General features: G+C 54.7%; 55 protein-coding genes and 4 tRNA genes (1 of these 59 cut by a window edge). 36 read left to right on the top strand and 23 right to left on the bottom strand.

The genetic code is table 11. The annotated features are described in order from the left end of the window. On the top strand, positions 1-191 hold a 191-nt coding region (locus WC184_08745; protein ID MFA7477970.1), incomplete at its 5' end, for a hypothetical protein. On the opposite strand, the gene WC184_08750 is transcribed toward WC184_08745, so the two are convergent. Then, positions 184-1,113, bottom strand: a complete 930-nt coding sequence (locus WC184_08750) for an FCD domain-containing protein (GenBank protein MFA7477971.1) — start codon at positions 1,111-1,113, stop codon at positions 184-186. The two genes, WC184_08745 and WC184_08750, sit on opposite strands and share 8 nt — an antisense overlap. A 309-nt stretch (positions 1,114-1,422) precedes the next feature. Between WC184_08750 and WC184_08755 the strand changes: the two genes are divergently transcribed. The 4 genes from WC184_08755 to WC184_08770 are packed head-to-tail and all read left to right on the top strand — an operon-like array spanning position 1,423 to position 4,952. Continuing rightward, a complete protein-coding gene (locus WC184_08755; GenBank protein ID MFA7477972.1) occupies positions 1,423-2,469 on the top strand; it encodes a phosphotransferase in 1,047 nt (348 codons plus the stop codon). Then, positions 2,466-3,683, top strand: a complete 1,218-nt coding sequence (locus WC184_08760; GenBank protein MFA7477973.1) for a hypothetical protein — start codon at positions 2,466-2,468, stop codon at positions 3,681-3,683. The genes WC184_08755 and WC184_08760 overlap by 4 nt, the downstream gene beginning before the upstream one ends. A gap of 37 nt (positions 3,684-3,720) precedes the next feature. Continuing rightward, complete coding sequence (locus WC184_08765; GenBank protein MFA7477974.1) at positions 3,721-4,701, top strand: SGNH/GDSL hydrolase family protein; 981 nt, start codon at positions 3,721-3,723, stop codon at positions 4,699-4,701. A gap of 50 nt (positions 4,702-4,751) precedes the next feature. Further along, a complete protein-coding gene (locus WC184_08770) occupies positions 4,752-4,952 on the top strand; it encodes a DUF4236 domain-containing protein (GenBank protein MFA7477975.1) in 201 nt (66 codons plus the stop codon). A 6-nt stretch (positions 4,953-4,958) separates the two neighbouring features. On the opposite strand, the gene WC184_08775 is transcribed toward WC184_08770, so the two are convergent. Next, positions 4,959-6,122 (bottom strand): ROK family protein, encoded by a 1,164-nt coding sequence (locus tag WC184_08775; protein ID MFA7477976.1) that lies wholly within the window; start codon positions 6,120-6,122, stop codon positions 4,959-4,961. A 261-nt stretch (positions 6,123-6,383) separates the two neighbouring features. On the opposite strand from WC184_08775, the gene WC184_08780 reads away from it, so the two are divergent. From WC184_08780 to WC184_08805, 6 genes are all read left to right on the top strand, one after another. Beyond that, positions 6,384-8,030 carry an ABC transporter substrate-binding protein gene (locus WC184_08780; GenBank protein MFA7477977.1) on the top strand — a complete coding sequence of 549 codons (1,647 nt, stop codon included), beginning with the start codon at positions 6,384-6,386 and terminating at the stop codon, positions 8,028-8,030. A 107-nt stretch (positions 8,031-8,137) separates the two neighbouring features. Next, the gene (locus WC184_08785) at positions 8,138-9,082 is read left to right on the top strand and encodes an ABC transporter permease (protein MFA7477978.1); all 945 of its coding nucleotides are present in this window, start codon (positions 8,138-8,140) and stop codon (positions 9,080-9,082) included. Beyond that, positions 9,079-11,109: a dipeptide/oligopeptide/nickel ABC transporter permease/ATP-binding protein gene (locus tag WC184_08790; protein ID MFA7477979.1), complete on the top strand. Its 2,031-nt coding sequence runs from the start codon at positions 9,079-9,081 to the stop codon at positions 11,107-11,109. The genes WC184_08785 and WC184_08790 overlap by 4 nt, the downstream gene beginning before the upstream one ends. Next, a complete protein-coding gene (locus WC184_08795) occupies positions 11,106-11,897 on the top strand; it encodes an ATP-binding cassette domain-containing protein (protein MFA7477980.1) in 792 nt (263 codons plus the stop codon). The genes WC184_08790 and WC184_08795 overlap by 4 nt, the downstream gene beginning before the upstream one ends. 57 nt (positions 11,898-11,954) lie before the next feature. Further along, positions 11,955-13,127, top strand: a complete 1,173-nt coding sequence (locus WC184_08800) for a CaiB/BaiF CoA-transferase family protein (GenBank protein ID MFA7477981.1) — start codon at positions 11,955-11,957, stop codon at positions 13,125-13,127. Positions 13,128-13,280: 153 nt separating this feature from the next. Next, positions 13,281-14,108: a hypothetical protein gene (locus WC184_08805; GenBank protein ID MFA7477982.1), complete on the top strand. Its 828-nt coding sequence runs from the start codon at positions 13,281-13,283 to the stop codon at positions 14,106-14,108. 48 nt (positions 14,109-14,156) lie between these two features. On the opposite strand, the gene WC184_08810 is transcribed toward WC184_08805, so the two are convergent. Beyond that, the gene (locus tag WC184_08810; protein MFA7477983.1) at positions 14,157-14,969 is read right to left on the bottom strand and encodes a neutral zinc metallopeptidase; all 813 of its coding nucleotides are present in this window, start codon (positions 14,967-14,969) and stop codon (positions 14,157-14,159) included. A 143-nt stretch (positions 14,970-15,112) separates the two neighbouring features. Here WC184_08810 and WC184_08815 point away from each other — a divergent pair, with 143 nt between their 5' ends. Then, entirely contained in the window at positions 15,113-16,480 is a 1,368-nt protein-coding gene (locus WC184_08815) for an FAD-binding oxidoreductase (GenBank protein MFA7477984.1), read from the top strand. 106 nt (positions 16,481-16,586) lie between these two features. Beyond that, positions 16,587-17,906: an MFS transporter gene (locus WC184_08820; protein MFA7477985.1), complete on the top strand. Its 1,320-nt coding sequence runs from the start codon at positions 16,587-16,589 to the stop codon at positions 17,904-17,906. 62 nt (positions 17,907-17,968) lie between these two features. Here the strand turns inward: WC184_08820 and WC184_08825 are convergent, their stop codons facing one another. From WC184_08825 to WC184_08840, 4 genes are all read right to left on the bottom strand, one after another. Then, complete coding sequence (locus tag WC184_08825; protein ID MFA7477986.1) at positions 17,969-18,793, bottom strand: ABC transporter permease; 825 nt, start codon at positions 18,791-18,793, stop codon at positions 17,969-17,971. Then, positions 18,790-19,770 carry an ATP-binding cassette domain-containing protein gene (locus WC184_08830; protein ID MFA7477987.1) on the bottom strand — a complete coding sequence of 327 codons (981 nt, stop codon included), beginning with the start codon at positions 19,768-19,770 and terminating at the stop codon, positions 18,790-18,792. Before WC184_08830 ends, WC184_08825 begins: the two co-directional genes overlap by 4 nt. Positions 19,771-19,921: 151 nt before the next feature. Then, positions 19,922-19,995, bottom strand: a tRNA-Arg gene (locus tag WC184_08835). A gap of 105 nt (positions 19,996-20,100) precedes the next feature. Next, positions 20,101-20,502 carry a PilZ domain-containing protein gene (locus tag WC184_08840; protein MFA7477988.1) on the bottom strand — a complete coding sequence of 134 codons (402 nt, stop codon included), beginning with the start codon at positions 20,500-20,502 and terminating at the stop codon, positions 20,101-20,103. Between the two features lie 229 nt (positions 20,503-20,731). On the opposite strand from WC184_08840, the gene WC184_08845 reads away from it, so the two are divergent. After that, positions 20,732-22,030 (top strand): PAS domain S-box protein, encoded by a 1,299-nt coding sequence (locus WC184_08845; GenBank protein ID MFA7477989.1) that lies wholly within the window; start codon positions 20,732-20,734, stop codon positions 22,028-22,030. A gap of 74 nt (positions 22,031-22,104) precedes the next feature. On the opposite strand, the gene WC184_08850 is transcribed toward WC184_08845, so the two are convergent. From WC184_08850 to pheA, 3 genes are all read right to left on the bottom strand, one after another. Beyond that, a tRNA-Ser gene (locus tag WC184_08850) sits at positions 22,105-22,195 on the bottom strand. Positions 22,196-22,271: 76 nt separating this feature from the next. Beyond that, a tRNA-Ser gene (locus WC184_08855) sits at positions 22,272-22,358 on the bottom strand. Between the two features lie 21 nt (positions 22,359-22,379). Next, entirely contained in the window at positions 22,380-23,345 is a 966-nt protein-coding gene (gene pheA / locus WC184_08860; protein ID MFA7477990.1) for a prephenate dehydratase, read from the bottom strand. Positions 23,346-23,364: 19 nt separating this feature from the next. Here pheA and larB point away from each other — a divergent pair, with 19 nt between their 5' ends. From larB to WC184_08885, 5 genes are all read left to right on the top strand, one after another. Beyond that, entirely contained in the window at positions 23,365-24,120 is a 756-nt protein-coding gene (gene larB / locus WC184_08865; GenBank protein MFA7477991.1) for a nickel pincer cofactor biosynthesis protein LarB, read from the top strand. 16 nt (positions 24,121-24,136) lie between these two features. Further along, entirely contained in the window at positions 24,137-25,507 is a 1,371-nt protein-coding gene (larC, locus tag WC184_08870; GenBank protein ID MFA7477992.1) for a nickel pincer cofactor biosynthesis protein LarC, read from the top strand. Between the two features lie 18 nt (positions 25,508-25,525). Further along, entirely contained in the window at positions 25,526-26,239 is a 714-nt protein-coding gene (locus WC184_08875) for an MBL fold metallo-hydrolase (GenBank protein MFA7477993.1), read from the top strand. A gap of 75 nt (positions 26,240-26,314) precedes the next feature. Then, entirely contained in the window at positions 26,315-26,989 is a 675-nt protein-coding gene (locus WC184_08880) for a hypothetical protein (GenBank protein MFA7477994.1), read from the top strand. 241 nt (positions 26,990-27,230) lie between these two features. Beyond that, positions 27,231-27,599, top strand: coding sequence for a transglycosylase SLT domain-containing protein (locus tag WC184_08885; protein MFA7477995.1), 369 nt, complete (start codon positions 27,231-27,233; stop codon positions 27,597-27,599). Here the strand turns inward: WC184_08885 and WC184_08890 are convergent. Further along, positions 27,596-29,323, bottom strand: a complete 1,728-nt coding sequence (locus WC184_08890) for a DUF885 domain-containing protein (GenBank protein ID MFA7477996.1) — start codon at positions 29,321-29,323, stop codon at positions 27,596-27,598. The genes WC184_08885 and WC184_08890 overlap by 4 nt on opposite strands. A 122-nt stretch (positions 29,324-29,445) precedes the next feature. On the opposite strand from WC184_08890, the gene WC184_08895 reads away from it, so the two are divergent. Next, positions 29,446-30,744, top strand: a complete 1,299-nt coding sequence (locus tag WC184_08895) for an acyl-CoA dehydrogenase family protein (protein MFA7477997.1) — start codon at positions 29,446-29,448, stop codon at positions 30,742-30,744. A gap of 65 nt (positions 30,745-30,809) precedes the next feature. Here the strand turns inward: WC184_08895 and WC184_08900 are convergent, their stop codons facing one another. From WC184_08900 to WC184_08920, 5 genes are all read right to left on the bottom strand, one after another. Next, positions 30,810-31,544 (bottom strand): TetR/AcrR family transcriptional regulator, encoded by a 735-nt coding sequence (locus WC184_08900; protein MFA7477998.1) that lies wholly within the window; start codon positions 31,542-31,544, stop codon positions 30,810-30,812. A gap of 34 nt (positions 31,545-31,578) precedes the next feature. Next, the gene (locus WC184_08905) at positions 31,579-32,781 is read right to left on the bottom strand and encodes an acetyl-CoA C-acyltransferase (GenBank protein ID MFA7477999.1); all 1,203 of its coding nucleotides are present in this window, start codon (positions 32,779-32,781) and stop codon (positions 31,579-31,581) included. A gap of 121 nt (positions 32,782-32,902) precedes the next feature. Beyond that, on the bottom strand, positions 32,903-33,235 hold the full coding sequence (locus WC184_08910) for a type II toxin-antitoxin system PemK/MazF family toxin (GenBank protein ID MFA7478000.1): 333 nt from the start codon (positions 33,233-33,235) through the stop codon (positions 32,903-32,905). Continuing rightward, a complete protein-coding gene (locus WC184_08915) occupies positions 33,232-33,486 on the bottom strand; it encodes a hypothetical protein (protein MFA7478001.1) in 255 nt (84 codons plus the stop codon). Before WC184_08915 ends, WC184_08910 begins: the two co-directional genes overlap by 4 nt. 172 nt (positions 33,487-33,658) lie before the next feature. After that, positions 33,659-33,742: transfer RNA gene (locus tag WC184_08920), tRNA-Leu, on the bottom strand. 94 nt (positions 33,743-33,836) lie between these two features. Here WC184_08920 and WC184_08925 point away from each other — a divergent pair. The 7 genes from WC184_08925 to WC184_08955 all read left to right on the top strand — a co-directional run bounded on the left by WC184_08925 (position 33,837) and on the right by WC184_08955 (position 41,656). Continuing rightward, on the top strand, positions 33,837-34,496 hold the full coding sequence (locus tag WC184_08925) for a DUF3662 and FHA domain-containing protein (GenBank protein ID MFA7478002.1): 660 nt from the start codon (positions 33,837-33,839) through the stop codon (positions 34,494-34,496). A 94-nt stretch (positions 34,497-34,590) separates the two neighbouring features. After that, positions 34,591-35,061 (top strand): FHA domain-containing protein, encoded by a 471-nt coding sequence (locus WC184_08930; protein MFA7478003.1) that lies wholly within the window; start codon positions 34,591-34,593, stop codon positions 35,059-35,061. After that, complete coding sequence (locus tag WC184_08935; protein ID MFA7478004.1) at positions 35,058-36,359, top strand: PP2C family serine/threonine-protein phosphatase; 1,302 nt, start codon at positions 35,058-35,060, stop codon at positions 36,357-36,359. The genes WC184_08930 and WC184_08935 overlap by 4 nt, the downstream gene beginning before the upstream one ends. Then, complete coding sequence (locus WC184_08940) at positions 36,356-37,684, top strand: FtsW/RodA/SpoVE family cell cycle protein (protein ID MFA7478005.1); 1,329 nt, start codon at positions 36,356-36,358, stop codon at positions 37,682-37,684. Before WC184_08935 ends, WC184_08940 begins: the two co-directional genes overlap by 4 nt. Beyond that, positions 37,681-39,219, top strand: coding sequence for a penicillin-binding transpeptidase domain-containing protein (locus WC184_08945; GenBank protein ID MFA7478006.1), 1,539 nt, complete (start codon positions 37,681-37,683; stop codon positions 39,217-39,219). The genes WC184_08940 and WC184_08945 overlap by 4 nt, the downstream gene beginning before the upstream one ends. Positions 39,220-39,281: 62 nt before the next feature. After that, entirely contained in the window at positions 39,282-41,243 is a 1,962-nt protein-coding gene (pknB, locus tag WC184_08950) for a Stk1 family PASTA domain-containing Ser/Thr kinase (GenBank protein ID MFA7478007.1), read from the top strand. A gap of 74 nt (positions 41,244-41,317) precedes the next feature. After that, a complete protein-coding gene (locus WC184_08955; GenBank protein MFA7478008.1) occupies positions 41,318-41,656 on the top strand; it encodes a cell division protein CrgA in 339 nt (112 codons plus the stop codon). 82 nt (positions 41,657-41,738) lie between these two features. Here the strand turns inward: WC184_08955 and WC184_08960 are convergent, their stop codons facing one another. Both WC184_08960 and WC184_08965 read right to left on the bottom strand, forming a co-directional pair. Continuing rightward, a complete protein-coding gene (locus tag WC184_08960; protein MFA7478009.1) occupies positions 41,739-42,002 on the bottom strand; it encodes a hypothetical protein in 264 nt (87 codons plus the stop codon). Positions 42,003-42,080: 78 nt separating this feature from the next. Then, complete coding sequence (locus WC184_08965; protein MFA7478010.1) at positions 42,081-43,274, bottom strand: thiolase family protein; 1,194 nt, start codon at positions 43,272-43,274, stop codon at positions 42,081-42,083. Between the two features lie 143 nt (positions 43,275-43,417). Here WC184_08965 and WC184_08970 point away from each other — a divergent pair, with 143 nt between their 5' ends. Further along, complete coding sequence (locus WC184_08970; GenBank protein MFA7478011.1) at positions 43,418-46,135, top strand: EAL domain-containing protein; 2,718 nt, start codon at positions 43,418-43,420, stop codon at positions 46,133-46,135. Here WC184_08970 and WC184_08975 read toward each other — a convergent pair. The 3 genes from WC184_08975 to WC184_08985 all read right to left on the bottom strand — a co-directional run bounded on the left by WC184_08975 (position 46,089) and on the right by WC184_08985 (position 48,900). Then, positions 46,089-46,754, bottom strand: coding sequence for an RDD family protein (locus WC184_08975; GenBank protein MFA7478012.1), 666 nt, complete (start codon positions 46,752-46,754; stop codon positions 46,089-46,091). The two genes, WC184_08970 and WC184_08975, sit on opposite strands and share 47 nt — an antisense overlap. Before the next feature lie 4 nt (positions 46,755-46,758). Beyond that, positions 46,759-48,342 carry a serine/threonine-protein kinase gene (locus tag WC184_08980; GenBank protein MFA7478013.1) on the bottom strand — a complete coding sequence of 528 codons (1,584 nt, stop codon included), beginning with the start codon at positions 48,340-48,342 and terminating at the stop codon, positions 46,759-46,761. Positions 48,343-48,426: 84 nt separating this feature from the next. Further along, entirely contained in the window at positions 48,427-48,900 is a 474-nt protein-coding gene (locus tag WC184_08985) for a YbaK/EbsC family protein (protein MFA7478014.1), read from the bottom strand. Between the two features lie 47 nt (positions 48,901-48,947). On the opposite strand from WC184_08985, the gene WC184_08990 reads away from it, so the two are divergent. The 5 genes from WC184_08990 to WC184_09010 all read left to right on the top strand — a co-directional run bounded on the left by WC184_08990 (position 48,948) and on the right by WC184_09010 (position 52,516). Continuing rightward, positions 48,948-50,174, top strand: a complete 1,227-nt coding sequence (locus WC184_08990; GenBank protein MFA7478015.1) for an alpha-hydroxy acid oxidase — start codon at positions 48,948-48,950, stop codon at positions 50,172-50,174. 82 nt (positions 50,175-50,256) lie between these two features. Then, a complete protein-coding gene (locus tag WC184_08995) occupies positions 50,257-50,751 on the top strand; it encodes a carbonic anhydrase (protein MFA7478016.1) in 495 nt (164 codons plus the stop codon). A gap of 71 nt (positions 50,752-50,822) precedes the next feature. Beyond that, the gene (locus WC184_09000; GenBank protein MFA7478017.1) at positions 50,823-51,767 is read left to right on the top strand and encodes an NAD(P)-dependent oxidoreductase; all 945 of its coding nucleotides are present in this window, start codon (positions 50,823-50,825) and stop codon (positions 51,765-51,767) included. A 42-nt stretch (positions 51,768-51,809) separates the two neighbouring features. Beyond that, on the top strand, positions 51,810-52,205 hold the full coding sequence (locus WC184_09005) for an SMR family transporter (GenBank protein MFA7478018.1): 396 nt from the start codon (positions 51,810-51,812) through the stop codon (positions 52,203-52,205). Then, the gene (locus tag WC184_09010) at positions 52,202-52,516 is read left to right on the top strand and encodes a multidrug efflux SMR transporter (protein ID MFA7478019.1); all 315 of its coding nucleotides are present in this window, start codon (positions 52,202-52,204) and stop codon (positions 52,514-52,516) included. The genes WC184_09005 and WC184_09010 overlap by 4 nt, the downstream gene beginning before the upstream one ends. Before the next feature lie 92 nt (positions 52,517-52,608). On the opposite strand, the gene WC184_09015 is transcribed toward WC184_09010, so the two are convergent. Both WC184_09015 and WC184_09020 read right to left on the bottom strand, forming a co-directional pair. After that, on the bottom strand, positions 52,609-53,334 hold the full coding sequence (locus WC184_09015) for a hypothetical protein (protein ID MFA7478020.1): 726 nt from the start codon (positions 53,332-53,334) through the stop codon (positions 52,609-52,611). Between the two features lie 96 nt (positions 53,335-53,430). Beyond that, on the bottom strand, positions 53,431-54,444 hold the full coding sequence (locus WC184_09020; protein ID MFA7478021.1) for a hypothetical protein: 1,014 nt from the start codon (positions 54,442-54,444) through the stop codon (positions 53,431-53,433). 158 nt (positions 54,445-54,602) lie between these two features. Here WC184_09020 and WC184_09025 point away from each other — a divergent pair, with 158 nt between their 5' ends. The 3 genes in view from WC184_09025 to WC184_09035 are tightly spaced (each overlapping or abutting the next) and all read left to right on the top strand, a layout consistent with a single transcriptional unit that may run on beyond the window. After that, positions 54,603-55,277: a response regulator gene (locus WC184_09025; protein ID MFA7478022.1), complete on the top strand. Its 675-nt coding sequence runs from the start codon at positions 54,603-54,605 to the stop codon at positions 55,275-55,277. Beyond that, positions 55,267-56,973 carry a HAMP domain-containing sensor histidine kinase gene (locus WC184_09030; protein MFA7478023.1) on the top strand — a complete coding sequence of 569 codons (1,707 nt, stop codon included), beginning with the start codon at positions 55,267-55,269 and terminating at the stop codon, positions 56,971-56,973. Before WC184_09025 ends, WC184_09030 begins: the two co-directional genes overlap by 11 nt. Further along, positions 56,970-57,391: the 5' portion of a TadE/TadG family type IV pilus assembly protein gene (locus WC184_09035; GenBank protein MFA7478024.1), read on the top strand. It continues 31 nt past the right edge of the window; only the first 422 of its 453 coding nucleotides appear in the window; it begins with the start codon at positions 56,970-56,972; its stop codon lies beyond the right edge, outside the window. Before WC184_09030 ends, WC184_09035 begins: the two co-directional genes overlap by 4 nt.

The raw sequence follows: 57,391 nt of genomic DNA on the forward strand, positions 1-57,391 counted from the left end.
CCCTCCACAGGGTCCTCGACACGATCTTTATTCATAGCCACAGCAGTGATCCTTTCAAGCCCGCAGCACTCAGCCGCGGACCATCAAGCCACCACCGTTTACACACACCATCGGACAGTCCCAACTACGCCGAGAAGCCAGCTAAGTGGTTAGGCAGCGTGATTTCGAGTCGTCGGAGCGCCATTAAGTAATAGCGCTGACGCGACTGGTAATGGCGTGTTGTTCGGTGGCTGCACGAACAAGCTCGGGTTCACCGGTGGCAATAGCGGCAACAAGCTCACGTTCTATAGAAAGTCGGGCTGAAAGGTAATCCGCCAAGCCTTTACTGGAAACTACCGATTGAAAATGCTCTTCAAGGATTGCCAATAAGCCGCTGTAGAGCTCCTTCAATAACTCATTTTCGCCGAGCTCCAAGATATGCCTCAGTAGACGCCAATTCGCCAAGAAAAACTTCTTCGGCTCTGTCAGGCGTAATTCCATTTCATCCAAAATTGCTTGCAGCGATTCAACGTCTTCCTCAGTCGCGTTAGCGGCCGCATCCAACATAATCTGGTGCTCAAGAGCTTCTCTTACCGCCATTGTGCTCACTACAAATGAAGAATCTTGATCAAGAGAAAGAATCGCTTCGCCAACTTTTAACAAACCTTCGGTGGGTGGTTCATCGGCGTCAGCGGTGGCTTCTGGCAGCAGCAATGAGGCAGCGCCACTAGCACTAAATGGTAAAAGACTTTTAGCAAACTCATGAATTTGGACTCGAAAGACCGGAATAAACTCTTTTAGGTCACTTTGTATTGCATTAAGTCCAGCCGGGGTAAGTTCAATCAACCACGCGCGACCATCTTGTTTAGAAAGTGCTCTGCGAACCAACCCAATAGATTCGAGCCGCGAAAGCATACGGCTGGTGGCCGACTGGGAGAGTCCTAAACCGAACTGAATGTCACTCTGCGGCAAAGTGTGATCAGGTGTCTCGGCCAAGTAAGCCAAGGCTTCGAAGTGCGCCAAGCTGCCGCTACGGCCCCTCTTCAGAGCGCGGTCTAACACGTCGGCGGCGACGTTCAAATTCTTGCGTAGCTCACGCCATGAAGTTAGTGGAGAAGAGTCCGTGTTAGCCATGGAACTCTACAGAGTAAAGATCAAAATAATAAATATCTAGACCTGGGCATCAATATGATCTGAACGGCTTATATGCTCCCGCATGCAACTATCTATGGCCTAAAAGAACTATCTCTAGTCTTAATGACCTACTCAAATAGTCGAAAAGACCTACCTCATTTCTGTCAATAGTTTAGCCGCGTGGGCCAGATGATCTAGGGGCCTGGTTCGCGAGGCCTAACAGCACTGTTTCTTCCACGAAGAAAGTTTTCTCTCGCGGTCCATACCAGAAATCGCTTGCAAAGTGGTTGATGGTGGTAGCTAATATGTATGCGCATGCAAGTATCTTCGGATTTACGGGCGGCTGAGAAGCCCTCGAGTGGAACAGAAAAGATTGGTGGCGAGCTTTCTACGAGCTCGGCCGTCAACCTGCCTGTCCCTCCAAACCCGGGATCCGAAAATGAGTTGGATGGTTGGGCCACATATCTACAAGCGCTCAACTTGCTCGATGATAATCCAACTCAAGGCATGTTTTTAAGCGTTGGTGATTCAGGCCGAGTAATTGCAATAGACGACGTGGTGATTAAAAGAGCTTGCCGTCTACTTGATACCGGTAGTGATTGGTTGGCTAACCCATACCGCACGGCGGCTGAAGGTAAAGCTTTGCTTCGCGTAGCAACTACCTATCCCAAACTTGTTCCGAAGGTTCTCATCATCGACGAAGCCAACGCCGTATTGGTTTTGGAAAAAGCTTCAGGCGTTACCTTAAAGTCACAAATATTCGCCGGTGCATTCGAATCTTCGAGCATTGCCGCCACCGTTTCTGCCCTTGAAGCGGTTCATTCATTGCCCGCCGAACGCTTAGATGGCGTTGAGCGGTTCATGACACTGCGCCTCTCCCCGTACTATCTGCGTACCACAACGGTTAAACCCGAATATGCAGACCAAATTCATCAAGTCGTAGACCGCCTCCGTGAAACGCAAACTCATTTTGTGCACGGAGATTTTTGTCCGAAAAATATTTTGATCGATGCCGAATCACCAGAACAGGTCACTCTCCTCGATTGGGAAGTGGCACATCTCGGTGACCCAGCATTCGATTACGCATTTTTCTTAACGCACCTCATCGCCAAGCTTCATATCAAAGAAGAGCTTGAAACTGAGATCTCAGCAGCCATTACGTTGTTGCTTGGTTCATACATGCGAACCTTGCGTGGCGACGTAGATTGGTTGACTCAGCTAACTGGGGCCACGATTTTAGCCCGCTGCTGGGGTGCATCACGCCTGGAGTACTTAGACCAAGTCACCCATGGGGCGCTCTCAGATTTGGGCGCTGGCTTGCTCCTAGGTACGGCGAGTTTGGGCGAAATTCTATGAGTACCACCTTGTATGAAAACATTCCCGCGGCACAGTTGGGAATCAAGCGCATCGAAGCCTGGGAGGCCATAGACTCCCGCACAAATCCCACGCTTGGTTGCCGTGTCACGTTGGAAGACGGCTCACTTGGTCGCGCCTTTGTGCCTAGCCACCCGTCAATGGCGTCGCTGACCATGATCGACCTGCGTGACGAACTTGGCCATGAAATGCGAAAGTGTGGCAACCCGGGCATCAGCTGGGCGGTCGAAAGAATCCGTGAGTTCAACGCCAACGTACGCGGGGTAGGTGCTTACGACATCGAACAGCAGCTCGGTGGCCCTTCAAATGTCAGCTTGGCGGTGTCAATGGCAATGGCACAAGCAGTGGCAGTGGCCGCAAACAAGCCGCTTTGGCAAATACTAGATACCTCAAATTCCGCTAGTTTGCCATGCCCCATGGTCACAATCTTTGAGGGTGTAAATGACCTTTCGGCGGCTAAGGCCGTAGACGATTTTCTGGTTGTCCCACTAAAAGCAGCGTCATTTGCTGAAGCCGTCGAAATTATCTGGGAAGTCCGCCGTGTGGCGGCCGAATTGGTGGAAGGGCGTTACGGACGCTTTCCACAAGATTTCACATCGGCTGATGGCAATCTCATCGCATTGAGTGGTGACAGCGAAGAAGCCTTAGAGCTACTGAGCGAAGCCATTGAGATGGTGGATGCCGAAATCGGTATTGCCATCCACATGTCTTCCGACCGCAAACGTCGTGTCGACGAGGTACTACCGGCGCTCGACGCGTGGTGCGCTAAGTATCCGATTGTCGCCGTTGAGGATCCACTCGATGCTAACGACTGGGAAGGTTGGGCCGAATTGTCGCACGGCCTCGGCAAACTACAGCTCATCGGCAACGAAATTTTCGCTACGAACGCCGATCGTGTGAAACGTGCCGCTGATAGCGGCATCGCCAACTCGGTTCTCGTAAAGCCCAAGCGAATCGGCACACTGAGTGGTGCCTACGAAACGCTTTGGTACTCGAAGAGTGTTGGATATCGCACGATCGTGTCGGCCCAGTCAGCCGATTCAGAAGACTCGACAATTGCTGATTTAGCAGTTGGCTGGAACGCTGGACAGATCAAGATTGGGTCGATCATGCGCTCCGAACGTGTGGCCAAATACAATCGGCTGCTTGAAATCGAAGACACCTACGACCTGCCTTATGCAGGTTGGCGCCCATAAAAATCTGTTTGGCCCAACAAGCTATGCTTGAGGCCACATGTGGCTAAACAAACGGCACTGGCCTTGGCAGCGCTTTGGCGTGCTAATCGTTGCTCTACTGGCTGTCTTCGTTAGTGCTTCCTTTGCCTCAACGGCCACCGCTCAAAGCCAAGACAAAATTCCAAATCGGTGGGCGATCCTGGGTGATTCTTATCTTTCGGGCCAAGGGTTTACGCCGCCCGCCATCGACGCTTTTGGACAGCTGGTTCTGGGCTATGAGCCAGACACCAACTCAGCGAACAACAGCTGCTTTCGCGTTTCCACCTCCTGGGGGTTGACGCTGGCACAGCATTTTCAAGCCCAGAGCAAGGATGTGCTTTTCGTGGCCTGTTCCGGTGCTACCACCGCACATGTCACCACTAATCCACAGTTCCCGGCCAGCCCGCCCAATGTCCCCGGCGGACTGCCACAAATTGAAGAGCTCATACGATTTAACGAGCTGAAACCGGTGGATGTTGTTCTGCTCACAATTGGTGGCAACGACGCTGGATTCGTAAATCAAATCACTAGCTGTCTAATGCAAACCACCTGTTCTCCTGCCGATCACCCGGTGTTGTCGCAGGATGTTGACAGTGGTCGAACGGTTTTAGAAGAGCGCCTGGTGGAGGTAGTGCGGCAGATACGCGACGTCGCCCCACAGGCCACGATTCTGGTGGCGGGATACCCGAATATTCTGCCCTTAAGCGGTGTGAGCTGCGACGACGTGGGAAACATGAGCGTCGACAATATTGCTGCACTGCAACAATATTTGAGGGCGATCAACCAAAGTGTGCGTGCTGGGGCTACAAGCGGCGGAGCGCATTATCTCGACGTGTCGAAAGCTCTGAAAGGAATACATCTGTGTTCGCCCACCAGTGCCGGGGTCAACCCGATCGGGGTGCGGGTGTTCTCGGCCATGCACCCCACGGTGATGGGCCACAACGCAATTGCTCGTTATATAGCCCCGGCGGCGGAGGGTGTATTACAAGACGCTTGGTGATCTCGTCGGAAGTAATATGGCAATATCGACCAGTCCGTAGGAGCAAACGAATGGGCTTTTATTTCCGAAAGAGTAAGAAACTCGGTCCGCTTCGGATCAATTTGTCGAAATCCGGAGTTGGAGTTTCCACCGGCGTCAAAGGTTTCCGGGTCAGTACGGGGCCTCGCGGCACTCAAGTCCACGCTGGCCGCGATGGTGTCTATTACCGTAAGAAACTCAATCTGAGAAAGATATTCAAAAGCAGTAAATAACGTTAACTACTTTGCCACCGAAGCTGGCTTAAGTTCATACGATCGGTGGTGCTCGAGGGCAGCATGAACGCCGCCACGGGTCCAAGCTCGTGGCCCTAGCAATGACATGCGTATAGAGCAGCTCTTGGCGACAGTTGGGTCGAGATTGTCGATTATTTGGGCCAATAACGCTGCTTGGTTTCGTTCGTCGGCAACGAGAGCGTGACCGACGACAAAGACCTGAGGATTCAGAATGGTGATCAACCACGCCGACGCAAACGCGACGGCGCGGTTTTGGATTTCGATCACCCTTTGAGCGTGCGGGTCGCCAGCACGAAGGTGGTCGTAAACATCGGCCATCCAATCCACATGCACACCCGAGAGCTCGGTATAGCGCCTCTTGCTAGCGAAACTTCCCACCATCTCGCTAATAGTTAAGGCATCGGGGCCGTCATCGATTTTGCATAAACCGATCATTCCGGCCTGACCGTCAGCGCCGACGTCGGGTTCGCCATTAACCAAAGTGGTTGCAATGTACTCGGGCCCAAGGCTTAGCACCGTGGCGCGCTTTACGCCCTGTGCCGCACCTTCTTGATATTCAGCCTTCGCTGCTACCCGCGCTGCTTCGTGAATTGTCACCGCCAGTTTGGTTCGTTGGTGAAACTTCGATGCTATTGCGGCATTGCTCCAGCCCATATTGGCGTTTGTGACCGTGCCCGCTTCAGCATCCACATAGCCGTGAACGACGATGCCGAGAACACACGTCCGCGGATTTACGTTGTGCTTGTCGAGCAGCTGATCAATATGTGCCCCGGATTGCGCCACGATCTCGTCCACATCCCAGCCCGGGTAAAACTCAATGTTTTGGTCCATTGGTCGACCGAAACCATCGCACAACGATATTTCTGCATAGCGCAGGCCGATAAAGAGCGACACCACTCGTTCTCGATGTGGGTTGTATTCATACAGCAAGGCCGGACGCCCCGGGCCCCTTTGAGCGCCGCGCTCCTCGATTTCTAATAGAACGCCCTCATCGACCAGTTCGGTGAGGATCGTCGCGAGCGCCTGATGCGAGAGAGTGGTGTGTTTGGCCAACTCGGCTCGAGATCGGCGGCCAGAATCACGAACTACCCGAACCACCTCAGCGGCATTAGTGAGTCTTAGGTCGCGACTTCGTCTGATAGCAGGCATTTTACGTTTCGTAGGTTGATTGATGTTTGGGGCTCAGCGGGTGGTGTGGTGCCAGGTGGGCGCGGAGATAGACCGAAATGATCGAGGCAAGCCTAGTGCCACCGGACCGTGCTCTATGCAACCTCGGTTATTCAAGCTTCCTGAAATATTGTAGGCCTTATTTGCCTGGTTAATTGAATGAATTCTTGCCTTAGTCCGCTAATTCTTCTACGGTGTTGAAAAATATGTTCAGCGATAGAACAGATGCAGAGGGGGCATTGCATGGTCAAAGAACCATCACCACCGACAACGTCCGAAGCCAGAGCGGCCCAGAGACCGTGGCGGTACTTATTAGCATTGCTGGCAGCATTCGCGCTCATAGCAGGCACGGCAGCTTGTAGCAGTGACTCAAACGATGACTCGGGCAGTTCAAGTGACAATGGGTCGCCACAAACCACCCAGCCAAGCGACACTGACGACGACTCAGAACCAGTATTTGCCCCATCGGGCACCGTCAAAGTCGGTGTTTCCACCAACGTGCAAACCTATGACCCCCATATGGCTGCCGTGGCTCAGGAGTATTATCTCAATCCTGTTTTTGACACTCTCGTACACTCCGAAACCGATGGCACCTTCGCGCCGGGCTTAGCCGAAGATTGGGAATGGCTCGATCGGACAACCCTTGAATTAACGCTGCGAGAAAACCTTGAATTCAGTGATGGCGCTGCGCTTGATGCGGCGGCCGTGGTGGCAAACATCGAACGTGGTATGGCGATGGAATCCAGTCCTTCAGCCGGTTTCTTCAACAACATAGCGTCGGTAACAGCTACTGATGATCGAACCGTAGAGATCGAGCTGGTTGAACCCACCACCGATATGTTCTCTAACTTGTCACGTTTGCCAGGCATGATGATGTCACCAGCCTCATTCGAGTCGGGTAACCCTGATACTGATCCTGTGGGAGCTGGCGGCTGGGTCTACGACAAGGCTGCGTCAAACCCCGGCGAGGTGGAAGTTTTCCGAGCCAACCCCACATATTGGGACCCATCAAGGGTGAAAGTCGAGGTTTGGGAATTACGAGCCCTGGAACCAGACGCAGCTACTAACGCTCTATTAAGTGGCGAAATCGTCATCGGCGAACTTCGAAGTGAGGCTGACACCGCCACCTTTGAAGAAAGTCCTCAGTTCAACCTGATTTCACGACCCAACGCCAACCTTTGGTACATCCAAATTATGGATACCGACGGCACGTTGCTGGAACCGATGGGCGATGTTCGAGTCCGTCAAGCGCTTTCCTATGCCATCGATCGCGAAGGCTTTAGCGAAGGCTTGCAATTTGGTAATGGCGACCCGCACCCAGGTGTCTGGTTGGAGGGTACTCCATACTACGACGCCTCACTTGAAGACCTGGCTTACGACCCTGACAAGGCGCGGGAGTTGCTCGCCGAAGCAGGGTATGAAGACGGTTTTTCGGTTACATTCCCATCGTTTGGTGCCATTGTTCCGGTGGCTGAGGCCGTACAGCAGATGTGGGCAGAAATTGGCATCGACGTTACCGTCGAGCTGGTCGAACCTGGCACTCTGGCGGCCGTGATGCGCAACGGTAAAACCATCATGACGCCAACTAACGCTCGAGGTTTTACCGCCGAATCACAATATAAAGAACGGATGGCACCCGGCTCTCCGTACGATCCGATTGGCACCGACCGTGGTGAGCTTGCATCACTTGCAAAGAAGGCCATGGAAGCCGAGGAAGTAGAAGACCAAGATAAGGCCTGGACCGAAGTTTTCGCTTATGCCGTCCGTGAAGGCTACGTGATTGTCATTGGTCACTCCATGCCCAAGGTTATTGTCTCCACCGATCTTGATGGTGCAGTCCTACGCCCTGCTGACAACATTCCTCAGCCGTTGGACATTTCGATTAAGTAGAACTTCTCGCTAGACCGTGGTGCTTGTTATACGCAAGCACCACGGAGGCAACGTTCTGGACTTAGAAAAAGTTATAGAAGCCATAAAAGCCATGAAGGTGAACTCCGATGGGCCGTGTGGTTGGAACCCGTTTATTATCACTAATCCCTTTACTTTTGGTCGCGAGTCTTTTCGCCTTCTTGCTAGTGCAGTTGGCGCCGACCGACCCGGCCGTGGTGCGTTTAGGCGAAAACGCCACCGACGAAGCTTACGCTGCTTTTCGTTCTGAAATCGGTGTTGACCGACCGGTGATGGTTCAGTACGTAGAGTGGTTGGGTGGCGCTGTTACCGGTGACTTCGGTGTGTCGTGGCAAAATTCGACACCCGTTGCACAGTTGCTGGTTAAACGTTTACCAGTCACTATTTCCATCACCCTGGGCGCATTACTAGTTGGGTTAGTTATTGGTTTGCCGCTAGGCATTGCGGCCGGTATACGGGCAGGAAAACCGTCGGATTCCGCGATCACGGCCGCGGCCTCATTAGGCCAGGCCATTCCAAACTTCTGGATGGCGCTGCTACTAGTGGCCTACGTGGCCCTAACCACAAAATGGTTCCCGGCCACTGGCTATTCGCCCCTTTCGGAAGGTGTTCTTAGTTGGATGCGAAGCTTGGTGTTGCCCTCGGTGGCCCTTGGCACCACGGCTGCCGCAGCAATTGCACGCCAAACCAGAGCTGGTTTTGTAAGGGTTCTGCATGAGCCCTACATTCGAACCGCTGTTGCTGGCGGTTTGTCGCGGCGACGCATTCTGCTGCGAACGGCCCTAAGAAACGCTTCAATTCCGCTGGTCACAACGGTGGCGGCCTTGGCGTCAGTCTTGCTGGGCGGTTCGGTGATCGTCGAGCAGGTTTTCGCCCTGCCAGGAATGGGTCAGTTGGTCTTAAACGCCATTCGTAACGGTGACATGCCAATAGTTATGGGCTTCATTGTCTTTGCGGCTGCTGCCATGGCTCTCGTACAGCTATTGCTTGATCTCAGCTACGCCGCCTTAGACCCAAGGGTGCGATCGGCATGAAAATCGACACCAAAACCAGCATGAAGCAGCGCTCGATCGTGGTCACCTTGGCCTGGGTGGTGCTCGGTTTCGTGGTACTGATTGCAGCTTTTGGCAGCTGGATCATGCCGCATGACCCCAATGTTGGCAACATTCGCAATACCCTAGCCAGCCCTAACGGTGACTTTTGGCTGGGAACCGACTATCTCGGTCGCGACGTGCTGAGTCGTCTGATCGCTGGTAGCCGTGTGGCCTTGCTGGCGGGTTTAGAAGCTACCGCTGTAGCCCTATTCATAGGGGTGTCGGTTGGCATGGTGGTGGGTTTAGCTGGCGGTTGGACCGATCGTATCGCGATGAGAATAATCGACGGACTGTCGGCGATCCCGGCGCTGGTACTAGCCATTGCCATAATCGCTACTTTGGGTAGCGGTGTAACCCGGTCAATGTTTGCGGCGGGTGTTGCCTACTCAATGGGCCTGGCGCGCTTAGCCCGTGGGCTCACGTTGGCGGAACGCGACGCAGTTTACGTTGATGGTGCCAGGGTGGTTGGGGCACGAACTTGGCGCTTGCTACGGCATCACATTGCCCCCAACATTGTGGGCCCTATCGCCGTGCAGGCAACCTTAGTATTCGCTTCAGCCATCATCATTGAGGCGAGCTTGAGCTATCTCGGATTGGGCGTTCAACCACCCGAAGCGAGCTGGGGAAGCATGCTCGCCAACGCCCAGCGCACGGTTCGCCAAGCACCGTTCCAAGCCATACCACCAGGGCTGGCGTTGGCGGCCACCGTACTGTCAATAAACGTATTAGGTGACGCTTTAGTACGCACCCGCAAAGGTGAATCATTTGCACATCCCACTGGCTATTTAGAACCGGTGTCAGTAGCCAAAAGCACCAATTCCGAGACGCCGACAAGGGCGAATGAGAGCGGAAACGCGAATCTCCTGAATGTTGACGGGCTGTTTGTTCGCTATGGCACCTTCACGGCGGTTAACGGAGCTTCCATCCAAATAGCGCCTGGTGAGGTGGTGGCGCTGGTGGGAGAATCGGGCAGCGGAAAGACTTCTCTGGCTATGGCGATCGCGGGCCTTTTGGCACCGCCGGCACAGGTTGGCGCCAATACTGTTTCCCTTACCAATAGCGGAGATTCGTTAGAACTGATCGGCGCTTCCACCAAAGAAACTCGCAACTGGCGCCACAACATTGGGGTCGTTTTCCAAGAACCATCAGCCAGTTTGAACCCGTTACAAAGTGTTGCTCACCAGCTGCGAGATGTTATTCGAGCGAACCCGCAAACCTCGGCAGCCGCCATGGAAGCCAAAGGCCACGACGAAGACGCTTACATCGAGGAGCTACTTACTGACGTCGGTCTTCGTCGACCAACCGAGGTGATGAAGCTTCGCCCCAACCAATTGTCAGGTGGTATGGCGCAACGCGTGGTAATCGCCATGGCCCTGGCCAAGAACCCTGCGCTTTTGGTGGCTGATGAGCCCACGACGGCCCTCGATGTGACGGTCGAGGCCGAGATCATTCGTCTGTTGCGACGCCTCTGTGAAGAGCGCCATTTTGGCGTGTTACTTGTTACCCACGATCTGGGAGTGGCGGGTGAATTAGCCGACCGAGTTTTGGTGATGTACCAGGGCAACATTGTAGAAACCGGTGCCGTTCAAGAGCTGGCCTTATACCCGAAACACCCATATACCGCAGCACTGATTGCCGCCGTGCCCCAAAACGAACCGGGCCGCAAAATTCTGGTGCCGGAGGAAGACCGCCTTTCGAAACGTGCTGGGATTGCCCCGGAACTGTTGGGCAGCGAAGTCGGTTGTAGCTACCGGCATCGGTGCCCTTACGCCGTCGACGAATGTTACCGAACCGAGCCATTGCTAGGCGTCGCCATTACGCCAGCCAATGATTCGAATCATCTGGCAGCTTGCCACCGCGCAAATGAGTTGAACCTCGAAGGTGCCGACGGGATAGTCGATGCCCGAGAGAAAGTCGTTGTGCAACCAAGTGACGGGGCTGAGCCGAAGGACGAGGCAAACCTATGACCGAGCTAGCCGCGTACGTAAAGGATCTGCGGGTCGAGTTTCCACGTCGACGCAGCATAGGAAACCTTCGGCCTACACCGTTTTTGGCTGTTGATGGTGCTTCAATCGAAATTAAACGAGGTGAAATTACCGGGTTGGTTGGTGAATCGGGTTCCGGTAAGTCGACGCTGGCACGTGCCATCCTCCGCTTAGTTCCATTCAGCGGGGAGATCATGGTTGATGGCGTAGATGTAGCCGCACTTTCCACGGCCGCCACCATTAATTATCGACGTCAGGTACAGGCAGTTTTTCAAGACCCGCTTTCGGCGTTAAACCAGCGCCATTCAGTGTTACAGATAGTGGGCGAACCACTAGAAATCCATTCACGCTTGAATGGGTCCGAGCGTCGAGCGCGGGTAGTCGAACTGCTTGATTCCGTGGGTCTCGACGAGAGTCACCTCGGTCGCACAACCCGTGAACTATCGGGTGGGCAACGACAGCGTGTAGCAATTGCCCGGGCTTTGGCGGTGGAACCCTCGTTGTTGATTCTGGATGAAGCGCTAAGCGCTTTAGACGTGACAACTGCGGCTTCAGTGGCGCGACTGCTCCGGTCGCTGCTTCGGCCCGATTCCGCCATGTTGTTTATCGGGCACGACCTAGCCATGGTTCGCCAACTATGCGACCAGGTCTATGTGATGCGGGCGGGACAGGTGGTGGAGTCAGGGCCAGCTGATGAAGTCTGCGGCAACCCTTCACATGATTACACCAAGCTGCTGATTTCTTCGATTCCCCGTTTAGTAACTAGTTAGCAACGAACGGTCGGCGGTCATGAGTGGGCTGCACAGACCGAGAAATAAGGATTAGATATGAGTGCTCAACCATTAGAAGGTGTCCGTGTTATCGACATGGGCCAGGTGCTGGCTACCCCATTTGCCACCTACTTACTGAATCTGCTGGGTGCTGAGGTGATCAAGATTGAGCCGCCGCAGGGCGATTGGATTAGGAGCGGCAGGCTCTACAGTTTTGCCACTCAGAACGGTGGCAAAGAATCGATTGTGGTGAATATGCGGGCACCGGGTGCGGACGAGGTGGTGCTGCGTTTAATTGAACAAGCCGATGTCTTCACCGATGGTTTTGCCCCCGGCGTGGCTGAAGCTATGGGGTTGGGTTGGGAAGTAGTTAAAACCCGCAACCCAAAGATTGTCTATTCATCGCTTAGCGCTTTCGGTGCCGATGGTCCCTTTGGTGGTCGTGCCGGCTTTGATCATGTGGTGCAAGCGGTGAGTGGCATCATGATGAGCACCGGTTTTCCCGATGGGCCACCTACCAAAGTAGGCGCTCCGTATCTGGATTTCGGTGGTGGGCTGTTGCTGGCCTTTGGTTTGTTAGCAGGGATTATGGAACAGCGCCGCACCGGTGAGGCGGTGCGCGTCGACGCCACGATGTTAGATGCGGGCCTACTCTTCAATGCTGGTGCTTTGGTGGCCACCCAAGATACGGGGCAAAGCCCGCCGCGTGCCGGGAACCAAACCTTTGCAGGCACGGTCGCCTCGGGCGCTTTTGAAACCACCGATGGCTTATTGATGTTGGCGGCGAACAAAGAGCGTCACCAGCGCTTGGTTGAAGAACTGCTAGATCTTGAACCGCTCGATACGTTGAGCCGTGAAGACGGCCGAGACCGTTTGGCAGCTGGCTTTGCTACGAACACAGCAGATTTTTGGGAACAGAAACTAACGGCGCTAGGGGTACCCGCGGCCCGGGTTCGTTCCCTGCACGATGTGACCGAAAGTGGCTATCCAACCGAACGCGGTCTTTTAACGCCGATTCCAGTGGCTGAGCGTGACGAACCATTGCTAGTGCCTTCACTGGGTGTTCGGCTTAATGGTGAAATGCCAGGTCCCCGCTCAAGCCCCCCGGTTTTGGGGCAACACACCGATGAAGTTCTCCGCCGAATGGGTTTTTCAGAAGGTGAGCTTGAGGAACTTACCCGCCAAGGCGTAATTGGGACCGGTGATGAGCCCGTGGTGAGTCGACCGTAAGTCTGGTCGTAGGCCCGCTTGGTCTTTGGTCGGTGCTACCCATCTCTTTTCGTGTTAACGCCCAGGTCAACCGGATGAGGTTTTTTGGGGCCCGCGCGTGACGCCGGGAATTTGTCGGGTAGACAAGAGATAGAGACCAACCGGGAGGAAGTTATGGTGAAGCAGCGTTCACTAGTACTACGCATTTTGGTCGGCACGGTGTTGATCGCAGGCTTTTTGGCGGGCTGCAGTAGCGACGATGATTCAGATGATGCGGCGACGTCGACGACCGAGACGACCGTATCTGATGAGACCAGCAGCACCACCGAAACGACGAACCCTAACGACAACGGCGAGAACGACAATGGCGATGACAACTCGGGGAACAACCAAGCGCAAGCTTGCACGAGCGGTTATGTAGAGCCTCCGTCTGAAGTCGCCCAAGGTACCATCGTTGATGTCGATGGCGACGGAGAAGCCGACCAGGGCTGGGTCGGTATGGGTCCAGACGGCATAGTGGTTGGTATAAATACCGCGGCTGGTGGAGGGGCGTCTGTGCCCTTTGAGTCGGGGAGTCCGGTCGAACGTTCGCTTTTAGCCGTTAACGCCGATGAAGAAGGCCCTGTCGAGCTATTTCTAAGTGATGGTCGCACGGTTTCGCTGTATGCGTTTGTGGATTGTGACATTGTGCCCATCACCAACGAGCAAGGCGAAACGTACCAGTTCAGTTTGGGATTCACCGATTTTGGAACCGGGATCGGCTGTGCCCAGATCGACGGTAAGCAGCAGCTTGTTGGGCTGAATGTCGAATCCACCGATACCGATGGATCGGTCAATTGGAGTCGTACTGTAATTGAACTAGACGGTACAAATGCCCGTAACGGTGCCACCATTACTGGCACGTTCACTTCGCCTGACGATGACGACGCCATTGCGTTGCTCTATGACATCAGCTGTGGCGACCTCACCATGGCCAACGATGGAGTCGTGTTCCACAACTAGTGCGCCACCCGCGCCGCTGCCGCCGCTTGGTGCTTTAGCGCTTAGCGTTTAGGCCCCGGTTTTGCAGCTTGCAGGGTCGGCCGAATCAAAACCTTGGCGGAACCATTGTTCACGTTCCGCCGAGGAACCGTGGGTGAAGGTATCACGGCTGGCGCCCGCGCCTTGGATGGCGTCGTCACCTACGGCGTTGGCAGCACGAATGGCTTCGTTGAAATCGCCGGCTTCTAAGCGACCTTCGGCTTTGGCTGCGCTAGCCCAAGCCCCTGCGAAACAATCGGCCTGTAGTTCTACTCGCACCGACTGAGCGTTTCCACCCGAGCGGCGGTCCATGACGCCTAGAAGGTTTTGTACATGATGGCCGTACTCATGGGCGATGACGTAGGCCATGGCAAAGTCGCCGTCGAAGCCGAGTTCGTGTTCCAAACGTTGGTAGAAACCGAAGTCAATATAAATCTTTTTGTCGGCCGGACAGTAAAAAGGCCCCGCTTCAGGTCGGCCAAGGCCGCAGCCACCAGTTTGGGTGGGGCTGTCGAAGACCACAAAGCCCGGCTCTTCAAAGGTGAAGTTGAGAGAGCTGGCCTCGCCTTCCCAATAATCCGCTAGAAGAGTCATCATCTGGCCACCAAATAGTTCTTGGCCTTCGAGCGTGTTTCCGTGGACGGTTTCTCCTTCTACGGTCACTCCACCGCCTTGTTGTAACTGGCTCAAGACTCCAGCGATATCAGGCGAGCTGCCACCCGACAAGAGGTTGAATACCAGCACCAGGATCATGCCGCCAACGCCTAAACCGCCACCTAAGGCGGCCTTGGTGCCCGCACCGCCACGGCGCACTTCAATATTGCGCGCTTTTACGTCGTTCATCTTCACGAAAATGCAGTTTATAGGCTTCACCTGGGCTTGTAGCGCGAAGTTGCGAGTGGTCACCGAAGCGCAACTTCGTTAATTAACTAGCGTTTGGTGTATAAATTGTAATAACGAACATTATTCAGTGCTAGATTCGCCCTATGCCTGATAACTCGAAGCTGATCAACGAACTGCGCTCAATTGTTGGAGAGGCACACGTGCTCGATGGCGCTCAGGACACTGAGCGACATCGAAGTGACTTCACCGGTCGATTCAAAACCGATCATGCCGTAGTCGTTTTTCCGGCCAATGCCGGCGAGGTGGCCGCAGTGCTGAAACTTTGCAGTGACAAGCAAATAGCGGTTGTTCCCCAAGGGGGAAATTCGAGTCTGGTTGGCGGCGCGGTGGCATTAGCGGGCGAAATCACGCTCTCTACAAATCGCATGGCAGAAGTGGAAAACCTGAACGAGTCGGTAGGTGAAATTACCGTACAATGCGGTGTAAAACTGGCGGGCGTCCACGCCGCTGCAAACGCTGCTGGGTGGGCTTATGCCGTTGATATTCCTAGCCGTGAAATGGCGACCATCGGCGGTAACATTGCCACCAATGCCGCAGGGTTTGGCGTGATCCGCTACGGCCCTACCCGCTCACAAGTACTTGGGGTCGAGCTGGTCACAGGCAACGGCACGGTAATTGATGCTCTCGGTGGATCGTGGCGCAATAACACCGGATTTAACCTGCCGTCGTTAGTAACAGGGAGTGAAGGAACCCTAGGTGTGGTGACCCGAGCTCGGCTGGCTCTCGTTCCGCAACTTGCCCTACGAACCACGGCATTAATTAGGTTCAAACGCCATACCGATGCGGCGAGCGCCGCTGAGACGATTCGTAAGTCTTTGCCCGATGCTGAGGCCATCGAGCTTTTTTTCGACACGGGCCTAGAGCTGGTTTGTTCCACCTTGAACCTCCCACTGCCATTTGGTGAAAGTGAAGGGGGATACGTATTGGTGGAGGTGGCCGCCAATGATGATCCCACTAGTGAATTGGGAGCTGCAGTTGAGGCATTGTCGGGGGTGGTCGACGTGGCCGTGGCCGAAGACGCGGCAGGCCGTGAACGCTTGTGGCGTTACCGCGAATCGTTCAAACAGGCCCTGGGACCTATTGGGCCAGCTCACAGCTTAGATGTTGCCGTGCCGGGTGGAAGGTTGGCCGAATTTATTGAAGCCGTACCTGCAGTCGTGGCCGAAACCACCGCTGATGCCAAAACATGGCTCTTTGGTCATGGTGGTGAAAGTTCGATCCACGTGAACATAACCGGGGTGCCCATGAGCGAACGGGCCGTTGACAACGCAATTTTCGACTTAGTAATGAAGATGGGCGGAACCGTGGTCCCCGAATACGGTGTGGGGCGTACCAACCCGGCCTTAGTTAGTAAGGTCCGTGGCGATGACGATTCGAATTTGATGCGGCAGCTGAAGGCGGTCTTCGATCCGGCAGGAACCCTGAACCCGGCGGTGCTTTTTAGCGCCTAATAGGTTGTGTCTCGCCGGATGGGTGAAATCTCAGTGGCGCAGAATTGGAACCTTTGGACCTTGGGTGGGGTAGTTTGCTGATAGGCCGAATCCGGGGGGAGTGGCGTTGCCGATTCAATTGCGAAGCCGTAGCAACTTTGTAGGGGCGGATGAAGTAAAGCAGCCCAGAATCTATTTTGGTTATTACCTGGTGCTTGCGGCGCTCATGGCCCAATTTGTGGCCATGGGTGTCGGCAGCTACATCTTGGGGCCATTTCTAGAACCGATGACCCTCGATCTGGGTTGGAGCCGTTCCGAGTTCACTTTGGCCCGAACCCTAGGGCAGGTTATCACTGCTGGTTGCGGCTTTTTTGTGGGCACCTATGTGGATCGCCGCGGTGGTCGTCGCATCATGTTGGTTGGGACCGCCATCTTGGCAACGGCCATGGCCAGCATCAGTTTCGTTCACGAGTTGTGGCAGTGGATCATCATCTATGGTATTGCCGTATCTGCCGGAGCGGCCATGATCGGCAACCTGGTAGTAAACGTCACTCTCTCCAAATGGTTCGTGATTCGCCGCGGACGCGCCGTGGGTTGGGCAGCGATGGGCGTCTCGCTTGCCGGGGTGGCTTTAACACCGGCGTCGACAAGTCTGATCGATCATCTGGGTTGGCGTTCCGCTTGGCGAGTGCTGGCATTGGGAGCCGCCTGTATCGTGATTCCTGCCGCGCTGACCATGCGCAGGGCGCCCGAGGATTACGGGTTATTCCCCGACGGTGTTAACGCTGAACAAAATGCGGGCGAAGCAGGAGATCGAGCCCGTCAAGATTTTGCTGAGTCACTTACTAGGGCGGAAGCGCTGCGAACCAGTGCGTTTTATTTGTTGGTAGTCGCTTTCGGCATGTTTGCGGTGACCATAGGAGTGATGCTGCTACAAACTGTTCCGTTTATGACCGACGCTGGTTACTCACGGAACACCGCAGCATTTATGATCACGCTTTCATCGGTACCAGCCCTAATTTCGAAACCGGCATGGGGATACGTAATGGATCGCTACCCGGCCCACATTTTGTCGGCGATTGGTGCCGCTACCACCGGTATTTCGATGTTGATTATTACCCTCGGAGTTCGCGCTGGGGCCACCAACATGGCCTATACCGGCTTCTTTATCTTGGGCTTAGGCTGGGGTGGGTTGATTCCGCTACAAGAGGTCGTTTGGGCAAGTTTCTTTGGGCGGCGCTATTTGGGAGCGGTACGCAGCGCCGGCATGCCTTTTGCTCTCATTATTGGTGCTGGCGCACCGCTTCTAGCTTCCTGGTATTTCGATACCGTTGGAAACTATTACGGAGCGTTTTTCGTGGTGGCCGCAATGAACCTGACCAGTGCATTGTTGTTGTTACGAGTTCGTAAACCGGCACGAAAAGGAAGCCCGGTTTACCCTACGTAGCAAGTGGCGGTGCTGAAGCCGGCTACCCTGCGGCTGTTGCTGCGACTGTTGCCCTCTAGCAATTAGGTTTTGCGCATATAGCCGCGTACCGCCAGCGGCGCGAAGATAGCAACGATTACCGCGCAACCAACGAGTGTCCAAGCCACATCTGAGCCGAAATGGCCGTCGTTCATAAGCTCTCGCAGCGCCGTAATCAGGTGTGATATTGGGTTGGCATCAGCCACAGTTTTTAGCCAGGCTGGCAGCGTTTCTGTGGGTACAAAGGCATTGGACAAAAACACTATCGGCATCATCACCATCATGCCCACACCGTTTACCGTAGAGGCCGTGCGGGCGGTTACTCCCAGCAAAGCCCAAATCCAACTGATGGCCCAGGCAGTGGTAATGACCAGGGCCAAAGCCACCGCAATGTAAATGCCCCCGCCCGGGCGCCAACCGATCACTATGCCCATAATCATGGTGAGAGCTGCCATAACAAAGTACCGGATGGTGTCGGTTAATAGCGCCCCAGCCAGTGGCGCAATACGTGCGATTGGCATGGAGCGGAAACGGTCGAAAACCCCGGTGTCCATGTCTTCGCGCAACTGCGTCCCGGTTACCACCGATGCTTGTATTACGCCCTGGGCGATGATGGCTGGAATGAGCTGAGGTAAATACTCAGACACGCTTCCGGCTAGTGCCCCGCCAAAAAGGTAGGCAAACATGAAGGTAAAAAGGAAGGGCGCAATAAGTACGTCAATCCATTGTTCAGGAGTGCGTCGCAGCCGAAGCAAGGCACGATAGGCCATAGTTACGGTATGTGAGATTGTTTGGCTCATCCCGATGCGATCCGAATGAATTTCAGCGCTAGCCAATGGAAGTCTGCCGGTATTTTCGATGGTGCTCATACGGCGTACTCCTGCACATCTTCATCGATGCCGTCGCGGGTGTCGTGACCGGTGATGGCCATGAAAACTTCATCTAAGGTCGGTTTTTGTACCGCTACTTCTGCCAATCGGATGCCAGCTTCTCGTAGAGCCACCAACAAGTCGGTGACTCGGTCGGGGTCAGCCATCGGGGCGCTTATTTGGGCGGTGTTATCGCTGATGGCGGCGAGCGATCCAAGCACCGATTGGGTAATAAGAGCTGCTTGTTGTGCCTGCGATGGTTCACGCAGACGAAGCTGTAAGGCGGCGGTGCCGATTGAGGCCTTAAGCTCATCAGCGGTGCCTTCGGCTACCACTCGACCGTGATCAATCACAGAAATTCGATCGGCCAGCTGATCGGCCTCGTCTAGATATTGGGTTGTTAGCAAAACGGTGGAACCATTCTTGACCAAGTCTCGAATCACGTCCCACATCTGACCTCGGGTTCGCGGGTCAAGCCCAGTGGTTGGTTCGTCTAAGAAAATTAGCGGTGGCTGAGCAATGAGACTGGCGGCGAGGTCTAAGCGCCGACGCATACCACCTGAATACTTTGACACTGGCCGTTTCGCGGCTTCCGCTAGGTCGAAAGCTTCTAGCAACTCCATGCCCTTTGCGCGCGCCGCTCGATGACTCAAACCGAGTAATCGACCGAACACGACCAAGTTTTCAATGCCGGTTATCTTTTCGTCGACAGAGGCGTATTGGCCCGTAACCCCGATAAGTTGGTGAACCGCTGGGGCCTCGGTGACGACATCTTTACCAAAGATACGTGCCGAACCACCATCAGGTTGCAAGAGAGTTGCCAACATCGAGATGGTGGTGGTTTTGCCAGCACCGTTCGGTCCTAGCACCCCAAAAATGCTTCCACGGGGTACTAAAAGGTCGACTCCATCAACGGCTCGGTTGTTACCAAATATCTTTACCAGACCGCGAGCGTCAATCGCGGCTGCTTCTTCCATAGCCATACGTGGCTCTGCTTTCGACGACTTCTAGACAAGAGTCAGGCCTCAGTGGCCGAAACAATAGGTTTCTAGCTTATGTTCTTATGGTTGAACGTGTGCGACAGGCGAGCGGATATTTCCGGTCGTGCGGCAACAGGGCCATTTTTAGCACGCTCGGAGGGACTCGAACCCCCAACCTTCTGATCCGTAGTCAGATGCTCTATCCAATTGAGCTACGAGCGCAAGAATCTTTCAGTTTAGGCGAACATCGACTAAACGCCTAAATCTCTCCGGAACTAATAAGCCACCGGCGACTTAGCCATCGGCTAAGAACGATCGAGGTGTTGTTCACCAGATGGTTCGGTATCCTTGTGGCTCTTCACGAACCGGCAAACCATCACGAAATCGACATTGCACCACGATCTGATTGATTAGCTCTTCTAACTCACGAGAGATCTGCAAGAAAACAGCTCCGTATGCCGACTTGCCTTCGGCCAATGCTGGCCGGATCCAACGAACTCGTACCGTAGTTTCGAGCCCGCCCAGTGAGATGGGTACCAACGTGCCAATTTGAACCTTGTCGTGGTCTGGCGCCACCACTTGTAAACCAGAAATTGAAATGTCAGAAACTAGGGCCATGGGCGGCTGTTTACGTCCTTTGGTGGTACCGAGTTTGGTTCCAGGAACTGCCCACTCAATTTCAAGATCGTCAGGGACGACCCTTTCTCCAAGTCTGCGGTTGGTCATCATGTGGTGCCTCACTCAGGAACTGAACCTACCCAACACTAAGACTACCTAACTTATACTCAGCTAGCACGCAATAATTCGCCAGAAATTACCGACTTCTGGCAGCACAGGTTTAGCTTGTTGCCAGATTCTGTACTTATATTTTATGAACCCAGCTCACAATAGTTATTTATGCTAATAATAAGTATTAGCTCATTGAACAAGTTGCCCGGTAGAAGCCATAAGGTTGCCAATGGCCAAAAGCGCATTTCTTGACGACCCATCTGCGATCTTAGACAGCATTGTAGATTGTGTCATCGTCCTTGATCACGATTTCGTAATCAAGGGAGTAAACAAAGCGGCCGAAATATTTTTCGGTATACCGGCTACTGCCCTGCTTGGTCAATCGGCTCTTGACCTGGTCGCTGATGGCGACCGAGTTGAAACGACTGTCCGATTTAAAGAACTGTTAGATGGCCATGAAATTCCGCCGGCGGTATTTCGAATAATAAGTGCCACCGGTAAGTCCCGCTGGGTGGAAGCCACCGGGCGAAGATTAGGCGCTCCCATTGAAAACATCGCCAGCGTATCAAGCGTTTTAAGTGCCGATGCTGCTTCAATTGTGGTGGCGCTTCGTTCAGTTGGTAGCAGGTTAAAGCGAGAGCTTGAAGGTCTCCAAGCCGTCCGGCGAGCTCATCTAATTTCCCAGTTGGCAGCACAATTGCAGACTGCCGGTCCCGCCACCTTTAGCGGAGTGCTCTTCAAGGCGTTTGAAGAAGTTGGTGCGCTACTGGGTGCTAATTTCATCTCTACCTATGAGGTCGAGGCTTCGGGGCGCAGTTTTGTGTTACGTAGCAGGTGGGAAGAGCAGATGGCGGCTCTGCGTTCGCGTGTGGTGCCTCAGGCGCGGGTGGCGGTTGAGCAAATACCGAATGTTGTAAAGGCGTTGACGGGGCCCGAATCGTTGGCACCCTTTGATGCGCAGTCACGCTTAGGAGCCGAGCTGCAGACGCTCGACGCCGCGGTTTGTTGTGGAGTGTTGGTTCCACTCTCGGTGAGCGATGAGCACGTTGGTGTTTTGGTGGTCAGCTGGAGCGAAGAACATCACGTACTGAATGAAGAAGCGCAGTTCCTAGCCGGTCTTGCCGAAGCGGTAGCGGTGGCTTTGAATCGTATAGTTACTAACCAGGCTTTGATAACCCAAAACTCACTTTTAGAACGAATATTTGAACGAACTAAAGTGCCAATGCTAATCGTGAGCCGCACTGACCTACGAGTGACCCGAGCTAATACTGCCGCTGCCGAGCTATATGGCATAACATCGAAGCGCCTTGACGGATTGTCAATAGCTCAAGTGTCGCCCGAGTTGGCTCAAGAGCTGATCGAGCTAGACAATTTGGCAGAGTATCAGGAATATCGTGACCTTCGAATAACTATGCACGGCGATCATAATGGTGAGAGAAGCGAGCTAGAGCTAAGCATCGACACCATGACCATGATGGAATTGCCATGTTATTTAATCGTGGTGCGCAACATTTCAGGCGCGAATTAAACTTCCCGACCCAGCACGTAGGGCACCTAAACTATGAAGGTCTAGATGCCCATAACGCGGTGTGAATCACGCAGCGGAGAGGGTGGGATTTGAACCCACGGACAGGGTCACCCCCGTCACCTCCTTAGCAGGGAGGCCCGTTCAGCCATACTCCGGCACCTCTCCCCGTGGGGTGAAAGCTTAGCGGAGAAACAGTGGTTTGTTCGAACTGAAATCAACAACCACTGTTTCGTTCCAGCAGCGGAGGGAGCGGGATTCGAACCCGCGGGACCCTTGCAGGCCCAACGGTTTTCAAGACCGTCGCATTCGTCCGCTCTGCCATCCCTCCGCCTGCAAGCTTACTACGAGTTCAAGCTTGAATCCGAGCCCGCAGCGACTGAATCCACTCACCGGCTTGTTCCCAGGCCAAATTGGTGGCTTCACGAATTTCTGCGCCGTTGCTACTGGCCGCTGGGTACGAACCTAAGAACCGAACATCGGAGTGTTTGCTCTTTAAATTGCGAAGGCAATCGGCGACCACTTCATCGTTGATATGACCGTCTAGATCGATGATAAAGCAATAGTCTCCCAGCGCTGTTTTCGTCGGTCGAGACTCTAGTTTCGACAGGTTGATCGACCGGGCAGCGAATTCTTGAAGGATCGACAACAAACTTCCTGGGGCGTCGGCTCGTTGGAAAACCACCACGGTTGTTTTGTCGTGTCCGGTGGGTAGTGGCACGCCTTCGGTTGCAATCAAGACGAAGCGAGTTTGATTACCGGTGTGGTCCTCAATGTTAGGTGCCAAAACTTCAAGCCCATAAACCTCAGCTGCCAACGCTGTTCCAATCGCCGCCCGTGTTGGATCACCGGCTTCAGCCACTATTCGGGCGGCCTCGGCGGTCGAGTTGGCATTGGCAATGTTGGCGTTTGGGGTTGACTCACTGAGAAAACGTCGACATTGGGCCGTGGCTACCTGATAACTGGCCACTTCTTGCACCTCTTCAAGTGACGCGCCTTTAACCCCCAGTAGGTTTAAATGCACGTCAATAACTACTTCACGCTGGATCAACAGGTTGCTTTCAAAGGCCAATTTGTCGATGGTGGCGGTAACTGAACCTTCAATAGCGTTCTCAATAGGTACAAAACCCAGATCCACGGTCCCCGCTTCAGTGGCATTGATGACATCCAAAATGGTGGCCAACGAAATGCGTTCTAGCCCTGCCAAATCGGGTTCTGACAACAAGGCGGCTTCGGTGAAGGTGGCTTCGGGCCCCAAATAGGCAATGGTTGAAGCATGGGCAGGTAGCGCTGGTAAGGATGCGGTAGAAGCAGGCACAAGAGGTAAGGATAGTGACGTGGATGTAGATGCCCTAAGTGAACTGATTAAAGCTGTACAGGTTGGCACCGTTAGTGCTGATGAAGCGGTGTCGCAACTACGTCGCTTGCCCTTCGCGGATTTGGGTATGGCGCGCATCGATCACCACCGTCAACTGCGTCAAGGTTTGGTAGAAGCTGTTTACGGACCGGGTAAGACCCCAGAACAAACCAAAGCGGTGGTGGCAGAACTGCTTGATGGCAATGACGGCCCGGTAATTCTGAGCCGTGCCGATGAAGCCCAGATTGAAACCGTGCTGCGGGCGTTTCCGAACGGTCGCCTGGAAGGTCACACCGTGGTCTGGCGGGCCATGGCACCTCGAGACGAAACGGTGGTCGTTGCCACCGCGGGCACTGCCGACCTACCTGTTTCTACCGAGGCCGCTGTAGTGCTAGAAGCCCTTGGATTCCAACCAAACCGCCTGGTAGATGTGGGTGTGGCTGGCTTGCATCGATTGTTGCGTGAGGTTGATGTAATTGCTGAGGCCGACGCCGTGGTGGTGGTGGCTGGTATGGAAGGGGCACTAGCCAGCGTCGTTGGTGGAATCGCTGCGGGCCCGGTGATCGCGGTGCCTACCAGCGTTGGATATGGCGCTGGGCTGAATGGCGTAACAGCATTGCTCTCCATGCTGGCAAGTTGTGCCGCGGGCATAACAGTGGTCGGTATCGATAACGGTTTTGGTGCTGCAATGGCCGTGGCTCGAGCCTTGAACCATTTCCCTAAGAGAACTGGATAGGAAGAGAAATAAATATATGGCAACCAAACGTGTGGCATGGTTTCACTGCTTTTCGGGTATTGCTGGTGATATGGCGTTGGGGTCGTTAATCGACGCCGGTGCCGATGTAGGGGCCATCATCGAAATATTGGAAGGCCTACCAGTTAACGGTTGGGGTTTGGAAGCTTCGCAGGTGATGCGCAGCGGCATTGGTGGCACCAAGGCGCATGTGCTGGAAGAACCCACCAACATTGTGCGAACCGCGGCCCACATACAGGCCATGCTGGCCGAGGCCACTCTTCCCGAACGTGTGCGTCAACGTGCCCAAGCGGTGTTTCGAATTTTGGCCGAAGCGGAAGGCCATTTACATCGTCAAGACCCTGAAACGGTGCACTTCCATGAGGTTGGCGCCATTGACGCCATCGTCGACATTGTGGGCACGGTGGCAGCCCTTGAAGTTTTAGATATCGACGTGGTGGTCTGTAGTCCAATAGCTAACGGTTTGGGCACAATTCGGGCTGCTCACGGTATTTTGCCGAATCCGGCGCCAGCGGTGGTCGAGTTGCTAAAGGGCATTCCCACTGTTGGGCTTGAGGTGCCTTTTGAGATGACTACGCCCACCGGAGCTGCGTTAATGGCCGCATTGGCCACCGGTTTTGGACCTTTGCCCGAAATGACGGTGCAGGCCAGTGGATTTGGGGCTGGCAATCGTGATTTGGCTGACCGGCCCAACATGGTTCAAGTGGTTATTGGTGAGCAACGGGCCGAGTTGGCGCAAGGTCAACAGATTCAGCTTTTGGAAGTGAACGTTGACGATGTAACCGGTGAGGTTTTGGCCCATACGGTGGCCACCGCGCTGGAAGCCGGTGCTTATGATGCCTGGCTCACCCCAATCATCATGAAGAAGGGTCGCCCGGCCTACACCGTTTCAGCGCTGGTGGATGTGGCTGTGGCTGAGAATGTTGCTTCCATCTTGACCGCTGAAACTGGTTCGTTCGGTATTCGGTCTACCAATTTGGAGCGTTGGCCGGGTGCCCGTGGTTTTGACGAAGTGCCTTTTGGCGAGGAAATACTGCGGGTAAAGGTTGGGCCGGGTCGGGTTAAGGCCGAATTCGATGACGCCGCACGCGTAGCGCGCCTATATGGGGTGCCAGCGCGGGTGGTTGCTAACTATGCCGAAGAACAATATCGCCGGGAAGGTTTAGGGGCCGGATATATAAAGGCCTACAACGCCGAAGGTCATTCACATCCTCATACCCATGACGATGGCGGCCATTCGCATGAACACCTACACGAACACAGTCATGAGCACAGTCATGAGCACAGCCACGAACACTTGCATGACAACACCCATGATCATGATCATCCGCATTCCCATTCCCACGGACACGACGACGAACCGGCCTAGCGGGCCTAGGGTGTAGATATGGGTGATCGCTTCTATTTTCGTCAGTTGCTTTCGGGTCGTGACCTCGGCCAAGGCGATGCGTTAGCACATCAAATGGTCAATTTTATTTACCTCATTGGCGACCGTGAAAGCGGGGAAGCAGTGGTGGTAGACCCGGCCTACGACATTGCCAGCATCAATAACATTCTGGAATCCGACGGCATGAAACTCACCGGAGCGTTGGTAACCCATTACCACCCCGATCACGTGGGTGGCTCAATGATGGGTTACAACATTGAAGGAGTGGCCCAGCTTCTGGCCGAGCAGTCGGTTCCAATCCATGTTCAAGAACCCGAGTCTGCCGGTATACAAAAAGTCACCGGAGTTTCTCAGGATGACCTTGTAGAACATGTTTCTGGCGACACGGTAATGGTGGGTGAGATTCCGATAACGCTCATCCACACTCCCGGTCACACCCCAGGAAGCCAATGTTTCTTGGTCAATAACATGCTGGTCTCGGGCGACACGTTGTTTTTGGAAGGTTGCGGTCGAACCGACCTACCCGGTGGTGATTCCAGCGAACTTTATTATTCGCTCACCCAGCGCTTGGCCAAAGTTCCCGACACGGCCACCTTGTACCCCGGACACCAGTATTCAGCCGAGCCGCACGCCACCATGGCCCATACACGTGCTAATAACTTCGTGTTCCGCTCGGCGTCACTAGAGCAGTGGCTAATGATGTTCGGAAATTGAGTTTCGCCAGGTAGGCGGTAAAGCTTTTAGCACAAAGCCTCAACCAAAGTGTGGATCCTGCCGATACCCTAAGCGATGGCGATCGTCTACGAACATAAACCCCAGTACCGAGATGCCAAACCATCGGCGCGTGATCGGCGTGACGATGCGCATGATCGGTATGCAGAAGACCAATTGGAGGTGACAGCTTTGCGTGAAGAGCTTGCCCGTGCGAAAGAGCGGGCGCTTCAAGCTGAAGCGGCGTTGCCCCACCTGCTGGGTTTGGGACAAACGACGGTCAACGAGCTTTTAGATGACGCTCGCCACCGCGCGGCCAACATTTTAGCCGAGGCGCGAGAGCAATTAGAGCAGCGCGAGGCGGCGCTAGAGCGTGAACGCCAAGAACTTGAAACCCTGTATATGGCGATTGCGGCCGAGGCGGCAGCACTAGAAAACCTTCGTAGGACTCTTGCCACCGAAGGTATTGAGGTCCCGGCTGAGCCAGCACCAAGACCCTCTATTATTTCGCCTTCTTCGTCTCTTGAATCTTCGTCTTCAGCCGCGTCGTCTTCAGCGTCAGCGGCTGAGTCGTCACTTGATGGGTCCTCGCTTGATGAGCTGGGCTCAATTCCTGCTACCAGCGGTTTTGCCAAAGCATGGGAACAAGATGATGATGTCTCGATGCGAGAGGCGTTTGCCCGTTTTTTTGATGGTGACGATGACGGCATCGACCCAAGTCGGCGCTGGATTATGGATGAGTCCGACGGTTAAAAACGAGTAAATTGTTACAAAAAGGTTGCAAAGTTGTAACAGGTTCGTAATACTTCTCTGGTCACTTCGCCCAAATGTGTTGTGGCCATAGCTTGCCCGAGTTCACCGGGTCTCCCCCGCAAAGTGCGTATAAGGGGAGTTGTTCCGTTCGCACCACCTGGCGTGACTACTAGGACCCTTACCTACTAGATCCAATTTCTCGCCACGATTCTTGGTGCATGGAGAGGAGAAGTATCCCCTTATGTTGAATCCGTCGCGTTTGCGTTTATTTGTCGTTGGTCTGATTGCAGTTGCCGTAATGGCTGGTTGTACCAACGAAGAGATGATTCGGGTGGCTTTTGCCAACCGGGGCGCAAACGAAACGCAGCAAGATCAAGCCATTCGTGTAGCCCAATGCGAATCGAACCTACAGCCAGGGGCCGTTAGCCCAGGTGGCGGGAATTGGGGCTTGTTCCAAATCAACAAAGTACACACCGGTCGTGTCGCGGCCCACGGGTTTGCCTGGTCAGAGATGCTTTACCCTTGGCAAAATGCCGTGGTAGCCGCTGATCTATGGGCCGAAGCCGGCTGGCAGCCTTGGAGCTGCGCTCGCCGACTCGGTATCCGCTAGAAACTAGCTAGCTCAGCTTTTAGGGTGGCCAAACCGAGGCCACCCAAATTTAAGGCGTAAGAGTGCCAGTCTTTTAGGTTGAAGCTTGCTCCGTGGCGAGTCTCGGCCTCGGCCCGGCACTCTAGCCAAACCCGTTCCCCAACCTTGTAACTAATTGCTTGGCCTGGCAGGCCCAGATAACGGTCAACCTCGCTCGCCATGAAATCAGCCGGGAAACGGCTACGTTCAATCACAAAAGGTAAAGCCAGTTCACCGTTCCAAATGGCACCGGGGTGATAGTCAGAAGCGGTGGGAATTTGAAGTTCCAAATGCATGCCAATGTCTACAATCACCCGCACCGCTCGCATGGCCTGGGCGGCCAGCATTCCCAACTCAAAAGCCGGGTCGTCTAGGTAGCCAAGTTCGGCCATTAACGCTTCGGCGTATAGCGCCCAACCTTCCCCATGCCCTGATACAAAACCGGCCAAGCGTTGGTAGCGCGACAGCTCGTCAGCCAGAACTTTGGTTTGGCCAACCTGTAGATGATGGCCCGGCACCGCCTCGTGGTAACAAATGGAAACCTCACGCCAGAGTGGGAAACGTGTTTTGCCTAGTGTTGGATACCAGGTGCGACCAGGACGTGAGAAATCTTCACTTGGGCCAGTGTAATACATGGCCGCAGCGCCTCCGGGAGGTGCGATCATGGCCTCACAGGTCTGAATCTTCTTGTCGATGTCGAAGTGCTTGCCGTTTAACTCGGCAATGGTGGTGTCAATCAGATTTTGGTTCCAAGCCTGAAAGTCATCCACGCCTTCAATCACATAGGTCGGGTTGCTTTCCAAGATTTCTACCGCTTCAGCCCAGCTGCTACCCGGTGCTATAGCGTTACAAACCTCTTTGGCTCGAGCTTCAATTCGGGCCAGTTCTTCCCAACCCCACTGATAGGTTTCCACCGGGTCAATTTCCATGCCTAAGAAACGGCGTGCCTCGCGTTGATAGCGTTCCGGCCCTACGGCATCGCGATCGGTGGCTTCGGGGAAGTATTCGTCGCGCAAAAACCTGGCGGTCTCGGCGAAAGCGGCTGCCGCTACCCTAGCTGCGGCCCGCAAGTCGATAAGTAGCGCTGGATCGTGATCGGCTCGGGTTTCGTAGTTGTCGACCAATCCATCGAAGAATGACTTTGGACTATCGGGATCGCTCCCCGACCAGACCATCGCTTGGCGAGCGGCCGCTTCCACCTGTCGTTTGGCGACTAGTAACTCACGTGCGATGCCAGCCCGCTGACTTTCTACCCAACCACTCAAGGCTTCGGGTACCGCTCGCATGCGTTTAGCGGCAATATCCCAATCGTCGTTGCTTTCATAACGCATCAAGTCGAATGCCGAGCGCACCGAACCCATGGGGGAACCAAGGACCCGAATTGAACGCAGATGGTCACCAGCTGCATAGCCTTCCACAGCCAGTTGTAGGCGGTCTGTCATGAATGCGGCGGCAATGCGATCGCGATCTGAAGTTTGCGGAGCGTTTGACAAGGCTTCGAGGGTTCGAAGTGTCATCTGGTTAGCTTCGCTTTCACCCTCGGGCGAGAGATCGGGCATGGCGTGGTCGTAACCGGCGACGCCCATAGAAGTGGCGGCAATGGGGTTCAAACGCGCCAAATCTTCTATGTAGTTGTGCGCAATTTGGTAGACGGCTGAGAGAGGCTGATTCTGGTTGGTGGCGTTGGGCTGATCTTCGGCGGGCATGAACCGATGCTAGAGATTTTGAGATGACGATGCCACGAAAGCACTAACATGTGACATTGCACTTGACGTGGGTGTCAACTTTGCTTCCACGCTCGCCCAATTTTCAATCCAGGAGGACCTTAATGGCCGCTAACCCTTTAAACACCGACGACTTTGACGGGCAGTTATACAACCTGGCGATGTCAGAGGAAGCGCGTCCTTTGTACACAGCGGTCAAGAAGTTTATTGAAGAAGAAGTAAACCCCATCACCGAGGAGTATTACCGTCTAGGCGAAGGCCGAGCCGAGCATTGGGGTTATGGCGAAGGCCAGCTAGAGCTACTTGAGTCGGTGAAAGCTAAGGCCAAGGCGCAAGGGTTGTGGAACTTTTTCTTGCCGAACGCCGAAACCGGTGAAGGGCTTTCCAACCTCGACTACGCCTACATTGCTATGGAACTTGGCAAAAGTCCGTTGGCGTCAGAATCGCTTAACTGCTCGGCACCCGATACTGGCAACATGGAAGTGCTCGAGCGGGTGGGAACGCCAGAGCAGAAGAAGCAGTGGCTAGAACCATTGTTAGCAGGCGAGATACGTTCCTGTTTCGGCATGACCGAACCCGCTTTGCCCTCATCGGATGCCCGCAACATTTCTACCTCGGCGGTGCTTGATGGTGACGAGTGGGTAATTAACGGTGAGAAGTACTACATCTCTGGGGCTGGGGACCCGCGCTGCAAAGTGATGATTTGTATGGTGAAAACCAATCCCGACGCTTCACCTCACCAACAGCAATCACAAATTTTGGTACCAATGGACACCCCCGGTTTGGAAATCGTGGGTGCCATGAAGGTTTTCGGAGAAGATCACGCTCCACACGGTCACATGCATATTCGACTGAACGACGTGCGGGTGCCGAAAGAAAACATTCTTCTGGGCGAAGGTCGAGGTTTTGAAATTTCGCAGCTCCGCTTAGGCCCAGGTCGTATTCACCACACCATGCGTTCCATCGGTTCAGCCGAACGTGCTATTCAGATGATGGTTGAGCGAGGTCTTAGCCGAGAAGCATTTGGCAAGCCGTTGGTGGCTTTGGGTGGAAACACCGAAATAATTGCCAAAGCCCGTATCGATATTGAAGCCATGCGGATGATGGTGTTACGCGCCGCCAAAGCCATGGACCTAATGGGCAACGCCGAAGCCCGAGTTTGGGTGAGTGCCGTCAAGGCCATGGTTCCCAAGCGTTGCGCTGAAATTATCGACCAAGCCATGCAAATGTTTGGTGCTACCGGTGTCTCGCAATGGACGCCGCTACCTGGAATGTATGCTCACCAACGCACCTTGCGTTTCGCCGATGGACCCGACGAGGTGCACTACATGGTGGTGGGGCGTGCCGAAATTGCGCGCTATCAGCCCTACGACATAGCCAGCGAATACATCGTCAATAAGTAGTACCAGAAGCAACGTAGTACCAGAAGCAGCTGCAAGCGAGTGACGCTGGTTCGCCAGGTTATTTGTTAGTTAGCAGTGTTGTGGGTGACCCGCTCGGTGAGGCCAATAGCGTTGGCCCACAAGCGGGTCACCGTGTTTAGACCATCGTCGAAGCTAATACGGTCGGGATCAGCTTCCCCAGCCACAAACCAGGCGTAAGCAAAGCGGCTTACCATACCGGTTAGTGCCATGGCGGTGAGGCGAGCATCAAGGTTTGGATCGGCCAAACCCTGGGCCTGCAGGTCGGTGATAGACCTGGCAGCACGTTCGCTAAACGACCTTGAACGAGCCTCGCGCACCACACCTAAACGCGGGTTAAACATAGCCACATGCTCGATTATGCCCATGAGCTTGGCATTACGACGGTAAGCCTCGAGATAGTGGGCGTTGGCGCGCTCGATGGCCGCTAGGGGATCGCGACTTCGAAGCGGCATATGAGCACCGGCAGATGACGATTCCACCCGAGTGGTAGTTGTGGGGCCGTCGTTGGATTCACTGTTGCTGGATCGAGCCGCACGTGGGGGCCCCAACATTTCTTCTAGTAGCTGTACGGCTAGCTCCATGAAGATTGATTCTTTGGAATCAAAATAGGTGTAGAAAGTGCCGTGGGCGACCCTGGCTCCAGCGGAAATATCGGTAACTCGGGCCTCTAGGAAACCGTCGCGCTCGAAGACCGTGCGCGCTGAAGCCACAAGAGCTTGGCGCGTGCGTTGCCCTCGGGCGGTGTATGGCTCGCTGCGAGCGGACTTAGACGGTTCCACAGAGGCCCATTACGACAATCTAGTGGTGTGTGGCCTAGAAAATTTCGAAAAGACCGGCTGCACCTTGGCCACCGCCAACGCACATGGTTACCACGCCCCATTTGGCCCCGCGGGCTTTGCCTTCATGTAGCACATGCGCGGTACAACGAGCGCCAGTCATGCCGTAGGGGTGGCCGATTGAGATGGCACCACCGGAAACATTGAGGCGGTCGTTCGGGATACCCAGGGTGTCGCGACAGTAAAGTACTTGGCTGGCGAAAGCTTCGTTCAGCTCCCAAATACCAATGTCGTCGATGGTGAGACCGACTTGTTTTAGCAATTTGGGCACCGCGAAGACAGGGCCAATGCCCATCTCTTCGGGGGTGCAGCCTGCCACGGCCATGCCACGATAAGCACCAAGTGGGGTAAGGCCACGTTTTTCGGCTTCGGCGGCTTCCATTAACACTACGGCCGCCGCGCCGTCGGAGAGCTGCGATGCGTTACCGGCGGTAACGTACTTCCCTTCGGCTACAAACTGGCCACCTTGCCACACCGGCGCTAATTTCTGCAGGCTTTCAAGCGTGGTGGTAGGGCGGTTACCTTCGTCTTTGGTGAGCGTTACCGTTTGCTCGCTAGTTTCGCCGGTTTCACGGTCGGTTAACACCATGACGCTTTCCAGTGGCACGATTTCGTTGTCGAAGCGGCCCTCTTCTTGAGCTTGGGCGGTACGCATTTGTGATTGCAGGGCGTATTCGTCTTGCGCTTCTCGGCTAATGCCGTAGCGTTCGGCCACCAGCTCGGCGGTTTCAATCATGGGGGCATAAAGGCCAGGGGTTGATTCTAAGAGCCCCGGGTCTTGGCGGCGGTACAGGTTCATGTGCTTGTTTTGAACCAGCGAGATCGATTCCACCCCGCCGCCCACGGCCACGGTTTGACCATCAACAATGATTTGCTTGGCGGCAATAGCAATGGCCATAAGACCCGAAGAACATTGGCGGTCAACGCTTTGGCCAGCCACGCTGTCGGGTAGGCCAGCTTTGAGAGCGGCTTGGCGTCCAATGTTGAATGCCTGGGCACCTTCTTGTAGAGCAGCACCGACGATCACGTCGTCGACTTCGGCCGGGTCGACGTCGGCCCGAGCTACCGCTTCACGAATAGCGTGTCCGATGAGTTCTTGGGGCTGAGTGTTGTTGAATGCGCCGCGGAACGCCTTGCCGATCGGGGTACGCGCGGTCGATACGATAACGGCTTCTCTCATAGGACGAAGGTACCTTAAATTCTGGTGTTTTTCAGGGCCGAAGTTGTTCCAGCACGAATTTTCCTCAAGTCGAATGACCGTGGTGCTCAGGCTTGGCGTTTCTGGCAAGAATCATCGGCGGCTATATATTTAGTAGGTATTTGATTATGCGGGTGACCTCGGCAAGGGCAGCCTTGTCAGCGGTACCGATCTGGCCGTCGATTCTGTGCGTGGAGATTGTGCGAAGCTGCTCGCAAAGCGCCCATGACGGTTGACCCAGCCCGGTGGCCTCCCCGCTGATCGGTACATGAGTGGCCCAACCACGGTATCTAGTGGTCAATGGAATTGTGGTCACCAAGGTGGGGATCGCTGCTATCGCGTCGTCACTGGAAATGATCAAGACCGGGCGACGACCGGCCTGCTCCGACCCGATCGCCGGGTCGGGCTTTGCCCAGAACAGCTCGCCGTATCTCACGTAGGGATACCGTCGTCGGACTGGTTGTCGATTGCGACCGGTCCAGCGAGCCAGGCCTCACGCTCTGCCACGTCGGCTGCTGCTTCTCCGCGCTGTGCCACATCTTGGGCGAGCTGAGCGAAAAACTCCTCACGGTCCAGCAGGTCAAGTGCTTTTTCTAGCACGGCTGCCTGGCTGAGGCGTTGGCGCTGGGCGTGCGCCTGAACTCGTTCCCGCAGGCTTGTCGGCACCTTGATCGTAGTAGCTTTCATACTGATAAGGGTACTGTATCTATCCCAATTTTAGTGTGCCGAATGGGGCCCGAGGTCAGGCGCGGCCGCGGTAGCGCTGAAGGGCGGCCTCGCCGGCGCGGGCCTTGATGTCTTCGATAGAGCGTGGAGCATCGCCGCCCAGGCGTCACGCTGAGGGGCTACTTCCACAGAGTGCGGGAGGGGGGACTTGAACCCCCACGTCCTTTCGGACACAGGAACCTGAATCCTGCGCGTCTACCAATTCCGCCACTCCCGCGAGTGGTGCTCGGCCATGCTACCGCGGTTTCGTTTCTCGGTTGTAACCACAACGTGAATCACACGGTGTCACAGCTACATGCAACACTAGAGCTATGGCCTTAGGAGGATTTGAGCGAAGACTGGAACGACTTGTTGAGGGAACCTTCGCCCGAGCATTCCGGTCTGGTCTAAGCCCACTTGAATTAGCCAGGCGCATCACCCGAGTGATGGATACCAGCCGTTCGGTTGGAGTTCGAGGCCGTAAGGTTGTGCCCAACGATTTTCTGGTTCGACTTTCACCTGAAGATCACGCCCAGTTTGCAGGAGTAGAAGACGCCTTGATCCGAGAACTGTGCGATGCCGCCCGAGAACACGCCCGTGATGAGCAATACAACTTTATGGGGCCAATTTCGGTATCCATTACCGTCGATGAAAAGCGTCGACGCGGTAACTTCGATGTGAAAGGCCACTTCCAAGAAGGTGTCGGTGGTGCTGGTGCAGGCACCTTGGCTTTACCAACCGGCGAGAGCGTGCCCCTTGGCGAGTACGTGGTAACCATTGGGCGGGTACCCGAGAGCACCATTGTGCTAGCCGACCCGAACGTAAGCCGTAATCACGCTGAAATACGTCCCCACGCCGATGGCCAGATGGTGATCGACTTGGGTTCTACCAACGGCACCCTGGTTAATGGCATCAAAATTACTAACCACGAACTTGTTGATGGCGATGAACTGCGTTTTGGTAACACCACCATGACCTACTACGCCTACTGAGCCCGGCGCGACACGCGGCAAGACCCCCAGCACTAGCAACGACTGGCAGCTACTGACCAAACTTGGCTCGACGAGCGATTAAGCTCGCGCAATAGTGTCCGATCCTCTGCTCAAGATCCTGAATCTATGTCTGCTGGCCCTGCTGTATTTGTTCTTCGCTCGGGTACTGCAGGCGGTGTGGGCTGAAGTTGCCGGTCCGCGAGTGGCTAAGACCCGGGCACGCGCTGCCAAAGCGGCGCCAGCGCCCCGTCAGAAACGGCGCCGTGCGCAACCGGCTCCGATTTCGATGTTAAGAATTGTGGAACCAGAAACCGATCGTGGCCACACCTTTCCCTTGGCTGATGAAATGACTTTGGGCCGTGCCGCAGGCTGCCAAATCACGCTGGAAGACACCTTTGTTTCCCAAATTCACGCCCGCATTTTTCGTCGTGACGGCCAATTTTTCGTTGAAGATTTGGGTTCCACCAATGGCACCTACCTCAACCGTGTTCGGGTTGCTGGCCCGATGGTCATGTCGCCGGGTGATTTAGTTCAGGTCGGCTCGGTCGTGATGGAACTCGCATGATCCGTTTTTCGGTCGGGGCTATGAGCGACGCCGGAAAAGTTCGCACCCTTAATGAAGACTGTGCTTTTGTTAGCGAGCGCGCCGTGGCTGTTGCCGACGGCATGGGTGGCCACGAAGGCGGAGAAGTGGCTTCTTTGGTGGCTATTCAAGCCCTCTTAGACGCCATCAATGATCCCGAAATTGAAACACTTACCGATGCGGTAGCTTCGGCCAACACTGCGGTTTGGGAACGCTCAATTAAAGACAACATGCGCGGTATGGGGACCACTTTGTGCACCCTGGCTTTGGCGCAACGAAGCGAAGCAGGCGAGACAGACACTAACCCCGGCCAAGGGGTTGTGTTAGCGGCGGTCAACGTGGGTGACTCTCGTATCTATAGGCTGAGCGACGGTGAACTGGAACAAGTGTCGCGTGACCACAGCTTGGTGGAAGACCTGCTGCGTGATGGCCAAATAACCTTTGAAGAGGCTGAATCTCACCCCCAACGCAACGTCATTACCAAGGTTCTAGGCATCGGTCCGGTAATCGAGGTGGATTGGTGGGAACTCCCACCGACCGTTGGTGATCGCTATCTACTTTGTAGCGATGGGCTACACGGCGAGGTTAATGACGCCAAAATTGCGGCCACGTTGCGTCGCATCGCCGACCCTCAAGAAGCTGCGTATGAGCTGGTGAGCCAGGCGAATTTGGCAGGAGGTCGTGACAACGTCACGGTGTTGGTCGTTGATTTAGTGGAAGGCAAAGCCCCTGAAGCACCACGCTATGAGGGCCGGGTTGTGCAGCCCGACATACCTGATTTGGCCGGTTTCTATGCCATGCCAGCTGGTTCACGACCAAGTGCTATGGGCCCGGTCTCCGACGGGCTGTCCGATGAAGTGGCGCAGCGTTCCATGTTGGCCCCAGAGGAAGAACAACCATCACGACGTCCGCGCCTGGTGACGATGCGCACCGTGGTCTTTCTACTGTCGATCTTGGCGGTGTTCATATTCGCGGCTGGTGCGGTGGTTTGGTACGCCGGAAATGGTTATTTCATTGACACCGACGCCGATGGAGAGGTGGTTATTTACCAGGGCCGCCCTGGCGGATTGTTATGGTTTGACCCGACTTTGGCGGAATCAACCGATCTCGCACTTGATGAATTGACCCCAATTTTGCGAGAACAGATTGAAGCCACGCCAAGTTTTGGAACCCTTAGCGAGGCTAAGGCTTATCTGGCCAATATTGAAGACCAGCTATCGCGCTCGGGCGGCCGAACTAGTTTGAGCAGCCAAGACAACCAGAACACTGAAGGCCAATGAACCTGGTGAAGATAGCCCGTCGGCGCTCGGAGCTAGGCCTAATTGTCCTGACCGCAATTATCGTGGTGTCTGCCCATGCTTTGGTGGGTCTCGGCACTACTTCATCGCTCCCAGCTGACCTTTTTGGCTTGCTTGGCCTGGTACTAGCACTGATGGTGGTCGCCCATGTGGCGGTCCGACGTTTTGCTCCCCTTGCCGACGGCCTTTTGTTGCCCTTAGCTGGGCTATTAAACGGTTTAGGTTACGTGTTTGTGGTGCGCTTAGATGACAGTTTGGCCGCACCTCAAACCACCTGGATGGCCTTGGGCGTGGTGGCTTTCGTGGTAGTGCTTTTCGTTATTCGCGACCCTCGCGACCTGCATCGCTATCAGTACACATTCTTGCTTATTGGCCTCGGTCTACTATTGGTACCTTTTGTGCCCGGAGTTGGCTACGAAAACCTAGGGGCACGCATTTGGGCTCGGGTCGGCCCCATCACATTCCAGCCGGGTGAATTTGCCAAAGTAGCTCTCACCGTGTTTTTTGCCGCGTACTTAGTGGAACGGCGTGAGCTCTTAGCGCTTAGCACTTTCCGGGTGGGCCGGTTGATGCTGCCCGACCCTAAACACTTAGGTCCCCTGCTCTTGGCCTGGGGCGGGGCTATCGGCATCATGGTTTTCCAAAAAGAGCTGGGTTCTAGCCTGCTACTCTTCAGCGTTTTCTTGGTGATGGTTTGGATAGCCACCGAACGACTTTCCTACCTGGCCCTTGGTGGCACGCTGTTCTTAGGGGGTGCCTATTTCGCCTACAGCACCTTTGGTCACGTCGCGAAACGGGTAGATGTTTGGCTAAGCCCTTGGCGGCCAGAAGTTATTAGGGGTGATGCTTACCAAGTTGTACAGGCTTCTTATGCACTGGCCGAGGGTGGTCTCACCGGCTCTGGTTTAGGGCTTGGGAAACCCAACAGTATTCCTGTGGTGGAAACGGACATGATCTTCGCGGCCATTGGGGAAGAGCTAGGTCTCATTGGGGCCACCGCCATTCTTATCGGTTTCTTGTTGCTGGTGGGCACCGGGTTACGTATTGCTGTGAATGCCGACCGTCCCTTCGATAAATTGCTGGCCGTTGGTCTCTCTACTCTTTTGGGCGTGCAGGCGTTCATCATCATCGGCGGCACGCTGCGGGTGTTGCCCCTAACTGGTATTGCACTGCCGTTTGTCGCTTATGGCGGTTCGTCGCTATTGGCCAACTATGTGGTGTTGGCGTTGCTGTTACGGGTTTCAGATGGAGTTACTAAACGTCAATTGCGTCAACTCAACCGGGGTGCTGAGGCGGCTCAGGTATGAACCGTCAGATTAAGCGCCTCATGTTGGCCCTAATGGGCTGTTACCTGTTGCTGTTTGCCCAGCTCAACAACATCCAGTTCTTCGGTGCGAAACGCTTAAAAGATAATCCCGACAATAACCGTGCGATTCTGGCTAACTACAGTCGCCCTCGTGGCACGGTTTCCACCGCTGATGGTGTTGTCGTGGCCCGCTCGGTGCCAGTAGAAGGCGATTATAAACGGCTGCGCGAGTACCCCGAGGGTGAACTTTTCGCTCAGGTTTCTGGGTTCTACTCGTTCTACTTTGGTGCTGCCGGGGTGGAACAAACCTACGACGATGACTTAGCAGGCCGAAACCTTCGCTTATCACTCGGTAACCTAACCGACCTTTTCGTCGACCGAGACCGTTCTTCGAGCGTTGTCTTAACCCTTCGCAGCGACATTCAACAAGCCGCCAGAGATGCGCTTGGCGATAGAGAAGGTTCGGTAGTGGCTCTCGACGTAGAAACAGGGGCCATCTTGGCGCTGTGGTCGTGGCCTTCTTACGACCCGAACCTAGTTAGTAGCCAAGATTACGAGGCGGCCACTGAAGCTCGGTCTTTGTATTTACTTGATGAACGCAAACCAATGCTTGGCCGTGCCTACCAAGAGCGTTATTTCCCTGGTTCCACTTTCAAAGTAGTCACGGGTATTGCCGGTTTAGAGAGCGGCTTGGTGGGCGCACAAAGCCCTTCCTACCAGGTAGTTTCCGAGTGGACTCCACCCCTCACCACGCGCCCCATCCGCAACAACGGGCTCACCTGTGGGGGTACTTTGGCGGAAGCATTACGGGTTTCTTGCAACACTACGTTTGCGGAAATGGGTGCCATCACGCTTGGACCGAAACGCCTTATCGAAGGTGCCGAAGCCCTTGGTTTTAACCACACTCCACCCATAGATTTGCCTCGTCCAGCTTCATCGGTTTTCCCTACTGATTTTGGCCAAGCCTTAGAAACTCCGGGAGCGGAGCGGCCAAACTCTGATGTACCCGGCACGATTTTTGAAGACACTCCATCCCTGGCGTTGGCTGCTATTGGTGGGTTCGACACTTCGGCAACTGCCTTACAAATGGCTCTGGTGGCGGCTGGTGTGGCTAACAACGGACAAATTCCGCGGCCCCATGTGATGCGTGAAATTCGAGATTCTGACGGCAAGATCGTGCAAGAGTACTCGCCCGATGTTTGGCTGCGTGGCATGAGTCCGGCCAATTCAGTAATTATGCGCGAGGCCATGGTTGGTGTCGCAACAAGCGGCACCGCCACTTCGGTTGCTATTCCCGGCTATCGGGTGGGCGCGAAAACCGGTACCGCGCGGGTCACAGAGACTCCGGCCCAATCACACGCCTGGATGATCGCGTTTGGTGGACCCGAAGACGGGGTGCCGGAAGTGGCGGTCGCGGTGGTGGTCTTGGCTCAGCCCGGTGCCAGTGAAACCGGTGGTGGCAGGGTGGCTGGTCCTATAGCACGAGCTGTCCTCGAGACGGCCTTGCGCCCTGGTAACGTGGCGGAAGCGGGTTGAGGTATGGAGCTATTGGTGCCGAGCTTTTTTGATACTGATCTGACGAGGGAACACTAACGAGAATGTCCGACGCGGAACCCAAAATCTACAACGGTCGATACGAGCTGCATCGCTTAATCGCCCGAGGTGGAATGGCAGATGTTTTCTTGGCGCATGATCAGTTACTCGACCGTCCGGTGGCGGTGAAAGTCCTGTTCCCTCAGTTCGCTGGCGACCCGGCCTCGGTCGAGCGATTCCGTCGTGAAGCACAGGCCGCGGCAGGACTCACCCACCCCAGTATCGTTGGTGTTTACGACTGGGGTGAAGAGGGCGGCACTTATTACATCGTCATGGAATACATCGACGGTCGTAGCTTGGCTGAAATTTTGCGTTCCGAAGGCATGCTGCATCCGAACCGAGCTGCCGATATCGCGATCGATGTCGCTGGGGCGCTTAGCTTCGCTCATCGCAATGGTGTGGTGCATCGCGACATCAAACCCGGCAACATTCTGATCACCAGCAGCGGCCAGGTGAAGGTTACCGACTTCGGGATTGCACGAGCGTTAGACCAGTCAAGCTCGGAAAGCAGTCTTACCCAGGTGGGCTCGGTAATGGGTACCGCCACCTATTTTTCTCCGGAACAAGCCCAAGGCCAGCGGGTTGATCCTCGCTCTGACCTCTATTCGTTGGGCATTGTGCTCTATGAAATGTTGGCTAGCCGACCGCCATTTTCGGGCGATAGCGCTGTTTCTATCGCCTTCAAACAGGTTCAAGAAGCCCCGCCACCACCGAGTTCTATAAATCCTCGAATTCCGGCTTCCATCGAAGCCATCACCATGCGGTTGTTACAGAAAGACCCGGCCAACCGTTACGCCGATGCTGAAGAGCTTCGGGGTGATTTGCGTCGTTTTCGCGAGGGTGTTCCAGTTGGTGGCGCGACCGCGGCGGTTCCTACCACCCAGCCAGCGGCTACTACTGCTATGCCGGTGGTGCCGGCTCAAGCCCGAACTGCTTACGCCACCAATTATGCTCCCGAACCAGACTACGCGGATGAAGATGAACCACCTTCTCGGACTGGCTGGTTTATAGCTGGGTTGGTGGTGCTAATCGCAGCTTTGCTGGCGTTACTGTTCATGTTCGCTGAAGCCTTGGGCTTGCGGGGTGGCGAGGATGTTGAGCAGGTAGAAGTTCCTACAGTGCTTGACCAAGACGAAGCAACCGCTATTGCCATCTTGAGGGATAAGGGTTTCGAAGAGCGGGTTGAGCGCGAGGTTAACTCCGAGGCCCCCATAGGAACCGTGTTCCGCCAAGACCCAGCCGGTGGTGCCACTGCCGATAAGGGTAGCGAGGTGACCATTTGGGTTTCAGTGGAAGACGGGGAAGCGTTTTCTATGCCCAATATGGTGGGCTTTCGTGAGACTGATGTTATTGCCCAGCTGACTTCGCGCGGTCTGGTGTTGGCTGAGGGAGGGATAACACGTCGCAACGATGACCAGGCCCCAGCTGGTGAAGTGCTTGAACAAACTCCACCGGCCGGTGAAACGGTGCGCGCCGGCGACACGTTCACCTTGGTGATCTCCGATGGTCCTGAAGAAGTCGACGTGGTCGATGTGCGGGGGCGCAGTCTGGCCGAAGCTCGTTCGACGCTTACCGATGCCGGTTTCCAGGTGACTGACGAGGAAGAGGCTTCGACCTCGGTACCTGAAGGCCAGGTAACAAGAACTGACCCGATCGCTGGCACTCCGCTAGCGAAAGGTTCGCGAGTGGTGATTTTTGTTTCCACCGGTCCGCCGCCACCAGAAACGGTGACAGTGCCAAATGTGGTGAATCAAACCCAAGCCACCGCCGAGTCTCAACTTATTAGTCGAGGCCTTAGTCCTCAGGTGTCATTTGATACTCATCCAAGTGTGCCGGCAGGCAATGTGATCTCGCAGGACCCTGATGCCGGAACCACGGTTGACAAAGACTCAACGGTGAAATTGGTGGTTTCTCAAGGGCCTGGGTCCACTTCTTCCACTACCAGCACTACCGAAGACAGCGAATGATTAGCTTCCGGCGCACTAGGAAGTAGCGCTTCGGCTACCTCTTTGGTAGCGCCGGTGGCCTATTCTTCATTGTTATGTCGAAGCCAATTAACAAAAAAGCTTCTGGTGGGCGGGTAACACCGAAAGGGACACGACCAGGCGATGCTCGTCGGCGCGCTGTTGCGGAGGACACCACTGCTTCGCACGCTCCAGCCGCCAGTACGCGTTACACGCCTCCTACGCCTGCCAACCAAAAACCCACCTTCACCGCACCTTGGGTGGTGCCAGTAATGTTTGCGTTGCTCGGTGTTGGCATTATTGTAATTGTGCTTAATTACATGGGATTGTTGCCCGGCGCAACTAGCAATTGGTACCTAATTGTGGGCTTAGCAGCCATCCTGGGCGGTATTGTCACCGCTACTCAATTGCACTAGCTTCGCCTGGCCTTTTGCCAATGCCGCAAGTTACAACGGTGTGACTCTCCCCAGAGTTATCCACAGGCTGTGGAAACTGTGGTTAGTCGTCGATGGGGGCGACTAGATCCATTTCTTCTTGGCAGTGCCTGGGTGCTGGAGGGTCTTCATCGGGGGCGGCGGTCATTCGAACCTCGGTGCCGCACAGCGAACAGCGGTATTCAAGCTTAACTTTGCGCATCTCACCCGAAGGTGGCGGCTCGGGCATCGGTGCCGCCATGCTACGCAAAATCACCAGGCCGACCTTGAAAATAAAGTATGCCACCGCAATAGCGATAAGAACTTTGACGGGGTTCAGATCAAACATCGGGCACCTTCGGCGCACATAAAAAAGAGAGGGGCATAACGTACGCCCCTCTCACTCTAGAACCTGCCGCGGCTAGTACTACCCCAAACGCTCAATAATGGTGGCATTGGCCAACCCGCCACCTTCACACATGGTTTGAAGGCCGTAACGACCACCGGTGCGCTCAAGCTCGTTCAACAAAGTAGCCATAAGCTTCGAGCCCGAAGCCCCCAGAGGGTGACCAAGGGCAATGGCACCGCCATTGGGGTTAACAGTTGACATGTCGGGATGAAGCTCTTTCTCCCAAGCCAATACCACCGAAGCAAAAGCCTCGTTGATTTCGGTGATGTCAATGTCGGCCATGGTCAAACCGCCACGTTCCAAGGCTTTCTTGGTCGAGGGAATAGGACCAGTGAGCATTGTCACCGGGTCGACCCCAGCTAGGGCAAAGGAATGGAAACGAGCTCGCGGGGTTAAACCCAACGACTTGGCCCGCTCTTCGCTCATAATTAGCACCGCTGAAGCTCCGTCGGTGATTTGAGAGGAGTTACCTGCGGTTACCTTGCCGTCTTCTTTAAAAGCTGGTTTTAGTTTGGCTAGCGTTTCTACCGTGGTATCGGGGCGAATACCTTCATCGGCGGTTACCATTTCACCAGTTTCAATAACTTTGCCGGTTTCGCGGTCTAACCGCTTCTCAGCCACTGGCACCAACTCGTTATCGAAACGGCCTTCTGCCGTAGCCCTGGCGGCACGTTGTTGTGATTCAGCCGAGAAAGTGTCGAGATCGGCACGGGAAAGATTCCACTGGTCGGCAATCATCTCAGCCGAAATGCCTTGGCCTACTAGTCCGCCGACTTCTTCATAACGAGCGCCAACGCGGGGGCCAAAGGGTATGCCCACACCGTTACCAATTGAGGCACCCATAGGAACAAGGCTCATTACCTCAACTCCTGCCGCTACCACGATGTCATAAGCCCCGGCCATTACGCCCTGAGCGGCAAAATGGTTTGCCTGTTGAGAGGAACCGCACTGGCGGTCAATAGAAGTAGCCGGTACCGACTCGGGCCAGCCCGCCGCCAAAACAGCGTTTCGGCCGATGTTGACCGACTGGGCACCTACCTGCATGACGCAGCCCATAATCACGTCATCAACTAGTGCCGGGTCAAGGTTGTTACGTTCAACTAACGCGTTTAGAACTTCGGCAGCTAGATCGGCTGGGTGCCAACCAGAAAGCTTCCCGTTTCGTTTACCGCCTGGGGTTCTTAGGGCGTCTACGATTACCGCTGTATTCATTTTGATGCTCCTTGTGGCCCATGGCCGCGTTGGCTTCTACCGTCTTACATCTTCCCAGATTTCATATACCAAGGTAGCCCGAAATAACGACATGCAAATGATGTAACGTTGCAGGGCGATAGAACTTCCTGGATAAAGGCCAAATGACTGCAACCGCGCTTGCAATTCAACTAGCCATAAACGTGAGCTTGGTACAAGCCAGTGTTTTTGGTGTGGTGGTCTTAATCGTCGGCGCACTGTTCGCAAAGCGATACGTTGCACAACTGCAGGTACGCGATGAACACACCGTGCGAGAACGCTCGCTTCGCATTGCGAATCTTCGTCTGACCTCGGCAAACTCGGCTGATGAGATCAACACCGTTACCTTAGAAACGGTGGCGGCCTTGGCCAATGGGCTGAGCGATGGTCGTGCTTCAATCGTGCGGGTAAGAGATCAGGAAATTCAGGTTGTTGCCGCTGTAGGCCACAACGCTGAAGCAGCCGTTGAAACCACCGTGCCTATTCAGCAGCTCCGGTCTGAAATTTTAGATGCCATGGAGAAACGCCATTCAGTAGAGATCAAAGGTTCATATTGTTTTGATCTTGAAGCACATTCAGAATCGGCTGAAACTACGGGTGACGAGTTTTGTTTATTCGTCCCTTTAGTAACACAAGACATATTACGCGGTTTTATTGTGGTTGCGACCGAAACTCCGTTGTCGCCAGAGGTTCGGACCGCAATTGAGCTTTTTGGGGTGGAAGTATCGTTTGCCACCGAAAATTCCGAGCTCGCCGAGCAGCTTCATCGCGAGCGTGCCAACCGAAGTTTTCAGGCGCTCATTGAGAACAGCTCAGATTTAATTTTGGTGGTCGACCAAAGCCATCGCTGTCGTTATGCCAGCCCGTCGGCGGTTAGCCGGTTGGGTTTAGACCAAAATGATGGTGGTTTGGTTCTACCGAATGACTTGGTTCATCCCGATGACCAATGGCTATGGCAAGGAATGTTGCCCCCCTTTGATGATTGGTGCCGCGAAGATGAGGCCATCACCTTGCGCCTTAACCTCAAACGGGAAGGTTACCGCTGGTTTGAAGTAGTTAACCGTGACCTCTCCGATGAGACCGAGATTGGGGGAGTTGTGCTAACGGCTCGCGATATTTCCGAACGTCGCGCGGCGGAAGATCGGCTCGCTCTTTCCGAAGAACGTTTTCGGGCGCTAGTGCAAATAAGCCCCGACGTTGTGGCAATTCTAGATGAAGATGCCCGCTTCACATACGTTAGCCCTGGCATTGAAGGCGTTTTAGGGTTCACCCCCGATGAGCTAATCGGGACCCATTTCGCCCAACTGGTAACAATGGATGAGGTCGATAGAGTCCTTGAGCTGGCCGACTCGATTCCGAACGGAAAATTTAAGCCCTTCGACCTGGAAGTTAAGCTAGTCACCTCGCTTGGTCAGTGGCGCAATGCGGATATCAACGTTTCAGATTTACGAGCCGAGCCCGCGGTGCAGGGCATAACCCTTTACATGCGCGACGTAACTGTCCGTCGAGCACTGGAATATGGCCTTGAATTCAAGGCGCTGCACGACGAGCTTACTGGTTTAGGCAACCGTGAAATGTTTCACCGCCGCATTAAGGCAGCCCTAGAACGGATTGATCCCAGGGCTGACCATGTGGCAATCCTTTTGATTGAAATTAACGATTTCAAAGCGGTCAATGAAAGCTATGGCTATGCCGTGGGCGACCAGCTACTGATATCGGTTGCCGACCGGCTACGCGGTTGTTTACGAGTGAGTGATGTGGCGGTGCGCTCCGGTGCCGACGACTTTGCGGCACTGTTAGAAGATGTTTACAGCGAAGAAGAAGTATTAGCGGTTGTCGAGCGAATTCTTATTGAAATGGGCCGACCGTTTGTGATCGACGGTCGTGACGTACTCACCACAGTTTCGGTTGGGGTAGCAATCGATCCTGATCGTTCTTCAAGTGAAGACGAGTTGTTACGCCAAGCTGATTTGGTGTTGAACCTGGCCAAACGCCGGGGTGGCAATGTGTTTGAGGTGTTTCGGCCCGACCAGCACTCCGACGCTCTGTCACGTTTCCAACTTCGCTTAGAGCTAACCGAAGCCATCGAACAAAACCAGTTAGTACTGCATTATCAACCGATTGTTGACCTGAACACTTGGCAGGTGTCGGGTTGCGAGGCTTTGGTGCGCTGGAACCATCCTGAACGTGGCCTTTTGTCGCCCAACCGCTTTATCCCAGTGGCTGAAGAGTCGGACTTGATTGTGGCACTTGGAGATTGGGTGATTCGTGAGGCGTCGCGGCAACTGCGGGAATGGACTGACGAAACCCCCACCGCAGCTAATTTGCGGATGAGCGTGAACCTTTCAGTGCGACAGCTTCAAAATCCGGCCATTGCGTCTGACATAATCGAAATTTTGTCGGAGTCAGATATTTCGCCCGATCGTTTCACCATTGAAATTACTGAAACCCTAATGATGGAGCGCGAACAAGAGTTTGCCGATCGCTTACAGCAGCTCAGAAGCAAAGGGTTCCGGTTGGCGGTAGATGATTTCGGCACCGGTTATTCTTCGCTTGGCTACATTCAGCAATTCGCCATGGACATCATCAAAATCGACCGCAGTTTTGTGGATCGAATGAAAGGCAGCGCCAGTGCCTCGGGTTTGGTGCGCACCATTATCGAAATCGCCACCGAATTAGATTGCGTGACGGTGGCCGAGGGTATTGAAACTCCGGTGCAGGCCAGCCGCTTAGCCCGTTTGGGCTGCAACTACGGGCAGGGCTACTACTTCTCGAAACCCATTGACGCCCAAGAATTTATTCAAATGCTGAAGAGCCCCTTGCATCTCTCTCAGAGTCTGTAGGGTTCATCGGGTAATTCAACATTTGGCTTGGTAACACCTGAACCGGGCTCGTGAAGCGGGGGACAAAGTCCATCATCTTTTCACGGCGTGCTTCTTCGGTGTCGACTCCGGGTGCCAAGGTAGCGTCGTAGAACACCACCCTGGTATTGGCCAGATGGTCGTGCCAAGCCATGCGTTTTTCCGGCGAAGAAACTGCCGTTAAACCTAAAGCGGCATTAAACAAACCGGCCAGCCACCAATACGGCACTAGCCAAACCACGGTCATGGGCAGAGACCGCCTTATGGCTTGAGCGGTTGAGAGTGGTTCCAAATCTTCGTTGTTGACCACCCGCAGGTTAAGCACATCTTTCCCCGGGGTTACCCCAGTTATGGCCAAGAATACGGCTTCATAAATCACGTAGAAGACTACAAAACTGGCCAGGAACAGGAACGACTTTCCCCACGGACCCACCGAGGTGTTGGGCGCGTAGCGGGGAATGTAAAACAAAACCTGTGTGATGGAAAGTGCCCACACCCAGGTCAGCACCACCGCCACGTCGATTAAACGGGCCCCGGCGCGTTTAAGCAGCGGAGCGGCCACATAATATTCAGGCAGAAGCGGTAATGGTTCTTTATTCATATGGTCACCAAGACCCAGATCGTTCCAGCGTCCACGGTTCGCTTGAGCGGCCTCGAAGACCGCGGATAATTACTTCCAAGGTAGTGGAGTCGTTCACAAAACAGGAAGGTTCACCAATTTTCAAGCTCTTGGTGGAGCCGCCGCCAACCTCCAGAGAAGCCATTTCCTTGCCCCGGTTAAAGACCGTCATTTCAAGGTCAAGCCCGGCTGGTGCCCGCAGCGAAAGGGTAAGCACACCGTCACAAAAAAGTTGCCATTCGTCGGTGACCGGCACCAAAACCTTGTCGACGTCTCCCACGGGAATAATGGTGCCTGAAACACTGCCATCAGCGAGTCGGAACTCATTCACCGGATCACCAGTCGCTTCGCAACCATTGGTGGGGTCTTCGTCATGATCGTAAAAGCCAGCCAGGCACTCTTCGCCGTTGGTGTTAGGCGCCGGTTGATCATCGTCACAACCCTGATAGGGCAAGGGCACACATGCCACTTCGGTAGTGGTGGCAGGGTTGGTAGTCGTTGACGAACTGACCAGGTCACCAACAGTGGTGTTAGGCGTTGCTTCAGCGCTAGATGATGACGGATTTGAGCCTGAAACTAACCACCACGATAGGCCCGCAATTACAAGGAAAACGAGGCCTAAGGTGCTCGGCAGCAACCATTTTTTGTTGGCCAAAAGTGTTTTGATACCGGTGCTTTGCGTTGATAGCCCAGCATCATAAGCCGATGAAGGTTTCGAACCTACACCAGCCGACCCGGCAACTAACGCCCCTGAGGTTGAACCTGAAATCCAGGTGCCGAAGGGTCCGGCCAAAAGCTGAGCCGCGCTGGGCCTATCTTCAGGTGCCAGCGCGCACATTTGATTTAGCAGCGCTATCAGCTCCGGATCGGTATCCGACGGCAGGGGCTCAAGTTCAGCTCGTGAAGCGCGCTGCACCAGAGTGGCAATGTCGCCCACTCCGTGAGGTGGCATACCAGTTAAAGCAAAACGTAGCGTGGCGCCCAAAGAATAAATGTCACTGGCGGCGCTGGCTGGCTCGCCCCGAGCACGTTCGGGGGCCATAAAGGCCGGCGTGCCCAACAGGGCTTGAGTGTGGGAAAGACCAACAGTGAAATCGGTGGCAGCACCGATACCAAAATCGATCAGATACGGGATCGATTGGCCTTCGGTAGCAGAGCCGGGCCGATCGAAAAGGATGTTGGCGGGTTTAATATCGCGATGCACAATGCCTTGGCGGTGCAAAGTGGCCAAGGCTCGAAGTAGCGGCGTGGCCAGGTTATATAGCTCGTTGGCCTCAAGTACCCCACTGCCCACCACCCGGTCGTGAAGCGAACCACCTTCGAGGTAGGGCATCACCAGCGCTAAGCCGTTCTCGTCATCGATCACCTCTAAGAGAGGAACGACATTAGGCAGGTTCAGCTCAGCCAGAATTGAAGCTTCTCGAACAAAACGTTGGCGTGCTATGCCGGTTTCATCAGCATTGTTGCCTGGATGCATACGCTTAATAGCAACCAGCTCGCCCTTATCGTTTCGGGCAAGTTCCACTACGCCCTGGTGACCAACCGCAATGTTGCGGAGAACTTCATACATGCGCCAACACTGTTTCTAGGTTCAAACAGCGCTCGGTGGTGGGGCACAATTACAACAGCGGGGCATCTCCTCAGGCTATCGGAGCTAACGCACGGCTAGCGGTTGCGCGTTTGCAATCTGCGCGAGCTCGTTAAAGGTCACCGGAAACACCGCGTTCGGCGAACCGGCTGCCACCCAAATCGTTTCGTAGTTTTTGAGGTCCACATCGATGACTGCTGGCATCGAGTGGGTGTGGCCGAGCGGAGAAACACCCCCGACGGCCTGACCGGTGATTTCAAGGACCTGTTCTGGAGTGGCGCTCTTGATTTTCGATTTGCCCAGCTGTTGTTTCAACACCTTGGTGTCTACCCGGGCGGCGCCACTAGCCAGGACCAATAGCGGTTCGCTATCAGCCATGAAAACCAAACTGTTGCCAATTGCGCCAACCTCACAATTCAAGGTGGCGGCTGCTTCCGCCGCGGTGCGTGTAGAGCTTGGTAGCTCTTGCACGGTGATATCGAAACCGCGTGCATTGAGTTCGTCTTGTATGGCGGCAACAGCTGGTTGCAGACTGCTCAACTTTTTCCCCTTACCTTGTCGGTGTTCGTCACTTATAGTCGCTTGTCATGATCAAGACTTTGAAATCGGTGGTTAGTTTCGCCCCTATAGAAACCGATCTGGTGGCCCGACGATTGGCACGCGCCGCCTGCATCGAAGATCTGCGCAAGATTGCCAGGCGCCGTTTACCAGGTGGTGTGTTTGACTACATCGATGGCGCTGCTGAAGACGAGGTAACTTACGCTGGAAATGCTTCGGCTTTTAGCCAGATTCGCTTAGAGCCACGAGTGTTACGTGATGTTTCTCAAATCGATATTTCAACAACTGTGTTGGGCAAAAAGTACCCTTCGGCCGTGTTTTTGGCACCAACTGGGTTCACCCGCATTGCCGACCCTGAAGGTGAAGTAGCTGTTGCTCGCGCCGCTGCTAAACGGGGTGTGGTCTATTCGCTTTCCACCATGGCCACACGCAGTATTGAAGAAGTCGCTGCTGCGGGCCAAGGGCCCAAATGGTTCCAGGTTTATGTGTGGAAGAATCGAGATCTGGTCCGACGAATGATCGAGCGGGCCGAATCGGCGGGCTATGAGGCCTTGTTGGTCACGGTTGATACCGCCGTTTTGGGGCGGCGGGAACGCGATGTCCGACGGGGTTTTGCACTTCCACCCAAACTAGGTCTGGGCACTTTGATCGATGGTGGGCTGCACCCGGGTTGGTCGTGGGATTTCATTCGTTCTGATCCCATTAGTTTCGCCAATATTGTGAATGACCCCACCCGTGAGGGATCTTCGGCGGTGGCGTTAAGTTCATATGTGGGTATGCAGTTCGACCCGGCGCTTTCGTGGGCTGACATCGAGTGGATTCGCTCAATTACCAAGCTGCCAGTGCTGTTGAAAGGGGTGGGGTCGGTGGAAGATGTACGCCAAGCCGCCCGTGAAGGCATTCCAGCTGTGGTGGTGGGCAACCATGGTGGCCGCCAACTCGATGGTGCGCCGCCCGCCTTGTCGCTGGTGGCTAACTCAGTTCAAGCCGTGGGCGACGACATGGAAATACTTGTTGACGGAGGTGTGCGAAGGGGCCGGGATGTGGTGGCCGCCCGAGCTCTTGGCGCTCGAGCGGTTCTGGTTGGGCGCCCCTATTTGTACGGGTTAGGTGCCGCTGGAGAACGTGGTGTGTTGTGGGTGATTGACCATTTGCACGAGGGGATTGACCGCACTTTGGCATTGCTTGGTCTAACCAATTTCGATGCGGTGGACCAAAGCGTGTTGTACGACCGGCTGGCTAGCCAAAAGGCGTAATAGGCCTGTTCACCTGAGGAAAAATACGAGAAGTCGGCCTCGACTCACCTGGTTTTGGTTCATTTGCGGTAAGTTCCAAAGTGTGAATGATTTTGATGATCTCCTAGAAGCGAACGCTCAATTTGCCCAGAACTTTGGCTTGGCCGGATTCGATGGCGTGGCCCATGCTGGAATTGCGGTGGTGACATGCATGGATTCGCGCCTCGATCCCCTTGGCATGTTGGGCTTGAAACCGGGGGACGCCAAGATCTTTCGAAATCCTGGTGGGCGCGTCACCGAAGCTGCCCTAGAAGCGCTGGTGCTGGGTGTGCATTTGTTGAATGTGAAACGCATTGTGGTAGCCCCGCACACAAAGTGCGCCATGAGTTCATCCACCCTTGATGAAATTCGCCATAAGGTGAGCGAATCCGCAGGCCAAGATGCTTGGTGGCAAACCTTCAGCATGGTTGTTGATCAAGAAGCAGCCTTGCGAGATGACATTCACAAAGTAACTTCGCACCCCCTGATTCCCGATTCCGTTAAGGTGGGCGGTTTCCTGTACGACGTTGATACTGGGCTGCTGAAACAACTGGTATAGCCCCTGGTGGCTGGCTCATTGGAGCGGCCGGTTATTGGGGCGCTACTTTTAGGCATGTTGAAGGGTGAGCGGTGTCAAAGGTTGCATTCATTGGTCTTGGAGTTATGGGGTACCCCATGGCGGCGCACCTGGTGCAACGTGGTGGTCACGAAGTAGCCGTCTACAACCGCACCACGGCCACCGCCGAGCTGTGGTTACGCGAAATACGTGCCGGTCAATTAGCCAGCGATCACTCGACGGAGTTTGCAGCGATACCGGAAGTCACCGCTAGAACCCGGGCTTCGTTGACTCCCGCCGAAGCTGCTCGGGGTGCCGATTTTGTGTTTTGTTGTGTGGGTGCTGATGCCGATTTGCGCCAGGTGACCTTGGGGCCCGAAGGCGCCTTTGGGGCCATGAAAACCGGTTCGGTGTTCATCGACCACACCACAGCCTCGGCTGAGGTGGCTCGAGAATTAGCCGAGGCGGCACGTAAGAGAGGTTTTGGCTTTCTAGACGCACCGGTTTCTGGTGGTCAAGCGGGGGCCGAGGCTGGCACGCTCACCATAATGTGTGGCGGTGACGAAGATGTTTATGAACAAGCGCAGCCGGTGATGAGCGCCTATGGTTCCAAGATTGGGCTCTTAGGTCCTTCGGGAGCGGGACAGCTAACCAAGATGGTCAACCAAATCTGCATCGCCGGGGTGCTGCAAGGCTTAGCCGAGGGTATCCACTTTGCTCATCGAGCCGATCTCGATGTGTCCAAGGTGGTTGAAGCAATCTCTGCTGGTGCGGCGGGTTCATGGCAGATGAATAATCGAGCCCACACTATGGATGCTGGACAATACGATTTTGGTTTCGCGGTCGATTGGATGCGCAAAGACTTGGGTCTGGTGCTAGCTGAGGCTAACCGCAATGGTGCGTCTTTGCCGATAGCTGCTTTGGTCGATCAGTTCTATAAAGAGATTCAACGTGACGGTGGCGGCCGTCTTGATACTTCTTCGCTGCTCAAACGCCTTGAGCGAGAGCGCGAGTGCTAGCTGGCGTCGATTGCTAGTTTGGCAGCGCGTGCAAGGTACGCCATGGTGGCCCAATGGATTGTAGGGAACGGCAGCTTGTCTAAGTGGCTGATGCTGGTGGGTGCCATCGCGGCTGATGTTGCCGGCACGCTAATTTTGCGGGCGTCGGTAGATCAGGTGGCCTGGTTACCAGCAGTGGTGGTGTTATACGCCACCACCTTTGCGATGATCGGGTTAACTTTGCGTTCCGGTGCCAACCTTGGTGTGGTCTATGGAATATGGGGTGCGGCGGGAGTCGCCTTCGTGGCTCTCTTGGCAGTGCCACTGTTTAACGAACGGCTAAGTTCGGCTGCCTTGGCTGGCATCGTGGTGATAATCGTGGGCGTAGTGCTGGTTCAATCAGGTGCCACGATTGCCACCGGCCAAGCGACTAGCGCTAGCAAGGAAATTCTCGATTGACGGCCTTGTGGTTAGCGCTCTCAATCGGTTTCGAAGTGGGAGCTACGCTCAGCTTGCGGGCCAGCGATGGTTTTCGAAAGCGACTATGGCTGATTCCAATATCGGTTGGTTATGTGGCTTCATTTGTGTGCCTAGGGTTCACTTTGCGTGCCGGGATGCCAGTGGGTGTGGCCTATAGCATGTGGACAGCAGTTGGTTTGGTAGCTATTTCACTGTTGGCCCGTGCTATCTGGAATGACCCACTCAACCGACGAATGGCGACAGGAATAGCGTTGTTGATCCTCGGGGTCGTGCTTATTGAGCTGGGCTAGAACCGTCGCATTGGCGCCAATAATTCTCAGGTCTAGGTTCCGTAGGTGTAGTTATGGTGTTTCTTCCTCATTGGTTCTGTGGTCAACAGATTTTAGGAAGGTGACAGCTGCGGGCCGGTGAGAAGCTCGAGGTCGAGTTTGAACTCACGATAGGTTGCTGGCAACCCACTCAACTCAACCCGAATGTGGCCCAAGCTTTGAAACCAATGGAGTTGTTGCTCCAAAACTTTTCGGGGTGCAACGGCCACGAATACACAATCTTGTTGGGCACAAGGCCAGCCTTTAAACGCCTGCTCGAATATGTTGGCCACCGCCATTAAATTGAGTAGCTGGTCCTCCACATTCTCTTGTTGTACTAAGTGCACCGTCAGAACGCCCCACTTGTCCTCAGAGATAACCGTTTGGCGCTCTTGACGTTCAAAATGTTCACGCATTCGGAGTTCCAAATAGCTGAAATCTGGCTGACCGGTGAGCGGGTCAATGGGGTTCAATTCGAACGTGGCGCTAGCAAGCTCCAGCCACTCTGACACATAAATATCAGCTGCCTGGAATGACCCCAACAAGGTGGAATCTCCTGGTTCTAGCACCTCGACTAGAGACTTAAGATCTTCGAGCCCTTCCTCCAGCGACCATCGATACCGACTGCGTGCGGCGGCTAAGGCTGCCAGGTGCTTTTTCTGTTCTTGCTCAGAGCCGTTCACCGCGGCCCGCGCCAGCTCAGCACATGATGGCACTAGCCACTCATCGTCAACAAAGCGGATCTTTGACAAGGTGAGCTTGCGCCAATTCTCAATGATCTCATTAATTTCATCTGTCAATGCGAGGGTCCTCGTCTAAAGCAGCAATCCAGCTCGTGGGTCGGCTGACCATCGAACCGACCCACGGGTGTTGTTCCTGTCAATGACTATGACTTATTAAGCATCGGCTGGTTTCCGACCCAGTGCACTGAGCAAGACACCTGCTGCGAGAAGTATTGCTGCTGCCGATACGACCAAGGCCGTGCTGGTACCGGTCAGTGGAAGCCTTCCGCCGCGAGGTACTTGACCGGCTGCGGTGCCGTCGCCTGGATCTTGAGCCGGGGGAACTTGGTTGTCGTTATCGTTATCAGCTGGAGGCGTTGTTGAATCATCCTCGGGCAGATTTGGATTACCGGTTTCAGGTGGATTCGGACCACCGTCATTAGGTGGAGTGCCATCGGTTGCCATTGGGCAAACCAACTCGGGCAAGAGGCCTAGAGAAAGCTCCAGACATGCTTCTACTGGAATTCCTAACGCTTCTAGATCGAGGAGAACCCCTGCTGCCACACCGTCTAACCCAAGACCAACGTCGGTACCGAGGCCCAAATCGAGGGCCGGGCGACCTGTTCCTGGAGCTTGTACCGTCGCGTTGGCATCAGCACTAATCCCAAGACCAGGTGACTTGCCCTGGCCAGCGTTGGGCTTCACTTGAGCGTTTACCGCAGCGCTCGATTGCCCACCTACCTGCGCCCCCACATTCACGCCAAGGCCTTGGTTCCCAGAAGCAGCAACGTCAGCTTCAACTTTGGCCAGATCACCTACCGTCGCATCAACGTTCAGACCGCTCGAGGTGCCTGCGTCAACTCCAACACCAACCAGCGGCTTGTCGCCTTGGGGAAGAAGTGACACATCGACGCCTAGTCCACCATTTCCAGAGCCGATTCCGATACCACCGACCGGGCCTAAATTGATACCCAGTTGCGGATCACCATTTTCGTTTTCGGTGCTGATCAAGCCGCCCAAGCCACCGTTGCCGTCACCACCTAATAGTCCGTCAGTAAGGTCGCCCAGCAAACCCGCACTAGCACTACCTACGTTCAAGCTGAGGGTAGCCACCACTAAGAACATGGCAAGGCCCAGCTTGGCTGACCTGGTAATCAGCGAAGTTTGAGATTCTCGTAAATTATTCATAGCGGCGCTATCGACGCTTAAACATCAATACTTCCTCAATGCGTTGTGGGTGGCTCGTAAATTGCCACGTCTGAGTCCTTAACTTGTTTCACGCTCGAACCGAAGAGAAGAAATAGCGATAGAAATTTCAACATCTTTACTTATGGTTTGGGAAGAACGTGACAAAGGAAAACTCGGTACCACTGGCCGAGCACCAGGCAGTTAGCGAGAACAAGGTAGCAACAGCTAAAGACCCAATAGCTAAACTGCTCCACGAAATTGCTGGTACAACGCATGTGGTAATCGGATACGCGGACTTGTTGGCACCGTCGCTATCTAATGAGGACGCACGTGGATACCTCGAGGCGATAACAGCAGCTATAACCCGCTTGCATAACAATGCTCGCCAGTATTTCGAGGCCACTCCACTCGGCGTTGAAGTCGAATCCACTTCGCTGGGTCATCAACGTCGTCTAGTGCTTCATGTGGAAGATGACCCTGCCATACGCACTCTGGTGAAAACGGTACTTGGGACCGCAGAAATTGATGTTCATGGTGTGAGCAACCTGACCGATGCACGACTGTTCTTAGATTCAACCACTCCAGATTTATTGATTGTTGATCAACGACTAGGTGAAGAAAACGGCCTAGAACTTCTGCAATTGGCGCCAGAGAAAGAGGCGTCACCACAGCTCGCCGCCATCGTGATGAGTGGGGAGTCGAGCGTAGAAATTGTGTCCGAGGCTGAGGCATTAGGTGCTATGGTGCTCGAGAAACCGGTCGCGAATGAACAGCTCATAGCTATTGTGCGCCGTGTTTTGCAGTTGGGGGAGGAAATAATTGATGAAGAATGAGGTGATTGACAAACGTCATGATCAGGCCCCCGATCGCCGCACGGTTCACGAAATCGGGGTGCTTCTCGGTTCGTTTAACACCCAAAACAGAATCTCCTGGTGGATCGTAAATCGGGAATGGACAGAGCTGCGGGCCAGAGGGGGTGCTTGCGACGATTTGTTTGGACTAGGCCCGCTCGATGGGCCCGACACCATTTACAGTCGCTTTCCAGCTAGTGATCGTGGGGAACTGGCAGAGCTGGCGCAGAATCAACGGGTTCTGCTTCGTTGTCGAGTGAAAAACAGTGGCAACAATTGGCGCCTGTTAACCCTGACTGCTCACGCACTTTCGGAAGATTCAGTGGTGTACTTCGCGGTTGATGTGACCAGCGAATCGATGGATGACATTGATTATGAGCTAGCCGCCAAGGTGCGACGCGGAAACACCGGTGCTACCAGTCAGATACGCGAAATCTATCCTCAGAGCCGATTCGAAGCCACCGAAGAGGCCACCCGTCTGGTTCGCAGCCTGAACTCCTCGCGAGAACAAATTAGCGAGTTGACGTCCAGTCTCACCGTTACACGAGAAGATCTTTTAGCGGCCCAAACATCGATAAAACACTTAGAAGCAGCACTCGATGTTGAGAGGCAGGCTAGACGCCAAGCTACTCAGGCTCTTAAGCAATATGAAGAAACGCTTGCCCGGATTGTTCATGACATGCGGTCGCCACTGAACACGATCCAAGGTTTCGGCGAACTGCTACTGAACAGCGAAGAACGCCCTGAACAGCGACTTTGGCTGTCTCATACCCGGCGTTCCGGTGAGCACCTTATGGAAACCGCGGAACTTTTGCTGCAACTGGTGGCCTCAAGCAGCGGACGATCGGAGGTGACCTCATCGCACCTATTGGCTCGGCCGATGGTTGATGAGGTGGTCTCGGTAGTGCAACAACAGGCGCGTGAACGCGACATAGACCTCGTGGTATCGGTGAATCTCGATCAAAAGGTCACCGCCAATAGGCTTCTGTTCTCACGTGTCCTGTCGAATCTGGTCTCAAACGCGCTCGAGCACAGCCCGGTCGGCGGAGTGGTACGCATCGAATGTGACGACGCTGGCCAATTCGTCACCTTCATGGTGACCGACAGCGGAAGCGGTATCGCGACCGAAGCAGAAAACCAGCTGTTCCAGCCCTTTAGCCAAGGGCAACACGGAACCCTTCGAGCGAGTGGAGCAGGCCTAGGCTTGGCCATCTGTCGCGAACACGTGGCGGCCATGGGCGGAGCGATTGGAGTCTTTAACCAGCCGAGCGGTGGTGCCACGTTTTGGTTCGACCTGCCCGGCGCCGTTGCTGAAACCGAAGGACCTTTGGTCCTCGTGGGCACAACTGATGTTGCGACCGCCGAATTGATACGGGCCGCGCACCAAGACACCGTGATTACACGAACCCTAAGAAGTCGCCATGCGCTAGTTCATGCCGCTTGTACATTAAATCCGGCAGTAATCTGCTTGGCCGATGACCTAGTTGAAGAGGCCGACTTCAGCGATCTAGTCGCCACTTTGAGGGTAGAAATTGGCGAAAGCCCCGCCATTGTGGTGTTCAGTTCAAACCCAATGTACGACCAGATACCTGGGATAACGCGGCGAATCTCATTTCCCGTAACCATCGGAGAAATTGCGCTAGCCACCAGCGTGGCTGTCCAAGAGGCTGAACCGTGAAGTACCGAATAGCAAGGGCCGAGAGCGAGCGAGGGGCGGCGTTAGTCGAAGCCGCCATAGTGCTTAACCTGTTGAGCTTACTGCTAGTCGGTATAATCGCTTTCGGAGTGCTATTGGGTTATCAACAAACGTTGATCCACGCCACCTCCGACGCGGCACGCGCCGCGTCGGTAACTAAAGATAAAGACGAGCAGACCACGCGGGCCCTGGCCGCTATCGAGCAGGTACTTAGTGCCACTTCGCGCTCATGTTCTGATGTAGCAGTTTCCTGCGAGGTGTCAGAAGCATCGGAATGCGAGCTTGACCCGGCCAGTTTCTGTCGAACAATTCGAGTGCAACACGATCACGACATTGACCCAGTTGTACCACGGCTACCGCTGTTGTCGGCAGCGTTGCCGCACCGCTCAAGTGCTGAAGT

The organism is Acidimicrobiia bacterium, from assembly GCA_041676705.1.
GTDB lineage: Bacteria > Actinomycetota > Acidimicrobiia > Acidimicrobiales > SKKL01 > Actinomarinicola.

Excerpts from the sequence above, each read along its gene's own strand:
- WC184_08750 (MFA7477971.1), bottom strand. The coding sequence starts at position 1,113 with ATGGCTAACACGGACTCTTCTCCACTAACTTCATGGCGTGAGCTACGC.
- WC184_08755 (MFA7477972.1), top strand. The coding sequence starts at position 1,423 with ATGCGCATGCAAGTATCTTCGGATTTACGGGCGGCTGAGAAGCCCTCG.
- WC184_08760 (MFA7477973.1), top strand. The coding sequence starts at position 2,466 with ATGAGTACCACCTTGTATGAAAACATTCCCGCGGCACAGTTGGGAATC.
- WC184_08765 (MFA7477974.1), top strand. The coding sequence starts at position 3,721 with ATGTGGCTAAACAAACGGCACTGGCCTTGGCAGCGCTTTGGCGTGCTA.
- WC184_08770 (MFA7477975.1), top strand. The coding sequence starts at position 4,752 with ATGGGCTTTTATTTCCGAAAGAGTAAGAAACTCGGTCCGCTTCGGATC.
- WC184_08775 (MFA7477976.1), bottom strand. The coding sequence starts at position 6,122 with ATGCCTGCTATCAGACGAAGTCGCGACCTAAGACTCACTAATGCCGCT.
- WC184_08780 (MFA7477977.1), top strand. The coding sequence starts at position 6,384 with ATGGTCAAAGAACCATCACCACCGACAACGTCCGAAGCCAGAGCGGCC.
- WC184_08785 (MFA7477978.1), top strand. The coding sequence starts at position 8,138 with ATGGGCCGTGTGGTTGGAACCCGTTTATTATCACTAATCCCTTTACTT.
- WC184_08790 (MFA7477979.1), top strand. The coding sequence starts at position 9,079 with ATGAAAATCGACACCAAAACCAGCATGAAGCAGCGCTCGATCGTGGTC.
- WC184_08795 (MFA7477980.1), top strand. The coding sequence starts at position 11,106 with ATGACCGAGCTAGCCGCGTACGTAAAGGATCTGCGGGTCGAGTTTCCA.
- WC184_08800 (MFA7477981.1), top strand. The coding sequence starts at position 11,955 with ATGAGTGCTCAACCATTAGAAGGTGTCCGTGTTATCGACATGGGCCAG.
- WC184_08805 (MFA7477982.1), top strand. The coding sequence starts at position 13,281 with ATGGTGAAGCAGCGTTCACTAGTACTACGCATTTTGGTCGGCACGGTG.
- WC184_08810 (MFA7477983.1), bottom strand. The coding sequence starts at position 14,969 with ATGAACGACGTAAAAGCGCGCAATATTGAAGTGCGCCGTGGCGGTGCG.
- WC184_08815 (MFA7477984.1), top strand. The coding sequence starts at position 15,113 with ATGCCTGATAACTCGAAGCTGATCAACGAACTGCGCTCAATTGTTGGA.
- WC184_08825 (MFA7477986.1), bottom strand. The coding sequence starts at position 18,793 with ATGAGCACCATCGAAAATACCGGCAGACTTCCATTGGCTAGCGCTGAA.
- WC184_08830 (MFA7477987.1), bottom strand. The coding sequence starts at position 19,770 with ATGGAAGAAGCAGCCGCGATTGACGCTCGCGGTCTGGTAAAGATATTT.
- WC184_08840 (MFA7477988.1), bottom strand. The coding sequence starts at position 20,502 with ATGATGACCAACCGCAGACTTGGAGAAAGGGTCGTCCCTGACGATCTT.
- WC184_08845 (MFA7477989.1), top strand. The coding sequence starts at position 20,732 with ATGGCCAAAAGCGCATTTCTTGACGACCCATCTGCGATCTTAGACAGC.
- larC (MFA7477992.1), top strand. The coding sequence starts at position 24,137 with ATGGCAACCAAACGTGTGGCATGGTTTCACTGCTTTTCGGGTATTGCT.
- WC184_08875 (MFA7477993.1), top strand. The coding sequence starts at position 25,526 with ATGGGTGATCGCTTCTATTTTCGTCAGTTGCTTTCGGGTCGTGACCTC.
- WC184_08880 (MFA7477994.1), top strand. The coding sequence starts at position 26,315 with ATGGCGATCGTCTACGAACATAAACCCCAGTACCGAGATGCCAAACCA.
- WC184_08885 (MFA7477995.1), top strand. The coding sequence starts at position 27,231 with ATGTTGAATCCGTCGCGTTTGCGTTTATTTGTCGTTGGTCTGATTGCA.
- WC184_08890 (MFA7477996.1), bottom strand. The coding sequence starts at position 29,323 with ATGCCCGCCGAAGATCAGCCCAACGCCACCAACCAGAATCAGCCTCTC.
- WC184_08895 (MFA7477997.1), top strand. The coding sequence starts at position 29,446 with ATGGCCGCTAACCCTTTAAACACCGACGACTTTGACGGGCAGTTATAC.
- WC184_08905 (MFA7477999.1), bottom strand. The coding sequence starts at position 32,781 with ATGAGAGAAGCCGTTATCGTATCGACCGCGCGTACCCCGATCGGCAAG.
- WC184_08915 (MFA7478001.1), bottom strand. The coding sequence starts at position 33,486 with ATGAAAGCTACTACGATCAAGGTGCCGACAAGCCTGCGGGAACGAGTT.
- WC184_08925 (MFA7478002.1), top strand. The coding sequence starts at position 33,837 with ATGGCCTTAGGAGGATTTGAGCGAAGACTGGAACGACTTGTTGAGGGA.
- WC184_08935 (MFA7478004.1), top strand. The coding sequence starts at position 35,058 with ATGATCCGTTTTTCGGTCGGGGCTATGAGCGACGCCGGAAAAGTTCGC.
- WC184_08940 (MFA7478005.1), top strand. The coding sequence starts at position 36,356 with ATGAACCTGGTGAAGATAGCCCGTCGGCGCTCGGAGCTAGGCCTAATT.
- WC184_08945 (MFA7478006.1), top strand. The coding sequence starts at position 37,681 with ATGAACCGTCAGATTAAGCGCCTCATGTTGGCCCTAATGGGCTGTTAC.
- pknB (MFA7478007.1), top strand. The coding sequence starts at position 39,282 with ATGTCCGACGCGGAACCCAAAATCTACAACGGTCGATACGAGCTGCAT.
- WC184_08955 (MFA7478008.1), top strand. The coding sequence starts at position 41,318 with ATGTCGAAGCCAATTAACAAAAAAGCTTCTGGTGGGCGGGTAACACCG.
- WC184_08960 (MFA7478009.1), bottom strand. The coding sequence starts at position 42,002 with ATGTTTGATCTGAACCCCGTCAAAGTTCTTATCGCTATTGCGGTGGCA.
- WC184_08965 (MFA7478010.1), bottom strand. The coding sequence starts at position 43,274 with ATGAATACAGCGGTAATCGTAGACGCCCTAAGAACCCCAGGCGGTAAA.
- WC184_08970 (MFA7478011.1), top strand. The coding sequence starts at position 43,418 with ATGACTGCAACCGCGCTTGCAATTCAACTAGCCATAAACGTGAGCTTG.
- WC184_08975 (MFA7478012.1), bottom strand. The coding sequence starts at position 46,754 with ATGAATAAAGAACCATTACCGCTTCTGCCTGAATATTATGTGGCCGCT.
- WC184_08980 (MFA7478013.1), bottom strand. The coding sequence starts at position 48,342 with ATGTATGAAGTTCTCCGCAACATTGCGGTTGGTCACCAGGGCGTAGTG.
- WC184_08990 (MFA7478015.1), top strand. The coding sequence starts at position 48,948 with ATGATCAAGACTTTGAAATCGGTGGTTAGTTTCGCCCCTATAGAAACC.
- WC184_09005 (MFA7478018.1), top strand. The coding sequence starts at position 51,810 with ATGGTGGCCCAATGGATTGTAGGGAACGGCAGCTTGTCTAAGTGGCTG.
- WC184_09020 (MFA7478021.1), bottom strand. The coding sequence starts at position 54,444 with ATGAATAATTTACGAGAATCTCAAACTTCGCTGATTACCAGGTCAGCC.
- WC184_09030 (MFA7478023.1), top strand. The coding sequence starts at position 55,267 with ATGAAGAATGAGGTGATTGACAAACGTCATGATCAGGCCCCCGATCGC.